The following is a 55,559-nucleotide window of genomic DNA, read 5'->3' as shown; positions in this document are numbered from 1 at the left end:
ATGGATGCGCTCCTTCCAGCGTCCGGCGGGCATGCCGACGCCACCTGACGACAGATCCGGGACCTTAACGATCCCAAAGGGCGTTGTGACGCCACGGTAACCTCGCGCCATGACCGGGGTGAATGGACCTGTGGAAGATCTCACTGGACGTCGACTGGTGGTGGTGACCGGGGCCAGCTCCGGTATCGGGCTGGCCGCCGCCGTGCAGCTGGCCTGCCGTGGCGACCAGGTGGTGCTGGTCGGGCGGGACCCGGCCCGCCTCCAGGCCGCAGCCGTTCGGGTACGAGAGAACTCCGGTGAACGTCCGGAGCTGTTCCGGGCCGACTTCGCGGTCCTCGACGACGTACGCCGGCTGGCCGAGCAGCTCCGGGCCGCGTACGACCGGATCGACGTGCTCGCCAACAACGCCGGCGCGATCGCGCTGCAACCACTGCGCACCGTCGACGGTTTCGAGATGTCGATCCAGGCCAACCACCTGGCCCCGTTCCTGCTGACCAACCTGCTCGCCGACCGGGTGGGCCGGGTCGTGGTGACCGCCTCCGGCGCGCACCGCTTCGGCGCACTCGACCCGGACGACCTGAACAAACCACTGCGGGACTACCGGCCGATGGGGGCGTACGGCACCAGCAAGCAGGCGAACATCCTGTTCACCGCCGAGGGCGCCCGGCGCTGGCCGGACACCTCCGCGTACAGCTTCCACCCCGGAGTGGTGCGTACCCGGTTCGCCAACGACAGTCGGCTGGTCGCGTTCGGCATGCGTTTCATGCCGTTCCGCAGCCCGGAGAAGGGTGCCGAGACCCTGGTGTGGCTGGCCAACCAGGAGCGCTCCCGGCTGATCAACGGCGGTTACTACGCCGACCGCCGGCCGCGTCGACCGCTCCGGAAGGCCGCCGATCCGCAGCTCGCCGCCCGGCTGTGGGCGGCGAGCGCCAAGGCGGTCGGTCTCGATGACTGACCGGGCCGGTGTGCTGACACTCGTCGCGATCGTCGAGTTCGCCGACGGCGCCGAGGCGGCCGGGCAGCGGTACGAGGACGCCGTGCTGACCCTGCTCGAACGGCACGGCGGCCGGTTGGAGCGGCGACTGCGCGGCACCGACGGGCAGGCCGAGGTGCACGTGATCCGGTTCGACGGGCGGGCCGGCTACGAGTCGTTCCTCGCCGACCCGGACCGGGCGGCCCTGCGTACCGTCCTCGGCGAGGCCGCCCCGACGACCCGGGTCATCGAGGTGTACGAGAGCTAGCCTGCTGAGCGGGTGAACTCGTGCCGGGCGGTCAGTCGGCCAGCGGGGTCGGGTCGGCCGGCATGGCTGTGGGTTCGCCGCGCCGGCCGCCGAGCACCACCACCGCCACCCCGACCAGCAGCATCGCCATCCCGAGCAGCGCGTACGGGCGGGGTAGCTGACCCAGCCAGGCCCAGCCGAGCACTGCCGCGCCGGGCGCCTCCAACAGGATCAGCACGCTCACCGTGGTCGCCGGGATCTTCCGCAGGGCGTAGTTGAACATCGAGTGCCCGAGCAGTTGGGCGCCGGCCACCAGGGCCAGGATGGCCAACCAGGTACGCCCGTCGAACCCGCTCAGTCGTACGCCGCCGACCAGGCACAGGGCCAGCAGGATCAAAGAACAGATGCCGTAGCAGATGGTGGTGTAGGTGGTGGTGCTGATGCTGGTCCGGGCCCGTTCCCCGAAGGCGGTGTAGACGGCGGCGAACAGGGCGCCGACCAACGCCAGCACGTCACCGAGGACGGCCCGCCCGGAGACTCCCACGTCCACCCCGGTGGCGACGGCCGCGCCGCCGACCGCTACCGCGATGCCGATCCACACCACCCGGGGCAGCGGACGCCCCTGGGCGCGGGCGATCAACCCCTGCCAGACCGGTTGGGTGGCGACCAGGGCGGTCGAAGTGGCGACGGAGGTGAGCTGGGCGCTCGGCACCCAGGTCGCGAAGTGCCCGGCCAGGGCGACCCCGGACAGGACGCAGAACAGCCCCTCCCGCCGGCCCGCACCCACTGTCAGCCTGCGGAATTCTTCGCGACGTCGGACCAGCGCGAAGGGGCTCAGCACGGCCACCGCGAGCAGGTTGCGCCAGAGCGCGATGGCCAGCGCGGGTGCGGCGGCGTACGCGATCAGTGGCGCCGACGACGACACGGCGACCACGGCCAGCCCGACCGCGCCGGTGGTCAGCGGATCGACTGTCGGCCGGGGTGAAGGTGGGGGCACGGGACGTAATCCTCACACGTGTGACGGTCAGCACGGACGGTCATCACTCCGTTACGATCACGCGGTTCCGCGCCGGCGACCCCGACCGCCCGGAGGCGTTCCCCCATGCCCAGCTACCAGGCGGTGCTGTTCGACTTCTTCGGCACCCTGACCCGATCGGTGCAACGCGGTGTCGCGCACCTCGGCACCGCCGAGCTGCTCGGCTGCCACACCGACACGTTGACCGAGGTGCTGGACCGGACCTACTACGAACGGGCCACCGGCCTCCTCGGCAACGCGGAGGCGACCCTGCGCTGGGTGTGCGCCCAGGCCGGCGTACACCCCAGCGACCAGGCGGTGCGGGCGGCGGTGGCGTCCCGGCACCGGGCGGTCCGCGCGGACACCTGGCTGCGGGCCGACGCGGTGCCGGTGCTGGCGGCCCTGCGCCAGCGTGGCCTTCGCACCGGGCTAATCAGCGACTGTACGCACGAACTGCCCGCCTTCCTGCCACAGCTCGCGATCGCCCCGCTGCTCGACGTACGGGTCTTCTCGGTGCAGGTCGGCCGGTGCAAACCGGATCCGACGCTCTACCTGACCGCCTGCCAGCGGCTCGGGCTGGCGCCGGGCGACTGCCTGTACGTCGGTGACGGCGGCAGCCAGGAGTTGACCGGCGCCGAGCAGGCCGGGATGACAGCCGTCCGGCTCGCCGCACCGGATCTGGCCACGCACCTGGTGTTCAACGCGGAGCGGGACTGGCGCGGCCCGACCCTCGGCACCCTGGCCGAGGTGCTCGCACTCGTCGACGCCGACGCCGACGTGGCGGGTGTCGGCGGCCGGGCCGGCTGATCGACTGATCAGCGGCGGCGGACCCGGTGCAGGCGGAACGGCTTGCGGGTGGCCCGCACCGCCGGAGTCGGCCGGGGCGGCTCGGCCTGCGCGTCGGCCGGCAACTCCGTACCGGCCAGCGGTGTACCGCCCGGGGCGAGTCGGTTCACCGCGCACCCGTCGGCGGCCCACCGGGCCACCAGGTCGACGGTCGGACCGGGCGCGTTGAGGCGCTTCGCCGCCACCAGCGGCGCCGTGGTGTCCCACTCCTCGGTGCCCGGCAGCAACCGGCTCACCCGGGCCGGCCAGGTGACGATCCGACCGCCGTGGTCGCCGCGCAGGGTGACCTGGGCCTCGGTCGCGTCGGCCAGACCCGGCGCCGCCTGCTCCCCCGGCCCGCTGACCACCAGGAGCGCGCCCTCCAGCGGAGCACACCAGAGCGCGAGCGCCGGCCCACCGGCAACACTGACCCAGGCCACGGCGGCCTTCTTCATCGCCTCGTCGACCAGGGGGGTGCCCCCCGGAGCGTCCTCGTCAGTCACACCCGCATCCTCCCGCATCGGCGCCTCCGCTCAGCCCACGAACGGCGGCACGGCGATCTCACCCCGGGCCACCGGCATCACCTGACCGGCGACAGTCGCGCCGACCGCCACACCGTCCGCCGCGGTGACAGTGCAGGCCAACGCGGACGGACGGTTCATCTCCACGCCCTGACGGACCGCGTACTCCGACCGCCCCTCGCCGGGCAGCAGACCACTCGCCACCAGCCACACACCGAGGCCGAGCGCCGCCGAACCGGTCGCCGGGTCCTCCGGGACACCGATCCCCGGCACGAAGACCCGGGCGTGCGCGGTTTGCGCGGCAGCGTCCCAGGAGAAGACGCTGACGTGCGACACCCCGTACCGCTGCGCCGCCGCCGGGTCCACCCGGGCGCGGGCCACCGACTCCGGCCGCACCGGCAGGTACGGGAACTCCAGCCCACAGCCGGCGACCCGTGGGGCGGGCCCGATGTGGTCGTCGGCGACCAGCCCGGCGATCTCCAACAACGGCTCCGGGTCCAGCTCCGGCCCGAGGGTCGGTGCGCCACCGGTCAGCGTCGCCCCGGACGCGGTCACCTCGATCGGCAGCACACCGGCCCGGCACTCCTGGGTGACCTGCCCCACACCGAACATCCCCCGCCGGCACGCGGTGACCGCCGCGCCGACGCTGGGGTGCCCGGCGAACGGCAACTCCTCCACCGGAGTGAAGATCCTGGCCCGGTAGGTGCTGCCCACCTGGGTGGGCGGCAGCACGAACACCGTCTCGGACAGGTTGAACTCCAGCGCGAGCGCCTGCATCTGCTCGGTGGCCAGCGCCTCCGCGCCGAACACCACGGCCAGTGGGTTGCCGGCGAAGGGGCGATCGGTGAAGACGTCCACGATCTCGTAGGCCAAGGTCGACATGTTGATAAACACTAGGCGCTTAGGCTGGTGCCCGTGAGTACGCCGACCCGGGTCTACATCGCCCGCCTCGCCGGAGTCGCCGTCTTCGACCCGAACGGCGATCAGGTGGGCCGGGTTCGTGACGCCGTGGCCCGGCTCCGAGCGACGAAGCGCCCACCCGAGGTCGTGGGACTCGTCGCCGAGATGCCGATGCGTCGCCGGATCTTCCTGTCCATCAACCGGATCACCTCCATCGACGCGGACGCCGTAGTACTCGGCTCCGGCACCCTCAACCTGCGCCGGTTCGAGAAGCGCCCGAACGAGCTGCTGGTGCTCCAGGAACTGCTCGACCGGCGGGTGCAACTCGACCCGGGTGGCCAGCCCGGTGCGGTCGTTGACGTCGCGATGGAGTGCACCCGGGGTGGCGAGTGGTCGCTGACCCGTGTCGCCGTACGTGAGCAGACCGGTCGGCTCAGCCGCCGCGGTCACCTGCACCAGGTCGAGTGGGACCGGGTGCGCGGGCTCAGCGGCATCGCCGACAACCGGGGTACGGCGAACCTGCTCGCCGTCCTGGAGGACATGCGCCCCGCCGACCTGGCCAACGCGCTGCAGGATCTGCCCGACGCGCGGCGCAACGAGGTGGCGGCCGCCCTTGACGACGAGCGGCTTGCCGACGTGCTCAGTGAACTGCCGGAGCACGACCAGGTGGAGATCCTCGCCGCCCTCGACCGGGAGCGGGCCGCCGACGTCCTGGAGGAGATGGACCCGGACGACGCCGCGGACCTGCTCAACGAGCTGCCCCCACCCGAGCAGGACGTGCTGCTGGACCTGATGGAGCCGGACGAGGCCGACCCGGTACGTCAGCTGCTGAAGTACACCCCCGGCACGGCGGGCAGTGTGATGACCTCGGAGCCCGTCATCCTGCCGCCGGACGCCACAGTCGCCGAGGCGCTGGCCCGGATCCGGGAGCCACAGCTCTCCCCCGCCGTCGCCGCGCAGGTCTTCGTGACCCGGGCACCGCAGAACACGCCGACCGGCCGCTACCTGGGCATGGTGCACTTCCAGGCGCTGCTGCGCGAACCCCCGGCCGACCTGCTGGGCAAGGTGGTGGTCAACGACATCGACCCGCTGCGCCCCACCACGCCGCTGCCGGAGATCACCCGCCGGATGGCCACGTACGACCTGGTCGCCATGCCGGTGATCGACCGGAACAACCGGCTGGTCGGCGCCGTGACGGTGGACGACGTGCTGGACCACTCGCTGCCCCGGGACTGGCGGGACCGCGACGCCCTGGCCGCCTCGGGCACCACCGACACCACGCTGGACGGCGCGGATGGCTGACCAGCGGCGGACGGAGCGTCTCGACCAGCCACGCGAGCCCCGGGGCGTGAAGCTGCCCCGGTTCGACGCGGAGGCGTTCGGTCGGTGGTCCGAGGGCATCGCCCGGGGCATGGGCACCGCGAACTTCATCGTCGTCATGACCGTGGTCATCACGATCTGGTTCGTCTGGAACACGTTGGCCCCGGCGGACCTGCGCTTCGACCCGTACACCTTCACGTTCCTGACCCTGGTGTTGTCGTTGCAGGCCAGCTACGCGGCCCCGCTGATCCTGCTGGCTCAGAACCGGCAGGCCGACCGGGACCGGGTGGCCCTGGAGGAGGACCGGCGGCGAGCCACCGCGCAGAAGGCGGACACCGAGTACCTGGCCCGGGAGATCGCGGCCCTGCGGATCGCGCTTGGTGAGGTCGCCACCCGCGACTTCCTCCGCTCCGAGCTGGCCCGGCTGGCCGAGGAACTGGACGAGGTGGGGCAACGCCGGCAACGGCTGGAACGCCGCCAGCAGGAGAAGGACAGCCGGCAGGAGCGTCGTGGCCAGCGGCCGACCGACGGTGTCGGCCTGGAAGAGCCCCGCGACGACCTGGACGGCGACTTCACCCGGGAGGCCCGGCCGGACGGCACCGGCCCACGCCGGTCGGAGGGCTGACCCGACGGGTCATCGATTGGCTCACACCGCCCCGGGCAGCGGCGGCAGCGGATGCCCCGCGACGTAGCATTGCGGGCATGTCAGCACCCGTGAGCACCGTCGAGGACGCGATCCAGGCCGCCCTGGCCACCGTCAACGACCCGGAGATCCGCCGGCCCATCACCGAGCTGGGCATGGTCCGTTCCGCCACGATCGGTGCCAGCGGTGTCGTCCGCGTCGAGCTGCTGCTCACCGTCGCCGGCTGCCCGCTGAAGGACAAGCTGCGGACGGACATCACCACAGCCCTCGCCGCGGTGCCCGGTGTCGCCGGCGTGGAGATCGACTTTGGGGTGATGACCCCCGAGCAGCGGCAGTCGTTGCAGTCGCAGCTGCGCGGCGGTGGCGGCGCCACCGAGGAGCCGGTCATCCCGTTCGCCCAGCCCGGCTCGCGCACCCGCGTGTACGCGGTGGCCAGCGGCAAGGGCGGCGTCGGCAAGTCCAGCGTCACTGTCAACCTGGCGGCGGCGCTCGCCGCCCGTGGGCTCTCCGTCGGGGTGGTCGACGCGGACATCTACGGCCACTCGGTGCCCCGGATGCTCGGCGCGGACGGCCGACCCACCCGGGTCGAAGACATGATCATGCCGCCGCAGTCGCACGGCGTGAAGGTGATCTCCATCGGCATGTTCACGTCCGGCAACGCAGCGGTCGTGTGGCGCGGCCCGATGCTGCACCGGGCCCTGCAGCAGTTCCTGGCCGACGTCTACTGGGGCGACCTGGACGTGCTCCTGCTCGACCTGCCGCCGGGCACTGGTGACGTGGCCATCTCGCTGGCCCAACTGCTGCCCAACTCGGAGATCCTGATCGTCACCACCCCGCAGACCGCCGCCGCCGAGGTGGCGGAACGGGCCGGCGCGATCGCCCTGCAGACCCACCAGCGGGTCGTCGGCGTGATCGAGAACATGTCCTGGCTGGAACTGCCGGACGGCTCCCGGATGGAGATCTTCGGCTCCGGGGGCGGCACTGCCGTCGCCGAGTCGCTGAGCCGGACCATCGGCGCGCAGGTGCCGTTGCTCGGCCAGATCCCCCTGGACACCCGGGTCCGCGAGGCCGGCGACGCCGGCAACCCGGTCGTGCTGGCCGAGCCGGAGTCCCCGGCCGCGCAGGCACTCGGCGCGATCGCCGACCGGCTCGCCCTGCGCCGCGAGTCACTGCTCGGCAAGCCCCTCGGCCTCAAGCCCGCCGGTCGCTGACCACCCCGAGCACCGTCAGCCCGTCGGCCGCTGTTCGGCCGGCGGGCTGAGTCGTGTCGGTGGGTGGTCCAGCCAGGCCGCCGGCCGGCGTAGCCGGCATGGTCAACTCGGGTTTCAGGAAGTCGGCCGCTCAAACGGCGTGGGATACCGCGACTTCCGGGAACCCGAGTTGATCAGAGCAGGCGCCGGGCCCCGGCGGGCACGAGCCGGTCGGGGTACCGCTCGGTCAGGTGGCGTCGTCGTAGCTGGCCCGAGGGGCCGGGGCCGAGGGAGTACTGGTGGCCGTGCCGGACCGGGCCTCGTTCGACCGCAGGTCGGCGGCGTTGGCCACGTCCTTCAGGTCGTTGTGCACGCCGCTGACGTCCGCGCGCAGGTTGTCGTAGACGCCCTGCAACGGCTTGCGGATCGCCGCCTCGTCCTCCTCGCTGAGGAGGTGCTTGCGGATGAACGCCTTCGGGTGCAGGTCTTCCAGCTGGATGTCGGTGCCCAACTCGCGGCTCAGGTCGCCGGTGGCGTTGCGGGCCATGTTGCGCAGGTTGCGCACCAACCGCAGGCCGTCGGTGATCACGGCGGGGAGCCGGTCGCCGAAGATCAGCAGCGCCAGGAGCAGCAGCGCACCGATCTCCCACCAGTTCAGGTTGTCGAGCATCCCGCGGGCCTCCTCTCGGCGTCAGCAGCAAGACTACGCACGCCGAGCGCCTTTCGGGCAAGGGGTGCGCCGCTGTTCACTTCGCGTCCGCCGCGAGAGTTACCGAGGTGTTCTGCCGGGCGGAGCCCCGCCGATACTCGACGGTCACGACCGAGCCCGGCGCGAACTTGCGGACCAACGCGGTCAGGTCCGTCGGCTCGGTCATCGGCCGTCCATTGATCTTGAGGATCACGTCGCCGACCTTCAACCCGGCACCGTCCGCCGGGCCGGACGGCTCCACCTCGGCCAGCCGCAGGCCACCGCCGGCAACCCCGGTCGGGCCGTCCGCCCGGGCGCCGATCACCGTACGTCGGGCCTTGCCGGTGCCGATGATGTCCTGGGTCACCCGCTTGGCCTGGTTGATCGGGATGGCGAAGGCGAGCCCGATGTTGCCCGCCTCCTGCCCCTCGGCGACAAGTGACTTGATTGTGGAGTTCACCCCGACCACGCGGCCGGCGCCGTCGACCAGTGGGCCGCCGGAGTTGCCGTGGTTGACCGCGGCGTCGGTCTGGATGGCGGCGTAGTAGCGCACCGGGCCACCCGGCTCGCCGGCCTGCATGGTTCGGTCCAGAGCGCTCACGATGCCGGCAGTGACCGTGTTGGCCAGCGACAACGGCGAGCCGATGGCGAGCACTGGGTCGCCGACCGCCAGCGCGTCGGAGTCGCCGAACTCCACCGGTCGCAGCCCCGGACGACTCACCTTGATCACCGCGATGTCGGACTCCGGATCCTGGCCGACGATGGTCGCGGGCGCGGTGCTGCCGTCGTTGAAGACCACCGAGGCCTTCCCGCTGCCGCCGGCGACCACGTGGTCGTTGGTGATCACATGGCCGTCGGCGGTGGCGATGAACCCGGAGCCCTCACTGGTCCCGCCGAGGCTGCTCACCCGTACGGTGACCACGCTGGGCAGGACCCGCTCGGCGACCCCGGCCAGCGACTCCGGTTTGCGCTGCGCCAGCGCCGGCACCTCGGCGGGCGCACCACCGAGGACCGTCGCACCAGCGCCGCCGCGTACCGCGAACGCGTAGCCCAGCGCACCGCCGAGGGTGCCGGCCAGCAGCGCGGTGATCACGGGGATGAGCAACAGGTGGCGCAGTGTGGGCCGGCCCGGCGCGTCGGGGTCGGTGACCGGCTCGGGCTCGGTGCCGGGGGCCACCACCCCGGGCACCATCACGGCGGTCGGTGCCGCCGGGTCGCGCCAGGGGTCGGAGAGTGCGTCCGACCACCAGGGCGACGCGTCGGCCGGGTTGGACCCGCCGGCCGCCGGTGTCGGCCAGCCCGCTGTCGGCCCGCCGGCAGACCCCGGCCAGCCCGCTGTCGGTCCGCCGGCAGACCCCGGCCAGCCCGGTGGCGGTCCGCTGCCTGGCGAGGCGAGGGGCGTGCGGTCAGCCCCCGGCATGGTCGGCGGCCCCACCGACGGGGCTCCTGCCCCGGGCGGTCGCGCCGGAGCCGGAGTCTCACCGCCCCGGCGCCAGTCCCAGCCGTCGGTCACGTCGGTGCCTCCCAGTCCCGTCCCCGGATCCCGCGCCGCATCGCCCGGCCACGGGCCGGTCTGGTCGCGGCTGACGGGATACCGCCTCCAGGATTGCACGGATGGACGCGGTGCAGTCAGCGGTTGCCCCGGCGATCGCTTCCGGCGGAGGCGCGGCTGCGCCCCACGACGGTCGCCTCTACGCTCACAGTGCCAACCCGCCCCCGCACCACGCACCGCCCCCGGAGGTGCCCCATCGCCACGGTCGCCGGTTCCGGCAGTTCGACGACGCAGGCCCAGCATTTCGCCGAGTCGTACGTCACCGAGGATCTCGTTCTTCGTACCGCCCGCAGCCTGGCCCGGGAAGTGGGCCTCGACGCGGTCACCCCCGGCGCGGGGGCGGCGCTGCGGCTGCTGGCCGCCGCCGGCAACGCCCGTGCGGTGGTGGAGATCGGCACCGGCACCGGGGTGAGCGGCGTCTGGTTGCTGCGCGGCATGCGCGCCGACGGCGTGCTCACCACCATCGACGTGGAAGTGGAGCACCAACGGATCGCCCGGCGGATCTTCGCCGAGGCGGGCTTCGCGGCCGGGCGGACCCGGATCATCACCGGTCGGGCGCTCGACGTGCTGCCCCGGCTCGCCGACGGTGCGTACGACCTGGTGTTCGTGGACGCGGAGGCGACCGGCTTCCACGCCTGTGTGGAGGCGGCGCTGCGGCTGCTGCGACCGGGGGGCGTGCTGGCGCTCAACGGCGTGCTGGCCAGCGACCGGATCGGCGACCCGTCCGCCCGGGACGCGGAGACGGTGACGGTTCGCGAGACGATCAAGGCGGTCCGGGAGTCGGAGCACTGGATCCCCGCGCTGCTTCCGGTCGGGCACGGGCTGCTCGCCGCGGTGAAGTGCTGACCCGGGCCCAGGACGGGACGCCCTAGGGCCTGTTTCATAAGAACTGGCCGGCCTGCGGCGGGCCCGGACGACGACCGGCGGCGTTGCGGTTTCGGCCGGATACAACACCGGTATCCGGCCGAAACCGCGCCTTGCCGGATCGCCGCCCGGACTCCGCCTCGGCTCGACCGCCCTTATGAAACAGGCCCTAGTTGACGTCGGCGAGCCAGCGCAGCAACGACCGGACGCCCCAGCCGGTGGCGCCGCGGCTGACCTCGGCCTGGTCGCCGTCGGCCCAGGACGGGGCGGACATGTCCAGGTGCAGCCAGCGGTCCCGTAGTTCGCCGGTGAACTCGCGCAGGTAGAGCGCGGCCAGCACCGAGCCGGCACCCTGCGTTGGTGCGCTGTAGAGGTCCGCGATCTCGCTGCCGAGGTATTCGACGTAGTCGGTGTGCAGCGGCATCCGCCACGCCGACTCGCCGGCCGCCTCGGCCGCGGCCAGGACACCGGCGGCCAGGTCGTCGTTCTCGCTGTACAGGGCGGCGGTGCGCTTGCCCAGCGCCACCGAGTTCGCGCCGGTGAGCGTGGCCAGGTCGATCAGCAGGTCCGGCTTGAGCTGCTGCACCGCGTACGCCAGCGCGTCGGCGAGGACCAGCCGACCCTCGGCGTCGGAGTTGGTCGTCTCGCTGGTCGTGCCGCCGTAGTGCCGGATGACGTCGCCGGGGCGGAACGCCGAGCCGCTGACCATGTTCTCGGCCAGCGGGGCCAACGTGGTGATCCGGACCGGCAGCCGCAGCGCGGCGGCGCCCACTGTGGCGGCGACGACAGCGGCTGCGCCGGCCATGTCCTTGCGCATCAGCTTCATCGACGCCACCGGCTTGATCGAGATGCCGCCGGTGTCGAAGGTGATGCCCTTGCCGATCAGCACCACGTGGGTGCTCGCGTCGGCGGGGTGCCAGTCCAGTTCGACGAGCCGGGGTCCGCTGGCGGAGCCACCACCCACGGCGAGGATGCCGCCGAAGCCCTCGCTGGTGAGCTCGGCCGGGCCACGGACCCGCAGCCGCAGGTCCGGAAGATCGGCTGCGGCGGAGGCCACCTGGTCGGCGAACCACTGCGGGGTCTTCACCGAGGACGGGGTGTTGGTCAGGTCCCGGGCGAGATGGGTCATCGCGGCAGTGGTCCGGGCCGTGGCGACGGTGTCCGCGTACCCGCTCGGATCGGCGAGCAGCAGGTCGACGCTGGTGAGCGCCGGTCGGTCGCCGGCCTCGGTGAGGCGGAAGCGGTAGGGGGCGAGCAGCAGCCCCTCGGTCAACCCGCGGACCGCGGCCGAGGTCACGTCGACCGGCAGAGCGATGGTGATATGAGTCTCAGCTGCGGCGGAGCGCGCCAGGGCCGCACCGGCCGTCCGCCAGGCCGCCTCGTCGCCGTCGCCGATGCCGAGCAGCAGCAGCCGGCCGGGGGTACGCGCGGGGCGCAGCTGGGTGTGGATCTCGCCGGCTCGGCCGGTCAGTCGGGCCGCTGATGCCAGCGCGGCCGCCTCGTCGGCAGTGCCGTCCGGGGCCGCCACGGCGGTCGACACAGGCTCGGCGGAGGCGTCACCTTCCGCTGTCGAATCGGCGGGGCGGACGGGCAGGACGAGGGCGTCGAGCCGGTCGGGCTCGGCGATCAGGCGGATGGCGAGCACGCGGAACCGTACCTCCAGGAAAGTGTCGCGGACCGGCAGCGAACCCACCTGCCCGCAGCGTTGAAGACCCTGAGCCACCGGCGATCCCGGTGGCTCAGGGTCCGAAGAACGTTCCGGGCGGCGTGAGCCGCCCGGAGCACTCCTTACTCAGCCGGCCGCTGCCTTCAGTGCGTCACCGAGCGCGTTGGCCTCGTCGGGAGTCATCTCGACGACGAGCCGGCCACCGCCCTCCAGCGGGACCCGCATGACGATGCCCCGCCCCTCCTTGGTGACTTCCAGCGGACCGTCGCCCGTCCGCGGCTTCATCGCCGCCATGTTGTCTCCCCTCAGACCTACACCAGGGTCGGTGGGTTGCCCCACAGCCACTTCGTCACGACCACCCGCAACGGTCACGGGGGTGTCGACCAACGATTTTCCCTGATGAACACCGCCGGACCCAAACCGGAGCAGCATTGATGTAACAGCATCTAGCTTATCTTGAGAAGGCCTGTCACAATGTGCGGTCATGCAGGCACGGTCGGCACTCTTCGACCTGTACGGCGACCACCTCCGTCCGAGGGGTGGCCGGGCACCGGTTGCTGCCCTGGTCAAGCTACTGGCGCCGCTGGGAATCGCACCGCCGGCAGTTCGCACCGCCGTCTCCCGGATGGTGCGTCAGGGCTGGCTCGAACCCCTCCGGTTGGCCTCCGGGCCGGGATATTCGATCACACCGAAAGCGGCCCGGCGACTCGACGAGGCAGCGGCCCGGATCTACCGGACCGGCCGGGTCACCTGGGACGGTCGGTTCGATCTGCTGGTGTTGGAGGCCCCGGGCTCCCGGCGGGACCGCCAGCGGCTCGCCGCCAACCTGAGCTTCCTCGGCTACGGGACGCTCGACGAGCAGACCTGGGTCGCCACCCGCCCCGCCGAGGACGTCGACCTGCTCCTCGCCGAGACCGGCATCCGGTTCGAGCGGTTCACCGCCTCACACTCCTCCGGCACCCCCGGCGCGATGGGCGTGGTCCGACGGGCCTGGAACCTGGCCGAAATCGGCCGCGCCTACGAGCGGTTCGTCGCGGACCAGCGCCCACTGCTCGCCGCGGTCACCGTTCGCAGCAGCGACGAAGAGGCGTACGCGACGCGGTTCCGCCTCGTGCACGCGTGGCGTACGTTCCTCTTCCAGGATCCGCAGCTGCCCCCGGCGCTGCTGCCCGAGCGGTGGCCCGGCACCGCCGCCGCCAGTTTCTTCGACCGGCACGCGGCCCGCCTGCGTCCGGCCGCCGACCGGTACGTCGAACAGTGCCTCGACGCCGGCAACCGCATCGTCCGACAGAAGGGTCGTTAGACACGTGACCGAGCCGCTGCTGGTCGACCGGACCGATGCCGTCGTCACCCTCACGCTGAACCGGCCGAACGCGATGAACGCGCTCGACGTGGCGCTCAAGGAGGCGCTGCGGGACGCCCTGGCGGAGCTGGAGACCGACAGGTCCTGCCGCGCCGTCGTCCTGGCCGGGGCCGGCGGGTCGTTCAGCGCCGGTCAGGACCTGCGCGAGCACGTGGCCACCCTGGAGAACTCCGCGAGTGACCCGTTGGGCACCGTGCGGGCGCACTACAACCCGATCGCCGCCCGGCTCGCCAACCTGCCCAAGCCGGTGATCGCCGCGGTCCGGGGAATGGCCGCCGGGGCTGGCGCGTCGCTGGCGTTCCTGGCCGACATCCGCATCGGCGGTCCGACCACCAGCTTCCTGATGGCGTTCGCCAAGGTCGGCCTCGCCGCCGACACCGGCGCCTCCTGGACGTTGCCCCGACTGGTCGGCCACGCCAAGGCGGTGGAGCTGCTGATGCTGGCCGAGCCGGTCCGCGCCGAGGAGGCCTGCCGGTTGGGCCTGCTCAACCGGTTGACGGACGACGACGAGCAGGTGCTGCCCGTCGCCCAGGAGCTGGCCGCCCGCCTCGCCGCCGGTCCGACAGTCGCGTACGGGGCCATCAAGCGGCAGCTCTCCATCGCCGACGCCGGCACCCTCGCCGACGCCCTCGCCGCCGAGGCGCAGGCCCAGTCGATCTGCGGTGCCACCACCGACCACCGGGCGGCCACCCTCGCCTTCGTCGGCAAGCAGAAACCGGTCTTCGAGGGACGCTGAACGCGATCCGGACGCCGCCCTTACCGTCCTCGAACACGGGCCGCCTAGCGTCGGCCGGTATGAGCGATCGTGAATCGGTGGCGCACCTGCTGCGCCGGGCCACCTTCGGGCCGACCGCCGACGAGGTGGACGCGGCCGAGCGGGCCGGGCCGGCGGCGACACTGGATCGGCTGCTCACCCCGCCCGCGACGGACCGGGGTGCGGCGGCCACGCCGATCCCGACGCTGCCCCCCGACCCGTACGCTGGGCTGACCAAGGACTCCACCCGCGAGCAACGGCAGCAGGCCAACGCGGAGCGTCGTAGGCAACTCCAGCAGGTCACCGAGTGGTGGCTGGACCGGATGGTGGCCGCCGAGGACGGGCTGACCGAGAAGTTGCTCTTCTTCTGGCACGGGCACTGGGCCACCAGCGCCCAGAAGGTCAAGTCGGCGCGGCTGATGGTGGGTCAGTTGGAGACGTTGCGCCGGCACGGTCGGGGGCCGCTGGGCCCGCTGGTCGCCGCGATGGTGCGCGACCCCGCCCTGATCGTCTGGCTGGACGGGCAGAAGAACACCCGCAAGGCGCCGAACGAGAATCTGGCCCGCGAGCTGATGGAGCTGTTCACCCTCGGCATCGGCGCGTACAGCGAGGCCGACGTGAAGGCCGGCGCGCGGGCACTGACCGGCTGGGTGGTCGACCGGCGTACCGGTGCGGCACGCTTCGAGGCCCGCCGGCACGACCCCGGCGAGAAGACCATCCTCGGGCGGAGCGGCCGGTTCGACGCCGAGGCGTACGCCGGTCTGCTGGCCGCCCAACCGGCGGCGGCGACGTTCGTGGCCGGGCGGCTCTGGTTCCGCTACGCCGGCACTGACGTCCCGGCACCCGACGGTCTGGCTGGCGCGGACACCATCGCGACAGTACGTGCGCTCTTCTCCGCACCGGCCTTCGCGCAGACCCGGGGCACGCTGGTGAAGCAGCCGGTGGAGTGGCTGGTCGGTGCACTACGGCAGCTCGGTATTCGACCGTCCACGCTGCCCGAGCAGCAACGCCGACAACTGCTGGCCGGTTTGAACGCACTGGACCAGGTGCCGCTGCGCCCGCCCAGCGTGGGCGGTTGGCCGGCCGGGGTGGCCTGGCTGACCACCTCGTCGTTGCAGGGCCGGCTGCGGACGGCCGGGGTGCTCGCCGCCGCCACGGCACCAGCGGTGCTGGCCCGGCTGACCGCCGCGCCCACCGCCGGCCGGCCGGACGCGCTGGCCCGGCTGCTGGTGGTCGACGGCTGGGGCGCGCGCACCCGCGCCGCCCTCGCCCCGCTGGCCGGTGAGCCCCGCAAACTGCTGGCCGCCGGCCTGGTCAGCCCCGAATACACAGTCAGCTGAGCGGAGGAGTCGACATGGACACAGTGACCCGACGCAGGTTCCTGCTGACCAGCGGGGTGGTCGGCGCTGGCGCGCTGGCCGCCGGTGCCGGCGCGTACAGCCTGCGGGACCTGCTGGACACCGCCGGGGACCGCGACCCGCAGTCCCACACGCTGGTGCTGGTGACCCTCTACGGCGGCAATGACGGGCTCAACACGGTCATTCCGTACGGCGACCCGGCCTACCGCGCGGCTCGCCCGGAGCTGGCGTACCCGGACGGGGAGGTGCGGCGGTTGGACGACGACTTCGGTCTCAACCCGGCGCTGGCCGGCCTGCACCAGCGCTGGTCCGGCGGTGGGCTGGCGATCGTGCGCGGAGTCGGCTACCCGAAGCCGGACCGCAGCCACTTCCGGTCGATGGACATCTGGCACACCGCGCAACCGGACCGGCCGGGCAACACCGGCTGGCTCGGACGGTGGCTGGACGGAACCGGTGGCGACCCCCGGCTGGCGGTCTCCTTCGAGCCGGCGCTGCCGCCGCTGCTGGCCGGGGAGCGGAGCGCCGGTGCGGCAGTGCCGGTGACCGACCGGAAGGCCGCCAAGGGGCTGCCCGCGGAGACGCTCACCGCGTTCGCCGCCGCCGAGGCGGGTGAGTCGGCGGCCCGGGGTCGCGCCGCAGCCTGCTTCGCCGACCTACGGTCGGTGGACGAGATGATCCGCCAGGTACGCGACTCCGCCGACCCGGACACGGCGGAGCCGGACGGCGAGCAGGCCTCCGCGACGGCCACCGGCGGGGCGCGCACCCCACTGGACGCGCAGCTCGACCTGGTCGCGCAGTGCGTCGAGGCGGGAGTGTCCACCCGGGTGTTCTCGGTGTCGCTGGGCGGCTTCGACACGCACGCCGACGAGAAGCAGTTGCAGGCCGTGCTGCTGGGTCAACTGGACCGGGCGCTGACCGGGTTCGCCGACCGGATGAGTCGCACCGAGGCGGGCCGGAAGGTGGTGGTGGCGGTCTACTCCGAGTTCGGCCGTCGGGTGCGGGCCAACGCCTCGGACGGCACCGACCACGGCACCGCCTCGGACGTGCTGCTGCTCGGCGCGGGCGTCCGCGGTGGCTGGCACGGCGCGCCGCCGAGCCTCACCGACCTCGACGACGGCGACCTGAAATACACGACCGACTTCCGGGACGTCTACGCCACTCTGTTGGAGCGGGTGCTGGGCACCGACCCGGGCCCGGTCCTCGCCGACTGGCGGGGCCGGGTGGACACACTCTTCTAGTCGTCCTCTTCCGGGTCCTGGTTGGCCTGCTCGCCCAGCACGAATGCCTGCATGGCCAACTCGTCACCGGCCGGCGAGACGAAGGCGGGCAGCTCACGCGGGCCCAACTCCTGCACGTAGGACCAGAACAGCCGAACCGCCTCGGCCGGCGTGCCGGCTTCGATCGGCAGGTCGAGGCTGACCAGCCAGGTGCGCCGCGCCGGGGGTGGGCCGAGCTGGTCGGCCAGCGCCCGGAAGGCAGCCGGCTCCAGTGCGGTGACCGGCCCGTCGAGCGCCAGCAGATCGGCCGGCACCGGCTCGTCGAAGGCCCGTCGGGTGTACGCGACGACCAGCGTCCCCGGCTCGGTCGGGGACTGCGGGTCGTCCGGGTCTTCCCGGTGGCGTCGACCCGGTGTGCTGACCCGGCCGAGCGCCACCAGCCGTGGCGGCGCGTCGACAAGCACTGCGACCTGGTCTCCCAGCCCCGGCCGGGCGACGTCGGTCAGCCCGGTCAGCTCCAGCGTGTCGTGGTGCACGAGCCGCTCGGCCTCGTACCGCTCGGCGGGCAGCAGCACCGCCCAGGCACCCACCCCGTCGGCGTTGCCGGCCGCACCGGCCCGGTGCGCGGTCTCGGTCGTCATGTCTGCCATCTCATCACGCCGCCGGTGGGACTGTGACATGACAGCCGACGATGTGATCGTCGACCATTCCGGTCGCCTGCATCAACGCGTACGCGGTGGTCGGGCCGACGAACCGGAAGCCGCGCTTCTTGAGTGCCTTGGCCATCGCCGTCGACTCGGGGGTGATCGGCGCCAGCTCGGCGAACGAAGCGGGGCGAGCGGGCCGGGGCTCCGGAGCGAAGGACCAGAGCAGCGCGGACAGGCCCTCGGGCAGCTCCAGTGCGGCACGGGCGTTGGCGATCGCCGCCTCGATCTTGGCCCGGTTGCGGACGATGCCGGCGTCGGCGAGCAGGCGGGTCACGTCGGCGTCGTCGTAGCGGGCGACGGTCGGGAGGTGGAACTCGTCGAAGGCCAGCCGGAACGCCGGACGCTTGCGCAGGATGGTCAGCCAGGACAACCCGGACTGGAACGCCTCCAACGTCATCCGCTCGTAGAGCGCGTCGTCGCCGCGCAGCGGCCGCCCCCACTCGGTGTCGTGGTAGATGGCGTAGTCGGGGGTGCTCGACCCCCAAGCGCAGCGAGCCAGTCCATCAGCGCCGATCACCAGGTCAGTCACCTCGTACACGCTAGGGCATCGGTCCGACGCCCCATTGCCACCGGCCGCCCGGCTGCCTATGGTGCTTGTTACCGACCGGTAGGTCGGGGTCACCCGACGGTGCGCCCCGACCGGTGACGGCGAGCGGAGGCCGCACGGTGAAGGAGTTCCCGGACGTCATCGCCTGGTCGATCCCGGCCTTCGTGCTGCTCATCGTGCTGGAGCGGGTCTCCTACCTGCTGCACCGCGACGACGACGAGGTCGGCTACGGCGGCGCCGACACCGCGACCAGCCTGGCGATGGGGCTGGGCAGCATCTTCGCCGACCTCCTCTGGAAGGTGCCGATCGCCGCCGCGTACGCGCTGCTCTACGCGCTCACCCCGCTGCGGGTCGCCGAGCTCTGGTGGACCTGGCCACTGATCCTGCTCGCGCAGGACTTCTGCTACTACTGGTCGCACCGCAGCCACCACGTGATCCGCATCCTCTGGGCCTCGCACGTGGTGCACCACTCGTCGCAGCGGTTCAACCTCTCCACAGCACTGCGCCAACCGTGGACCGGCCTGACCAGTTGGGTGTTCTACCTCCCGCTGATCCTGGCCGGCGTACACCCGGCAGTGGTCGCGTTCTGCGGCTCGGTCAACCTGCTCTACCAGTTCTGGATCCACACCGAGCGGATCGACAGGATGCCGCGCTGGTACGAGGCGGTGTTCAACACCCCGTCGCACCACCGCGTGCACCACGCGTCGCAGGGCAGCTACCTGGACCGCAACTTCGGCGGCATCCTGATCGTCTGGGACCGGCTCTTCAGGTCGTTCGCGCCGGAACGGGAACGCTGCGTGTACGGCCTGACCAAGAACGTGGGCAGCTACAACCCGGTGCGGGTGGCCTTCCACGAGTACGCCTCGATCGCCCGGGACCTGCGCGCCGCGGTGACCTGGCGGCACCGCGCCGGGCACCTCTTCCGCGCGCCGGGCTGGCAGCCGGCACCGGGTCAACCGGTCAGGGCAGCCGGCCCTGCTCGACCAGACGGGCGAACCTCTTCAGCGCCTGGGTGAGGCCGAGCTTGGAGCCGGGCCAGAGCACCGGCCACGCCAGTCGACCGGCCCGGCCGCCCGGCAGGTGGAACCACTCGTGCCAGACGACCTGGGTGCGGTCCCGGCCCAGCTGGGTGCAGCGCAGCACACCCGGGCCGCGCAGCAACTGACCGTGGTGCACCACGCCGATCTCGTACGGCTCGTCGACCCGGACCACCCGCATCTCGTCGCGCAGCGTCGCCCGGCCGAGCGCGGTCACCGCCTCGATCCGGCTGCCCTCACGCCCGTCACCCTCGACCACCCTGACGCGGGTGAACGGGATCCAGTCGGACTGACGTTCCCAGGCGAGCAACGCGGCGAAGACCCGCTCCGCCGGGGCGTCGACGATCACCGTGGCGGTCACCTCACCGGCACCGGGTCGGGCCGCCTCCCGAAGATCGTCAGCGCCCTCCGGTTCGGTCACGCCGGCTCCGACCGAACCACCGCGTCGCGCTGCTCGGTGCCGTCGGCGGGCGCGCCGGCGGTCTGCTCACGATCGGCCGACTCGTCGTCGGCGGGCCCGGCGGCCGGCGCCACACCGTCGGAATCCGCCGGAGACGAGGTGGCCGAGGGCAACGGGCCGGAAGTCGTCGAGCCGACCGGGGCCGAGCCCGCCTCGCCGGTCAGCGGCACGTCCCTGCCCGGCTCGACCGCCGTGCCCGGCTCTGCCGCCTCATCCGGGTCGGCCGCGTCCGCTGTCGTCACCTTGCTGGTCGACTGCTCGCGGGCCTGGCGCAGCACGTCCGCGTCGTCGGTGCGTCCCTCACGCAACGCGATGACCTCCGACTCCAGTACGCCGATCAGCTCGGACTTGTAACCGATGTCGTAGGCGGCACGGCGCAACGCCTGATCGACCTGGTCCATCCGGTACCCGCGCAACCCGGTGTCGAAACGGACCGCCGTCACGTCGGATTCGCGTAACGGGCGGGTGCCCGGCAACGCCACGGCCTGCGAATCCGGCTCGGCCGGCGCCAGGCCGGGATCACGGCCGCTGACCAGCACCGTCACGCCGAATACCACCGCCGCGACGGTCAACGCCACGACCAGGAGGAGCAGAAGCTGACCCATGCACTGATCGTGGCATGGCAGCCGTCCCGGAGCGACCCCGCCACCCGCCCCGATCACGATCGGCGCCGACGCCCGCCCGGAATTGCGGACGGGCGACCGACTAGCGTCGGGACCGGCCGACGCGGCGGCGCGGCGCGAACTTCCAGGAGGCGGGCATGGCCGGGGCGCTTCGGCTGGGTGGGCACACGTTCGCCCCGGGCGAGCTGGTGGTGATGGCGATCATCAACCGCACGCCGGACTCGTTCTTCGACCGCGGGGCCACCTACGCCGCCGACAGCGCTCTGCGCGCCGTGGAGCGGGCGGTGGACGAGGGCGCGGCAATCATCGACATCGGCGGCGTCAAGGCCGGCCCCGGTGCGGACGTGGACGTCACCGAGGAGATCCGGCGCACGGTGGACACCATCGCCGCCGTCCGGGCCGCGTTCCCGGAGGTGGTGATCTCCATCGACACCTGGCGTGCCGAGGTGGCGACGGAGGCCGTGGCGGCCGGTGCCGACCTGCTCAACGACACCTGGTCGGGCGCCGACCCGGCGTTGATCCAGGTGGCCGCGCAGACCGGCGCCGGCCTGGTCTGTTCGCACGCCGGCGGCCTGACGCCGCGGACCAGGCCACACCGGGCCGCCTTCACCGACGTGGTCGCCGACGTGGTGGCGACGGTGACCGGGCTCGCCGAGCGCGCGGTGGCGGCCGGGGTACGCCCCGACGGCATCCTCATCGACCCGGCTCACGACTTCGGCAAGAACACCCGGCACTCGCTGGAGATCACCCGCCGGTTGGACGAGCTGACCGCGACCGGCTGGCCGGTGCTGGTGGCGCTCTCCAACAAGGACTTCATCGGTGAGACGTTGGGCCTGCCGGTGGCCGAGCGGCTGGAGGGGACGCTCGCCGCGACGGCGGTCTCGGCCTGGTTGGGCGCCCGGGTCTTCCGGGCCCACCAGGTCGGCCCGACCCGACGGGTGCTGGACCTGGTGGCCTCGATCCGCGGCGACCGCCCGCCCACGGCGACCCGAAGGGGACTGGCCTGACCGGTCGTCGCCGTAACCGGCCGCGAACGGCGGGCCGGCCGACACGATCGCCGGAGGCCGTGGCGCTCAGGTCCAGCGGAGGATGTTCCTACGCCAGGCGTAGAGGATGCCGAGCGTGAGCACGGCCACGAACACCGCCATCTCCACCACCGTCACCAGACCGAAGCCCGGCCGGTCGAAGACCACCGCCCAGGGGAAGAGGAACACCGCCTCGACCGCGAACAGGACGTAGAGGTAGGCGTACACGTAGTAGCGGATCTGCATCTGCGCCCAGTCGGCACCGACCGGGTCGAGCCCGCACTCGTAGCTGGCCCGCTTGCCCGGCGGGTCGGCCGGACGCGCCGGGCGTAACACCCGGTTGGCTGAGAACGCCGTAACGAAGAAGACAACGCTGGCGAGCAGCAGGAGCCCGAGCGTCGCGTACGAGCCCAGGTATCCGGTCACAGTCGGCAGCCTACCGCTCGCCCAGACCGGCCGTCCCCAACACGTTACGGATTTGTTTCCGGATGGGACTAGTGCACTGGGGCAACTGTTACCGAATATTGGACACCCACCCATGTCACCGGAGGACAGATGGCCCGCGTGAAGGCACCGCCCGGTAGCCGGGCGGAGGGGCGGCGTTCCGCGCCCCTGCTGGCGGCCGCGCTCGCGCTCGGCCTGCTCACGGCGCTCGCCGTCGGGCCGGCCTGGGCCAGCGCGGCTGTGCCGGACGCGGACCCGGTCGTAACCTCCGGCGAACCGGTCAACGAGCCGGGCGGAGAAGAGCCCCCGACCACACCGGCGGAGGAGCCCACGCCGACCGAGGACCCGGGCGGTGAACCGGGCCCGACCGAGCCGGCGCCGGAGACCGGCGCGCCACCGCCGGAGACGACCCCACCCGCGCCGGTGACCACCGCCCCGGAGGTCCCACCGGCGCCGACCACCGTCGCGCCCGCGCCGGGCGGCACCACCCGACCGCCCAGCCCGGCTCCCCCGGTGCCATCGACCGCACCTCCGCTCCTGCCGACACCCCCGACTCCGCCGGTCCGCCCGCCCGCGCCGGGTTCGCCGGCGGCGCCGCAGAGCCCGCTGGGCGTGCAGGTCACCACCGGCGACGTCACCCTCACCGAGGCGTACTGGAACACCGCGAGCACCACCGCCACCCTCCAGGTCACTGTGCACAACACCGGTACCACAGCGGAACAGATCCGACTCTCGTACACGCTGCCCGCCGGGCTGACCGACGCCGGCACGAAGGGCTGCGCCGCCGCCGGTGGTGGGGCGTACCGCTGTGGGGCGTGGACCGCCGGGGCGGGCGCCCGGTTCAGCACGGTGCTGCGCCTGCGGGTGGCCGGCACGGCGTGGAAGCAGATGCCGCTCAGCGGGTCCGTCCAGGTCGTCGCGAACGCGTCGGGAGTGTCCGGAGAAGTGACCGACGACCAGGGCTTCGCTGTGCTCTTCCCGCCCGGCCCGCCGGTGCCCGGGATCGCGCTCGCCGCCGACGAGGTGGCCTTCGACATCAGCGGTGGCCCCAGCACCCTCACGCTCCGGCTGGGCAACGCCGGTGCGGTGGACGCCGCCGGCCGGGTCGAGGTCGTCCTGCCGGCCGGGGTGACAGTGCCGACCGCGCCGCTCGGCTGCGTGGCGGTCGACCCGACGCGTACCCGCTGCGACGCCGGCCTGGTGGTGGCCGGAACGACAGCCGAGGTGCAGCTGCCGGTGGAGGCGACGCCACAGGCCCAGCGGGAGGCGCCGTTGTCCGGTGCCGTGATCGGCCAACTCGATCCCCGCAGCGGCCCGACCCGTCGGGTGCAGATGAGCTTCCGGATCACCGCGGCCGCCGCCCTGGCCACGCCGGTGGTCTCCCCGCCCGCGCCGACCGGCTCACAGGGCGTACTCCCGGCCGGCGCCACGACCCGGGACGGCGGGTTGACCTCGGTGCAGCGCACCGCGGTCATCCTGATCGCGGTGTCCGCGCTCCTGGTGGTGCTGGCTCTCACGCTGGCCATGACCTCGCTGCGCCGCCGGTTCGGCGGCCCGCCGCCCGAGCCCGCGCCCCAGCCCGCCGACTGATCGACCGACGACCCCGGCGACAGGTGGCCGGGGTCGTCGGCGCGGTCGGGTGGTGATCTGAATTACGGCGGGCGGTACGTAACCCCGCAAAGGTGGGCATTTCGCGACCCGATCCGGTCCCAGTCGGCGGACCTCCGGGGATGGTTAGGGCTCCCTTAGACGTAGGCTCTGAGGTGAGGAACGACAGCGGCCGGACCAGCCTGGGGCGGTGCGGTGAAGCGTTGCGTCAAGGAGGTTCCGTGGCCGGGCAAGCCCCGCAGTCGCGAACGAAGGTGGCACAGTGACCAAGCAGATCCGTCAACTCGACCGGGTGGTCATCCGGTTCGCCGGTGACTCTGGCGACGGCATGCAGCTGACCGGCGACCGGTTCACCTCGGAGACGGCGCAGCTCGGCAACGACATCTCCACGCTGCCAAACTTCCCCGCCGAGATCCGCGCTCCCGCCGGCACCCTGCCCGGCGTGTCGAGCTTCCAGGTGCACTTCGCCGACTACGACATCCTCACGCCGGGCGACGCGCCCAACGTGCTGGTGGCGATGAACCCGGCGGCCCTCAAGGCCAACCTGGCCGATCTGCCGCGCGGCGCGGACATCATCGTCAACACCGACGAGTTCACCAAGCGCAATCTCGCGAAGGTCGGCTACCAGAGCAGCCCACTCGACGACGACTCGCTGGCCGGCTACGTCGTGCACCCGGTGGCGCTGACCTCGATGACCGTCGGCGCGCTCGCCGCCCACCAGGTGTCCAAGAAGGATGCCGAGCGCTCGAAGAACATGTTCGCGCTCGGCCTGCTCTCCTGGATGTACTCCCGGCCCTACGAGTCGACGCTGCGCTTCCTGGAGCGCAAGTTCGCCGCCCGCCCGGAGCTGGTCGCCGCGAACGTCGCCGCCTTCAAGGCCGGCTGGAACTTCGGCGAGACCACCGAGGACTTCGCGGTCCGCTACGAGGTCAAGCCGGCCAAGATGAAGCCGGGCACGTACCGCAACATCACCGGCAACGCGGCGCTCTCGCTGGGGCTTGTCGCCGCCGGGGTGCGCTCCGGGCTGCCGGTCTTCCTCGGGGCGTACCCGATCACGCCCGCGTCGGACATCCTGCACGAGCTGAGCAAGCACAAGCGCTTCGGTGTTCTCACTGTGCAGGCCGAGGACGAGATCGCCGCCGTCGGCGCCGCGCTGGGCGCCTCCTACGGCGGGTCGCTCGGTGTGACCACCACCAGCGGCCCCGGCGTGGCGCTCAAGAGCGAGACGATCTCGCTCGCGGTGGCGCTGGAGCTGCCGCTGGTCATCGTTGACGTGCAGCGCGCCGGCCCGTCGACCGGCATGCCGACCAAGACCGAGCAGGCCGACCTCAACATGGCGCTCTACGGTCGGCACGGCGAGGCGCCGGTCGCGGTGATCGCGCCCCGGTCACCGTCGGACTGCTTCTTCGCGGCACTGGAGGCGGCCCGGATCGCGCTGACCTACCGCACCCCGGTGATCCTGCTGTCCGACAACTACGTCGCCAACGGTTCCGAGCCGTGGCTGCTGCCCGACGTGGAGTCGCTGCCCGACCTGCGGGTCGAGTTCGCCACCAAGCCCAACGGCGAGGACGGCACCACCTTCCTGCCGTACCTGCGTGACCCGGAGACCCTGGCCCGGCCGTGGGCGATCCCCGGCACGGCGGGTCTGGAGCACCGGATCGGCGGTCTGGAGAAGGCCGACAAGACCGGCGACATCTCCTACGACCCGGCCAACCACGACTTCATGGTGCGCACCCGGGCCGCCCGGATCGAGACCATCCCGGTGCCGGACATCGAGGTGGAGGACCCGGACGGCGACGCCCGGGTGCTGGTCCTCGGCTGGGGCTCGACGTACGGGCCGATCGGCGCGGCGTGCCGCGGGGTACGCCAGCGCGGCCTCTCCATCGCCCAGGCGCACCTGCGGCACCTGGCACCGATGCCGGCCAACCTCGGTGAGGTGCTGCGCTCGTACGACAAGGTGGTCATCCCGGAGATGAACCTGGGCCAGCTCGCCCACGTCATCCGGGCCCGCTACCTGGTCGACGCGATCAGCTACAACCAGGTCCGCGGCCTTCCGTTCACGGCCGCCGAGCTGGAGACGACGCTGGAAGAGGTGCTGAAGAATGTCTGAGCCCGTCGCCGTCAAGCTCACCGCGAAGGACTTCAAGTCCGACCAGGAGGTGCGCTGGTGCCCCGGCTGCGGTGACTACGCGATCCTGGCGGCCATCCAGCAGTTCATGCCGGAGCTGAACATCCCCCGGGAGCGCACCGTCTTCGTCTCCGGGATCGGCTGCTCGTCCCGCTTCCCGTACTACATGAACACGTACGGGATGCACTCGATCCACGGTCGGGCCCCGGCGATCGCGACGGGCCTGTCGGTGTCCCGGCCGGACCTGTCGGTCTGGGTGGTCACCGGCGACGGCGACGCGCTCTCCATCGGTGGCAACCACCTGATCCACGCCCTACGGCGCAACGTCAACCTCAAGATCCTGCTGTTCAACAACCGGATCTACGGTCTGACCAAGGGTCAGTATTCTCCGACGTCCGAGGTCGGCAAGATCACCAAGTCGACCCCGGCCGGTTCGGCGGACGCCCCGTTCAATCCGCTGTCGCTCGCCCTCGGCGCGGAGGCCAGCTTCGTCGGCCGGACCATCGACTCCGACCGCAAGCACCTCCAGTCGGTGCTGCGGGCCGCCGCGGAACACGAGGGCTCGGCCTTCGTGGAGATCTACCAGAACTGCAACATCTTCAACGACGGGGCGTTCGAGCAGCTCAAGGACCCGTCCACCCGCGACGATTACCTGATCCGCCTGGAGCACGGGCAGCCGATCACCTTCGGCGCCGACGGGCGGTTCTGCGTGGTGCACCCGCCGGGCGGCTTCGGCCTGGAGGTACGGGACACCAACTCGGTCCGCCCGGAGGAGATCGTCGTGCACGACGCGACGGTCACCGACCCGGCGTACGCCTTCGCGCTGTCCCGGCTGCCCGGCCTGGACCTGCGCAACACCCCGATCGGGGTGTTCCGCTCGGTGGACCGCCCGTCCTACGACAGCGTGGTGCAGGCTCAGCTCGCGGCCGCCAAGGCGACTGTCACCGAGACCCCCGAGCAGCAGCTCGCCGGGCTGCTGGGCAGCGGCGACACCTGGACCATCCTCTGACCCGTCCGCACTGACGAGAGCGGCCGTCCCCGATCGGGGCGGCCGCTCTCGTCGTGTCGTCGCTGCCTCAGCGCTGGGCGCTGACCGGCGTCCAGAGGTTGTCGATCTCCTTTTCGGCCGCCGCGAGGCTCGCCTCGTGCAGCGGGATCAGCTCGGCCATCGCCGGCACCGATGGGGCCAGGGTCAGCTCGGCGCTGATGAACCGGGGCTGCATGCCGGTCATCGACAGACCGTGCGGGAGCCACGGCTCGGCGTGGTCCCAGCCGTAGCGAGGGGTGCCCTCGCCGTAGCCGCCACCCCGGGTGGCCAGCACCACGAACTCGCGTCCGCCGAGCAGACCCTCCTGCGTCGTCGGGTCGTACGCCAGCCCGGGAACGATCAGGTGGTCGACCCAGGACTTGACGCTGCTGGGCGCACCGAAGTTGTAGAGCGGCAGGCCGAGCAGCACCACGTCGGCCTGCTTCACCTCGTCGACCAGCCGCTCGCTGAGCTCCCAGGAGTCGCGCTGGGCGGGGGTGTGCTGGTCCGGGGGCGTCATCCGCGCCAGCCCACCGTCCGCGTCCAGGTGCGGCAGCGGTTCGGCACCCAGGTCCCGGTAGGCCACGGTGCCGTCCGGGTGGGCCGCACGCCATGCGTCCACCGCGCGGGCGGTGAGCCGCCGGCTGACCGACCAGTCACCGCGGATGCTCGAGTCAATATGCAGAAGATGCATCATTCCTCCTTCAGGGATCGTTCGTGAGGCACCAACTATTTATAGCAGGCCGATGTTCCGCTGAGTCGGTAGACTGGGTCACATGTCCGCGCAACCGCTCGACTCCTCAGAGCACCGCTCGGGCGCACTCCTGGACCATCTGGCCCGGCGGATGCGACTGCGGTCGGAGTCGGTGCTGGCGCCGCTGGGGCTACGCCCCCGGCATCTGGTCGCGCTCACAGTGCTTCGCGCCGGCGGCGGCACCGGTCAACAGGCGCTCGCCACCATCCTGGAAATGGACAGCACCAACATCGTGGGGCTGCTCAACGACCTTGAGGCGAAGCAGCTGATCGAGCGTCGGCGCTCCCCCGAGGATCGCCGCCGACACGTGGTCGAACTCACCGAAGATGGGGCGAAACGCCTCAGCGAGGCCGAATGCGCCCTGGCCGGCGCCGAGGACGAGGTGCTGGGCGCACTGGATCCCGCCGAGCGGGAGACGCTCTACAAGCTGCTCAGCCGGGCCTCCACCGGCACGGCGGTCAACTGCACCGAGGCGATCTGCGTCGCCGACGACACCTGCTGACGGCAGCGGCGGGACGACTCAGGCGGTCGTGGCCGACTGGGGGCGGTCGTCGCGTACGTGCACCAGCATGTCGCCGGTCTCGATCACCGCGCCGGCCCGGTCGGCCAGGGTGACCACCTTGCCCCGCCGCACCAGGGCGATCACCAACGACTCCAGCTCGCGCGGCGAGCGTCCCACCTCGTCCCGCTCCGCGGAACGCATCGCCAGCGCCATGCCCTGGCCGGGAGTGAGCAGATCCTCCACCACGTCGATCAGCGGTGGCGCCGAGGTGGACAGGCCGAGCAGCCGGCCCGCAGTGGCCGAGGAGACGATCACGTGGTGCGCGCCACTCTGCTTGAGCAGCGGGGCGTTCTCCGCCTCCCGCGCCGCCGCGATGATGCGGACCTGCCCGGCGGTGAGCTGCCGGACCGTCAGCGCGACCAGCACCGACGCGTCGTCACTGTCGGTCGCGATGATCACGGACTTCGCGCTCTTGACGTGCGCCTCGTTCAGCACCGACGAGCGGGTCGCCGAGCCCTCGATCGCCACCAGCCCGGCGGAGGTGGCCTGCCGCAGGGCGGCGGCGCTGCGCTCCACCACCACGATCCGCGAACGGTCCAGACCGTTCTCCATCAGGGCGGAGACGGCGCTACGCCCCTTGGTGCCGTAGCCGCAGATGATGACGTGGTCCTTCACGGCTCTCCTCCACCGCGACAGGCGACGGCCGGTCCGGTACTGCTCGGTCAGAACTTCCAGGGTGGTACCGACCAGGATGATAAGGAAGATCACTCGGGCCGGGGTGATGAAGAGGACGTTGACCAGCCGGGCCGACGGCGCGGCCGGGGTGATGTCCCCGTAGCCGGTGGTCGAGAGCGACACGACCGCGTAGTAGAAGCAGTCGAGGAGGGTGAGACCGTCCTCATTGACATCGCGGTAGCCGTCCCGGCCGAGGTAGACGGCGGCGACCACGGCGAAGACCAGGCCCAGGGCGGCGGCGAGCCGAAGGCTCAGCGCGCTCAGCGGGCCCCGGCGCTGCGCGGGAAAATGGATCACCGTCGAACCTGCTCCCCCGCCGTCGCCTGCACGCCCACAACATAGCGGGTGCACCGCCGTCCGCACGTCCGGGTCGCGGCGGACAACCGGCGGCGCCCCCGTACCCGACTACCGGACGACAACGACGAACCGGTGCAGGCCGGCAGACGGAGGGGGCGCGACCCTCGTGACGACGAGCGGCAGACGACGAGCCGAGGCCGACGACGAATACACCGAGTACGTCCGTTCTCGGATGGTGCAGTGGCGGCGCACCGCCTACCTGATGTGCGGGGACTGGGACCGGGGCGACGACATCCTGCAACGGGTGCTCACCGAGCTGTACCGCTCGTGGGCCCGGGCCCGGCAGGCCGATCACCTGGACGCGCTCGTCCGCACCATGTTGGTCCGGCGACTGATCGACGAACGGCGATTGCGGTGGGCCCGGGTACGCCTCGGCTCCGCGCTGCCCGACGTGTCCCGGGCCTTTCCCGACCCGACCGACCGGATCACTCTGGTGAGCGCGCTGCGGCAGGTGCCGCCGCGGCAACGTGCGGTGCTGGTGCTGCGGTACTTCCAGGACCTCAGCGTCGAGGAGACCGCCCGGGCCATGGGCTGTTCGACGGGGACTGTGAAGAGCCAGACCGCCAAGGGCCTGGCCACCCTCCGCACCCTGCTCATCCCCACCCTGACCGGCAACTGAGAGGAGCGACATGCTTGACGAACGCCAGATTGGCGACCTGATGCTGACCGAGATCGAATCGGCCGAGCGACCCTCCGCCGTGCTGGACGTGGAGCGTGCGATGAGCACCGCACGGCGGCAACGCCGACTCGCCCAGGGAGCTGGCGCCGCGCTGCTGGCGGTGGCGCTGACCGTCGGCGGGCTCACCGTCCCCGACCTGCTGACCCCGGACCGGCCGCCGGCCCCCACTCCGCTCGGCGCGGCGCCCGTCGATGGCCAGACCGGCCTGCCGGTCGCGCTCACCACCGTCGACCCACAGCGGGTGTACGTCCGGTTCGGCTGGCTTCCGGACGGGATGCGGGATCTCCAGTACCAGGCCGGGCTGCTCCTCTCCGGCCAGGGTGTGCACCTCGGCGCGTCCAACGGCCGCACCGACGACCAGCGGCAGTTCGTGACTGTCTCGCTCCTCCCCAAGGGCGTGGAGCCGTCGGCACCGCAGCGGAACAGCGGTGAGCCCGCCGTGGCCGGCGACTCCGAGCGAGGTCCCCGACTGAACGGCGGGGACAGCGTCTTCGCCAGCTACTCGGGCGCCGAGAAGCCGGAGGCGATTCTGTGCTGGCAGTACGCCCCGGACGGCTGGGCGCAGGTGCGGGTGTTCGGGACCGGATCGGACGTGCGGAAGACGGCGACGCAGGTAGCGCGGTCTCTGCGTTTCGGCACCGACACCATTCCGATGCCGGCGACAGTGGCGGGCGTACCGGCCGGGCTGCGGTTGATCACCGTCAACGTGCACGAGTCACTCGACGAGCCCAACTACTGGGACGCCGGGTGGACCTGGACTCAGGAGCCGGCCACCGCCGACCCCGGCCGGCAGCGGGCCCGGACGCTGGCCGTCGTCGTCGCCCGCTACCGCAACGTCACCGACCCGACCGACAGGGCGTTCGTCGACCCGAACACCACACTGGACGGGCACCCGGCGCGGTTCACCGAGGGAGACGGCAACGAGTCGTTGACCGTCTACGACGTGAACGGGGCGAACGTGTCGATCGACGACAGCGCCCTGCTCCCCACCGGTGGCACTCGGGCCCTGTTCCCGATGGTCACGCTGGTGGCCGAGCCGGCCGCCTGGCACACCCACCTGCACCGGTGAGAGCCCCGGGCCCGCGCCGTCGGAGCGGCGCGGGCCCGGACGGGTCGGCCCGAACGGCTGCGGACGGGCATGATGAGGGTGTTCCCGACGACGACCGCGAAAGTGAGGCCGGCATGTCGTTGCTGCGACGAGTCATCGGCGGAGTGCTTCGCCGCCACCGCCAGCGTCAGGGCCGCACGCTGCGCGAGGTGGCCGCGTCGGCAGACGTCTCCGTGCCCTACCTCTCGGAGGTCGAGCGGGGCCGCAAGGAGGCCTCGTCGGAGGTGCTGGCGGCGATCTGCCGGGCCCTCGGCATCAGCCTCGCCGACCTGCTCGGCGAGGCCCGCGACGACATGCGCAGGGTCGAGCCCCGCCTCCCGGCCGCGCCGCGCGCCGCGCTCACCCACCTGGAGCGGGTCGATGCGACTCGGCGGGAGATCGGCAACGCCACACTGCTGGTGGGTCCACGTGTCAGCGGGTTCTTCCTGCATCGCGGGCCGGTGGCGAGCGAGCCGACCCTCAGCGTCGACGGAAAAGCCTCCGCTGGTGGCTCGTGCCCCGGTCCGCGTACCGCCGCCCTGGCTGACAGCGCACAGACCCGGCTCGGCCTGCGGCGGCTGACCGCCGCGTAGGCCGCGCGGGTTCTGCCGTCGGCGGATCTGCCGGCGGCAGAATCACTGGGCCAGCCACCGCCGTCGCCCGCACGCTGAAGGGGCCGGTCCACCGGGCGGTCCCCGCCGCCCGCCGGCACGGTGGAAGGCGGCGGCACATGATGAGGTACGGCGCACTGATGCTGGAGAGCGCGCAGCCAACCTTCGGCGACCATGTGTTCGAGCGGCTGCTGCGGGAGCGGATCGTCTTCCTCGGCACCGAGGTGACGGAGGAGTCGGCCAACCAGATCTGCGCGCAGATCCTGCTGCTCGCCGCCGAGGACGCCGACCGGGACATCTACCTCTACATCAACTCGCCGGGCGGTTCGGTGAGCGCGGGGATGGCGGTCTACGACACGATGCGCTACGTCCGCAACGACGTGGCGACGCTGGCGCTCGGCTTCGCCGGCTCGATGGGGCAGTTCCTGCTCTGCGCGGGCGCGGCCGGCAAGCGGTACGCGTTGCCGCACTCGCGGGTCATGATGCACCAGCCGTCTGGCGGAATGGGCGGAACGGCCTCGGACATCACCATCCAGGCGGAGAACATGCTGCACGTGAAGCGGACGATGCAGGAGCTGATCGCCCAGCACAGTGGACGGACGCTCGACGAGATCCAGCGGGACTGGGACCGGGACCGTTGGTTCACCGCCGAGCAGGCCCGAGAATATGGCCTCATCGACCAGGTGATCACCCGAGCCGAACAGCTGCCAACGCTCTGATCAACGTCTGGTGGCAGCGGTATCGCCGGACGTCCCCACCCATTAGCCTCCGTAGATATCTTGGCGGGCGTAGAAGGAGTGGGAATGACGGACGGTTACGAGCGCAGCTGCTGCGGCGACGACACGCCCACCTCCGCGGTGGGTCGCCGCACCATGTTGCGCGCGGTGGTGCTGGGCGCGGGCGCCATCAGCACCGGCGGCCTGCTGGTCCCCCAGGCCGCACAGGCCGCCCCGGCGATCTACAACCCGTTCAGCGCCTACCCGATCACCGACACCTGGGAGGGTCACCTCCGTCGCGGGTCACTCGGTGGCATCGACTTCGGGATGGGGGTGGGCACGGCGCTGCCGGCGTGCGGCGCCGGCACCATCCAGAACATCCCGAACAACGGCTCGGGCGGGCACACCGTCACGATCCAGCACGCGGACGGGTACCGCAGCCAGTACCTGCACCTGTCGCAGTTCCTGCTGGCCAACGGCACCAGCGTGGGTGCGGGCACGATCGTGGGCCGCTCCGGCGGCGCGGCCGGCGCACCCGGCTCGGGCAGCTCGACGGGCCCGCACCTGCACTGGCACATGATCGACCCGGCCGGTACCCGGATCAGCCCGCTGGTCTTCATCCAGCAGAACCCGGCCGACCAGCCCCGTCAGGTGTTCGAGGCGGCCAGCAACGCCGGCTGGCGCGCCCTGCCGGTCTCCGGCAGCGCGGGTGCGGTGACCGGCACGGCGACGGCCGCGATCACAGTGGGATCCACGAAGATCCTCTACACCCTCAACGGCGGCCGGATCCACGAGGCCGCCAGCAACGCCGGCTGGACCAACCTGTGGACCGGCATCCACGGCGCACAGGGCACCGCCCTGGCCGCGATCACCCTCGACGGCGTGAAGCTGGTCTACAACGTCGTCGACGGGTACGTGCACGAGGCCGCCAGCAACAACAGTTGGCGCAACCTCAACACCGGTATCGGCGGGGCAAGCTCGTCCTCGATCTCGGTGATCGCGCTGAACGGCGTCAAGTACATCTACAGCATCGTCGGCGGTTACGTACACGAGGCGCACAGCGCCAATGCCTGGCGGAACCTGAACACGGGCATCCCGGCGTCGGCGGTAGCGGCGATCACAGTGGGCAGCACGAAGATCCTCTACACAGTGAACGGCGGCCGGATCTACGAGGCCGCCAGCAACGCCGGCTGGGCCAACCTGTGGACCGGCGTCTACGGCGCGCAGGGCACCTCGCTGGCCGCGCTCACCGTCAACGGGGTGAAGCACATCTACAACGTCGTCGACGGCTGGGTGCACGAGGCCGCCAGCAACAACGGCTGGCGCAACCTCAACAGCGGGGTCCGCGGGACCCGGGCAACTGCTCTGGGGCTGGACGGGGTCAAACTCCTCTACGCTGCGTGAGTCGCCCTCCGCCCCTCGATCCCTTCGGGGTCGATGAGGGCTTGCCGGCAGAGCACCACTTTCTTGCAGAGCCCGCGCAGCGAGCCGATCACGTTTGGTGATCGCGCTGGCGTGCCGAGAGGGAGCTCGCAGCCGCACAGCCATGGGCATTGTCAAACCGTGGTCTGACGCGGCGGACAGGGCTCCGTCGTCAGGCTGAGGGCATGATCGAGGCGACTGAGCTGACCAAGCACTACGGTGCCAAAACTGCCGTCGACGGGCTCACCTTCACGGTGACGCCAGGGCGGGTCACCGGCTTTCTCGGGCCCAACGGGGCCGGGAAGTCCACCACCATGCGGCTCATGCTGCAACTGGACCGGCCCACGTCGGGGCACGTCAGAATCAACGGCAAGGAGTACGGCGAACTGACCGAGCCCCTACGGCAGGTCGGTGCGCTTCTGGAGAGCCGCGCGGCGCACCCTGGGAGATCCGCGTACCACCATCTGCTCAGCCTGGCGACCAGCAACCGCATCTCGCGGCAGCGAGTGCGTCAGGTGATCGAGATGGTCGGGCTGGAGAGCGTCGCCAGCAAGCGGGTTCGGGGGTTCTCGCTGGGCATGACACAGCGGCTCGGGCTGGCCGCCGCGCTGCTCGGCGATCCCCCAGTGCTGTTGCTGGACGAGCCGATCAACGGGCTCGACCCGGAGGGGGTCCGGTGGATCCGGCAGCTGTTGACGGGGCTGGCAGCCGAGGGGCGCACGGTGCTGCTGTCCAGCCATCTGATGACCGAGATGGCGGCCACCGCCGATCACCTGATCATCATCGGCCGGGGGCGGATGCTCGCCGACATCCCGACAAGTGACTTCGTGGCCCAGCATGCGGGTTCGTACATCCGGCTGCGCTCACCCGAGGCTGCGCGCCTACGCAGCGCCCTGACCGCCCGGGGGATCCAGGTAACCGAGGCGGGGGACGGCACACTGCACGCGCTGGGCGCCGAGCTGGAGCAGATCGGCGCGGTCGGCCGGGACGAAGGCGTGATAATCACCGAGCTCACGCCCTGTACTGCCTCGCTGGAGGACGCGTTCATCAAGTTGACAGCCGATGCCGTCGAGTATCGCGGCGGGATCACGGAGGCAAGCCGGTGAGCAGCAACACGGTACCCGCAGTCCTGCACTCGGAATGGATCAAGGCACGGTCAACGGTGGGCAGTCTGGTGACGCTGCCACTGGCGCTGGTCATCAGTCTCGGTCTGGCACTGGCAGGCGGCTTGTCCACCCGAAACGCCATCGACAGCGGTAGCAACATGCTGGCGTCGGACTTCAACCCCATCAACTCGGGGTTCAACGCCCTTTTTTACGGCAATCTGGCCTTCGTCGTGTTCGCGGTGCTCGTGTTCAGTTCCGAGTACACGAGCGGGATGATCCGCGCCTCGCTGGCGGCGGTGCCCACCCGGGGCCTGTTCTACCTGGCCAAGCTGTTGGTCGTGGCGGCAGTCGCGCTGATCGTCGGCGGGACAGCCGTGATCGCGTCGTTTCTGATCACCGAGAGTGCGTTGGGACCACATGGGGCGAGCCTGTCCGACCCCGGGGCCACGCGGGCCGTACTCGGCGGAGTCGCGTACGTCGTACTGATCAACGTCTTCTCCGCCGCAGTCGCGGCATTGCTACGCAGCACCGCACTGACACTGGGCATCCTCATGCCGCTGTTCTTCGTGGTGGGGCCGGCGCTCGGCACGATCTCCGGCACCAAGCCGGTAGCGCAATTCCTACCGGACCAGGCCGGCATGCGCGCGATGCAGGTGACGGCCGACTCGGGCGAACTGACCGCCGGGCAGGGGATCCTCGTGCTTCTACTCTGGACGCTCACGGCCGCAGCAATGGGGTACTGGTTGATCCGTCGCCGTGATGCATGACAGATGCCCCCTCCGCACTGACGCATGACGGCTGACCCGACCTCGCTCAGAGAAGCCCTCCGCGATGCCGGCTGACCTCGGCCTGCGCCCCGGCACTGACCAGCCCGTTCTCGTAGGCGGCGATCACCAGTTGGGCGCGGTCGCGGAGACTGAGCTTGGCCAGGATCCGGTTGAGGTGAGTCTTCACGGTGGCCATGCTGATGTGCTCGCGGTCGCAGATCTGGGTATTCGAGAGGCCGTTGGCGACAAGCGTCAGGATCTCGCGCTCCCGGTTCGTCAGGACATCCAGGCGAGCCGTGTCGGAAATGGCCTCGGGCGCACTGAATCGAGCGATCATCCGTCGGGTGACGCTGGGCGCGAAGAGCGCGTGCCCGCCAGCCACCACGTGGACGGCTGCCAGCAGATCTGCGGGGGCGATGTCCTTGAGCAGGAAGCCGCTCGCAACGGCGCGCAGGGCCGAATAGACGTACGGGTCCAGGTCGAACATGGTCAGAATCAAGATCCGGACGTCCGTGGTGGCCTGGTCGCCGGTGATCAGGCGAGTGGCCTCAAGGCCGTCGGTGTGCGGCATGCGCACGTCCATGAGCATGACGTCCGGCCGCCTGCTCTTCGCCAGCCGGACCGCGGCCGCGCCGTCCTCCGCCTCCCCGACGACCGTGCACTCCGGATCGGAGTTCACCAGCAGGCGGAAGCTCTCGCGCAACACGGGCTCGTCATCGGCGATCGCGACCCGGATCACCGCTGACCATCCATTGGTGCGTGCGGAATCTTCACCTGGACCTGGAAGCCGCCGGCCGCCAGCGGCCCGGCCGTCATATCACCGTTGTGCATCTCCACCCGCTCCCGCATACCGGCCAGGCCGAACCCCTCCGCTGCGGAACGGCGGATCGGCCGGCCGTCCACCGGTCCGTCGTCCGCGACCTCGACGAGGAGCTCACTCCCGGTGCTCCGGATCGTCAGGCTGCAGCGGGTCGGCCCGACGTGCTTGATGACGTTGGTCAGTGCCTCCTGGACGATCCGGTAAGCGGTCAGCGACACGCCCGACGGGACATCGTCCTGCTCCGGCAGTTCGCTCCGGACGGTCAGGCCGGCCTTCTCGGCACGGCGCACCAGCGCGGGGACGTCGGGCAAACCAGGAGCCGGTCCGCGGGGTTCGTCGCTGTCCCGGAGAAGCCGGAGTGCCTGCCGCATCTCGGCGAGAGCCTCGCGGCTGACCTGCTCGATGACTGCGAGCGAGGCCAGCGTCTCCGCCGGCCGGTCCCGAGCCAGGTGCCGTGTCACCGCTGCCTTGACCGCGATCACCCCCAGGTTGTGCGTCACGATGTCATGCACCTCGCGGGCAATTCGTAGTCGTTCGTCGGAGACCGCTCGCTCAACCCGGTCCTCAGCGCGCCAGACCGCGTACGCTCGCCGCTGCGCAACAGCGATTCCAGCGGCCCAGGAGGCTCCGACCAGGGCGAGGCCTGGCAGCAGTGTTCCGAATCGACTCGGCCACGGTTGGGGCGACCCGGTGGCGACGGCCAGAAACGTCAGAACCGCGCTGGACGACACGATCACCAGCCAGCTGCGACGGCTCCGATGACCACCGATGGCCGCAGCCGTGTAAGCGGTGAGGGCGACCGCGAGGAGCGGGTCCGGCAGAATCCCCAATGACACGCTGACGATCGATGCGAGGGCGACGCTCGCGAAGACTGGCATTGGCCAGACCCTGCGGACTGCGACGGGGAGTGCGATCAGGGAGACCAGAACGGCGTGCAGCCAGTCGGGAAGCGTGCTCGACCGGGGCAGGGCGGTCAGGTAGACAGTGGCGAGCAGCCCGGCGACGACGACGTCGACGGCGACCAACTCGCTGTGGGTCAGCGGCCGAACCGGCAGCCGGGCACCTTCTACCGCTCCCTTCGGGTGCACGAACGCCCCTTCTAAGCAAGGTCCCCGGAGAGACCCATCAATCTACGTGCCACCAGCGCCGCGCGGAGCCGATCCTGCACGCCGAGCTTCAAGAATATTCGGCTGAGGTGATTTCGGGCCATGCGCTCCGAAATGTTCAATCTCCGCGCAATACCGCGATTGTTCTGGCCATCCGCCAATAACGCAACCACCTCACGCTCCCGGTTGGTCAGCGAGTCCAATAGGCCCTCCGCAGACGGTGGCGCGGAGTTCCTCTCCTGCCCCGCCAGTGCGGCCAGGCGTGGTGCCGCCGAACCGGTTCTTCCAGTGCCGCCTCCTAGCATCGAAGCCGGGGAATGCGCGAACCGTTACGTCGAGGGCTCCGCGACCCGCCGGGCACGTTAACGGCATCAATAGTGGGAGTACCAGCAAAACTGAACGTTGACTCACCTCCCTGGCTTTTGATACTCAGGGGCCGTCGGCGCACAGTCGCCATTGCCGGGAACGACTCCGTGACCAGGCTGCCGAATTCCCGGTTTCCCATCGGATTCGCGCGAAATGATGCAGAGGACCGACAAGCAACCACCACGGCTGCCAGCCTTCGAGGTGCCCCCGGCAGGATTCGAACCTGCGACACACGGTTTAGGAAACCGATGCTCTATCCCCTGAGCTACGGGGGCGCGAGGGCCAAGTCTAGCGACCTTGGGGTTCGCCTGGGGTGGCAGGGAGTGGCCCACGATCACCCACGTCACCCGAACCCCTGTTCTCCCAGCCCAGGGAGTCTCTACGCGAGTTCGCATGGCGCCGACCCTGCTGATCTTGGCGGTCTGGGCTGGTAGGGGTCCTGTCGCGGATGCAGGCCCAGAGGACGTTGAGGCGTTGTCTGGACAAGGGACCGGCGAGGAACAAGGCACCCTCGCGGCAGCGATGCACGCCGACGCCGGACCCCGTCGAGCGCTGTTCATCCACGAGACCACATTCCAACCCGGTGACGTCGATCTTGACGCACTCGGCGCGCTCGCCGAGGTGCACCGGCGACTGGCCCTCGACGAGAACCGCAACATCCAGATCGTCGATGATGTATCCGCGCCGCCTCGGCAAGGACGTCGCCGAGGTCCACGACTACCGCGCCCCGGCCTCACCCATCCTCGCCGCCTCACTCTCACGCCGCATGCCCGGATACAGGGCACTCGGCTTCACCCGGACCTGAACGCACCGCACGGGGCGTCTGTCGTAATTCAGGGAAGAGCCAGCGCGCCGCCTCAGCGGTCCCGCAGATCGAATACCGATGACCCGCATTCCGAACACGGCGTGAGCCGCAAATTGAACGCGGCAACCCTCGCAGATCGAAACCACCCCGGTATCCTTACGCCATGCCCCCACCGCATCTGATCCCCCGCCGCGCCGCTGCGCAGGTCGACGCCGCCCTGGCTGACACCCGTGTCGTTCTGATCAGCGGAGCACGGCAGTCGGGCAAGAGCACCCTGGTGCGCATCGTCGCCGGCGATCGTCTGGCCGAGCGCCGCGATCTTGATCGGGCTCAGGACCGGGCGGCGGCGATCGCCGATCCGGTCGGGTTCGTGGACTCCTCCGAACTCCTGGTCATCGACGAGATCCAGCGCGCTCCGGAACTCCTGTTGGCCATCAAGGCAGCCGTCGACGAGGACCCCCGTCCCGGTCGGTACCTGCTCACCGGCTCGTCTCGCCTGTTCGGCATGGTGGCCGCCCCGGACGCCCTGCCCGGCCGAATGGAAACCGTCGAGCTCTGGCCGTTCTCCCAAGGCGAACTCGAGGGAGCACCGGACGGATTCGTCGACGCCGTCTTCACGCTCGGCGCGGACCTGCGACACGAGTCGGACGTGACCCGCGCCGACTACGCGGCCCGAATCGTGCGCGGCGGCCTACCCGAGGCCACCACCCGAACCGACCCGCGCCGCCGCCAACGATTCCTCGACGCCTACGTCCAGGCGCTCATCGACCGCGACGTCCGGCAGTTGTCCGACATCCAGCACAAGGGCGAACTCCGAAAGCTGGTACGCCTCCTCGCGGCCAGGTCCGCGACCATCATCACCGCCAACTCCCTCGAATCCGCCCTCGGACTGAGCCGGCCCACGATCGCCCGCTACCTCCAAGCCCTGGAAGAGATCTTCCTGATCAAGCGGATCCCCGGTTGGTCCCGCAACCTCGGCACCCGCGCCACCGCCGCGCCAAAACTGATCTTCGTCGACTCGGGCATCGCCGCCAACGAGACCGCGACCGACGCCCGGGCTCTGCTCCGGCCGGGCACACCGTTTGGGCCACTGCTCGAATCATTTGTCCTGTCCGAGTTGTCCCGCCAGCTCACCTGGTCCAGGCAGTTCGTCGACCTGTCCCACTACCGCGACCAGAGCAGGTACGAAGTCGACGCGGTGCTGGAGAACAGAACCGGCCAGGTGATCGGGATCGAAGTCAAAGCAGCCACCACCGTCGGGCCCGACGACTTCCGCGGGCTACGCCGACTCGCCGACCGCCTGGGAGACGACTTCGTCGCCGGCATCGTCCTCTATACCGGAACCTCCACGCTGCCGTTCGGCGACAGACTCCGCGCCATGCCGGTCAGTGCCCTGTGGCAGGTTTCCGCCCCGACAGCAGACTGACCTCGCTCGCAGGTCGCTCCTCAGCCGGTCACCGGTTCACCCACGTTGGCATCCGCTTGAGGAGTACAGCGCCCAGCCGCCGTAGACCGGTGAGAGCCACGCGGCGGGCGTGCTGTCCCAGTAGCTGATGATGGCCGGGCTCCGAACGGCACATCGTCGATTTGCCGGAGCCGCAGGCCGCCAGCGCCATACGCTCAGTCGCAGAGCCAGCCAACCTTGAAGCGTCCCTGGACCGGTTCCTTGGGTCGACTCGATACCGGGGTGGAGGAAGCGATGGTGGAGTCACCGGTGCGGGGTGATCCACCCAGGCGACGAGGCGGCGGGCTCGGGACCTCCGAGGTCGTCACGGTGAGCCGGTGACCCGGGACGGCCAGGCGTCGCGCCGGCCCGCTTTCGCCGTACCGCTGCTTCTGGTTGTGCTACTCGCGGCTTGCCTCGCCGCACCCGCCCGGGCGGCCGACGGACCCGGCGGCAACGGCCTGCCGCGCGCCGGCGACCTGACCGGAACCCCCACCGCCCTGCAGAACGTGCCGCCGGAGATATCGGCGGTGGCCGACGGCGAACTGATCGGATACCGGATGCCGGGGATCCGCGGCGGGCAGGTTGACGCGACGGCGATGCTGTTCGTGCCGACCGGAGCGCCGCCGCCGGGCGGGTGGCCGCTGCTGGTGTGGGGGCACGGCACGGTCGGTTGGGCGCCGGAGTGCGCGCCCAGCGTCCAGTTGCAGCAGCGAGGCGTCTGGGCAGACGGTCCGAACGCCGCCCTGTTCGCCGCCGTCCTCGGGATGAGGATCGCCATCGTGGCGCCCGACTACGAAGGGCTCGGCTACCTCGACCGGGGCGTTGTTGAGGGACACGGTTACTACCACCTGTCCAGCGAGGGCCAATCGATGATCTACGCGGCGGTGGCGGCGCAGCGGTACCTCGGCGCCCGCCTGTCCGGCCAGTGGGTGCCGGCGGGGTGGTCGGAGGGCGGGTTCGCGGCACTGGCCGCGGCCTCTTACGCCGAGGAGGCCAGCCAGGTCGACCCGGCCCTGGACTACCGGGGCACGATCACCCTCGCCCCGGTGCCGGACGTGCCAGCCATGAACCAGGTCCTGTGGCGCGAAATCCGGGCCGCCGCCGGGTCTGGCCGGGAGCCAACCGCGCACCAGATCGACCAGTTGGTGTTCGCCAACGCGGAGACGATCTACTTCACCCGGACGCAGCAGCTCGCCGGCTACGGCATCGACCCCGGGCAGGTGTACGGGCCGAACATGCTGCGGATCTACCGGGACAACTCGCGGGCCTGCCTGACCGACCTGAACCGGCTGGTCCGGCAGGACATCCTGAACTACCTGCGCGACGACCCGGCGCACCGCCTGGACACCTACCCAGGTGTACGCGGCGACGCGCCCAACGCGCTGCCTGAGAACCAGCGGTTCTACGCCGAGAACCAGGGACGGCTGGAAAACTCCACGCTGCCCGGATCGATCCTGTGGCTGTACGGCACCGACGACATCACCAGCCCGGCCGCGGTCACCTACGCCACCGTCAACAAGATGCTGATCAACGGGAACGACATCAACCTCGGCGTGCTCGAAGGGGCCGGCCACTACGACGTGCCGGTCGACGGACTCCCGCTCATCGAGGCCCGGCTTCGGCAACTCTTCGTCTGACCGGTGGAACCACGCCTGAAGTACACCTCTCCACGACGAGCACCACGTCGTCTACCCGAGGAGACCGGGCCGGGCGGCGCGGCGACGCTCGGTGAGCCGTCGCGCCTTCACCACGTTGCCGCAGTCGGCCATGCGACACCAGCGGCGGGATCCGTTGCGGCTCTGATCGAGGAAGAGCCAGCCACAGCCACCTTGGAGCACCGGGCAGCGGCGCACCCGGGTCAGGTCGGCCGTCAGCATGACGTCGAGGGCGGCCTCGGCGATCCGGTCGGGCACCAACATGGCCGGCACCGTGCCGTAGGCCAGCCGCACCCGGGACGAGTCGAGCGTGAGTCTTGCTCGGGCGGCTGCGCCGGACCAGCGCTGATGTAGTGCGACCAGTGCGGCACCGGCCGCGATGGGGTCGCCCACCGTGCCACCGTCCGCGTCGGTGATCGTCGCTAGCAGCACAAGGTGGAGGCCTTCACGGATGTCGCGCACGGTGGCCAGTCCCGCGTGCGCCGCCGCAGGCTCGTCGCGCCATGCCCGGCCCACCTGCTCGGCCTCCGCGTCGCTGACCACGGCCACCCGGACCGACCAGCGCAGCAGAGCGGAACTGTCGGTCAGGAAGTCGTGCGGCGACTCACCCCCTCGTTCGAGGGTGTTGGCCAGATCGAGTGCCGGGTGCCCGCCGACCAACGGCAGCTGGCACACGTCGAGAGGCATGCGGCAAGGCTACCAGCTAAGCCTTCCAAGGCGGTTACTCCTGACGCCCACACCTCGTGCCTGAATTCGGCGTACGCCTGTGGCTTCGCAGCGCGAAAGAACGAGGGATGGACGTCTGCCTATGCTACCGTCGAACCCCAGTTAACCGGAATCATGACGCCCGCGTGTGTGACTGCTGCTCGTTCCACTCGTCCAAGACCTGGGAGGTAGCCGATGACGCACCAACGACGTGCGGTCTATGCCCTCGCCGCGTTGTCCGCCGCCACTTTCTGTTACGTCACCACCGAGGTGCTTCCGATCGGGTTGCTCACGCTGATCGCGCCGGACCTGGGACGCTCCAGGTCCGAGGCCGGTCTGCTGGTGACCGGGTACGCCGTGGTGGTCATGATCGTGGCCCTGCCGCTGACCCGGGTCACTCGGCGAGTGCCGCGGCGCCCACTGCTCGCCGGCGCCCTCGGTGTGTTCGCCGCGGCGACGGCGGTGTCGGCCTTCGCCACCTCCTACGAGGTGTTGCTCGCCGCGCGGTTGGTGTCCGCCACCACCAACGGTGTCTTCTGGGCGGTGGTGTTTCCGGTGGCGATCTCGATGTTCCCCACGAACATCCGAGGCCGCATCGTGGCTCGACTGTCGATCGGCAACGCTCTCGGCCCCGTCCTCGGCGTGCCACTGGGCACCTGGTTGGGCGGGCAGGCCGGGTGGCGGGCCGCCTTCGTCGCGATGGCCATCTTCGGCTTCGTCACCTGCGTCGCGGTCGCCCTGCTCCTGCCGAGCGTCACACCGCAGCAGAGTGCGGGTGACGTCGGGCCGATGCCGGACCGGCGCCGCTTCGTCGTGCTCCTGATCGCCACCATCCTCGCCGTCACCGGCGCCATGGGCGCGTTCACCTACATGACCGTCTTCCTCCTCGACGTCAGCGGATTCGCCGCAGCATCTCTCGGCCTGCTGCTCTTCGTGCAAGGCTCGTTCGGCGTGGCCGGCACCTGGGCGGTCGGTCGGTTCCTGGACCGCTTTCCACTCGGTGTCGTGCTGGTCCTACTCGGGCTCCTCACCGCCGCGATGCTCGGCCTCTATGGAGTCGGCGCAAGCAAGGTGTTGACGATCCCGTTGCTCGCCGTGGCGGGGATGTCGTTCAGCTCGCTGATCGCGGGAATCCAGCACCGCGTCATGCAGGTGGCCCCGTCGACCACCGACATGGCGTCGGCCAGCCTCAGCGTCGCGTTCAACTTCGGCCTCGCTGCCGGCTCGTTCATCGGCGCGGGCCTGCTGGCGACGGCCGGAGTGCGCGTCATCCCGTTGTTCGGTGGCCTGCTGACGGCGGCGGCGATCGCGTTGCTCGCCGGCCACGAGATGTCCCGCAGGAGGAGACAGCACAGAACCGACCGCGGCGATTGGCCGGTTCGGCCGGCCCACGGACGCGATGCCGAGGAGTCAGAGGCCACCAGCGTGCGGACATAACTGGCGCGGCCCGGCTCGCACACCAGGACGGGGGCGGGCCCGGCGCGGAGAGTGGTCCTCCACGCCGGGCCCGCCGCAGCGGCTGGGGTCAGCTGGTCACGCAGTCGGCCAACACGCCCGGGCCGGTGCCAGTGCCCTGGAAGCCGAAGTTGGTCGACTGCCGGCCGAGGACTCGTCCGTTGTAGCTCACGTTGGTGAACCCTACGGTTCCGCTGGTGCCGCTGACCTGGGCGTTCCAGGCACTGGTGACCGAGCCGCCGGGCAGCGCGACGGTCACGGTCCAGCCGTTGATGTCCGACTTGCCGGCGGTGACCGTCACGCTCGCTGTGAAACCGCCAGCCCACTGGTTGACCGCGATCGACGCGTAGCAGCCGTCACCGGCTGGCGGGGTGGTGTTCGGAGGGGTGGTCGGCGGCGTGGTCGTCGGCGGGGTCGTGGTTGGGGGAGTGGTCGTCGGCGGCGGCGTCGTCGGCGGGGTGGTCGTGGGCGGGTTGGGCGCGCCATTGGCCAGGCTGAAGGCCAGGTCGGGCTGGAACGAACCGGCCGTGAACCGGCAGCCGTCCGCCTCCCCCGGCGGCTTCACCCACAGGTACGCGTCGATGTTGGCATCGCCGGTGTTGGTCGTCGGGTACTGCCCGATGCGCCGGTCGGTGTTGTCGTCGCCGCACCAGTCCCCGCTGGCGCCCCCGTTACGGCTGGTGTCGATGACCTGGCGTTTGCCCGAGATCCCCATGCCGTTGAGGGAGGAGATGACCGCCCGACCGAAGTTCGCCTCGCTGGAGGTGGAGTTGTAGTTCGACACGTTGGTGAAGAAGCCGTCGGCGTACTGCACGCCGGCCGCCCGGAGCCGGTTGGCCGTCTCACCAGCGCTGTTCCAGGTGGAGTGGCCGCCGTCGAGGTACACCTTGGCGTTGGCGTTGCCCGACTTGATGGTCCGGGTGGCCGTCGAGATCGCCTGGTTACGCGCGTTGATCTCCGCACTGCTGAGGCACGTCAGCAGTGCGAGCGAGTCGGTTTCCAGGATGATGATGACGGTCTGGTTGCCCAGTCCCCTGGCGAAGTTGGACACCCACGTCTGGTACTGGTTGAGGTCCGGCGCGCCACCGGCGCTGGCTCCGCCGCAGTCCCGGTTGGTGATCTCGTACACGGCCAGCACCGGGATCTGCTGCGCCGCGTTGGCCGCCCCGATGAACCCGGAGACCTCGGACTGCACTGTCGAGGGATTGAAGTTGGCGAACCAGCGCGCCTGCGGCTGACTCGCGATCTTGTCGCGGATGACGGCCGTACGCGAGTCGCCGGGGTTGGCGGCGACCCAGCGGACGACTGCCGAACTCGGGTCGCGGTAGAGCGACCCGGACAGCGTGCCGGCGGAGGCGCTGCTGACGGCGAGGCAGACGCCGACGGCGGTGGCGCCCGCGACGGCCGCCACGCTGATGGCCGCCGATCTGCGGCGGAGCGAGGAGAGGATAGCCACGACGTGTTGCCTCCAGATCACATAGATGTATCTAAGTTCATGGGAGCGTTCCCATGGACGGTAGCGGAGGCGCGGACCCCTGCCAAGGTGTGAACACTCGTCGATGGGGCAGACGCCTCCGCGACCGGGTGTCGGGGCACGCTCCTCAGGAGCCCGACGCTCCCCTATCTCTGAGTCACCGGGCCGGATGTCAGACGAAATGAGACGTGGTGTCGGGAGCTGCCGGGGTAGGAGGTCCCGCAGACGGACGATGAGAGGCGTTGTCATGAACCTGGGCTTTCTCCGACCGCGCCACTGCCGCGGACGGAGACGTGAACCGTTGGACGCGGGTGCCCTTGCCCGACTGCTTGACCAAGGGCACCCGCCGGATCACCCTGGCAACGGCCCCGAGCGGCGATCCACGTGCTGCATATCCGCAGCCAGGGCCGTATCGCCATGCGAGCGGGCCGCGCGCTACGCCTGCCGCGAAGGTGATGCGTATCGTGGATAGAACGGCTGCGGAGTCCTGGGCAGGGAAGGCCTCGACATGACAGACGGCACCGTCTACTCGGGCCCGCACTGGCACCGCTACGCCACCAGCGACACCGATGAGGCGCACGACTTCGTCCGGCGGGCATTCCTCGACATCAAGGTGCGGTCCTCCGGTGGGGGCCGCGACGGAGCCGGCCTACGCGCCGTCACCACCACGCTCGCCGACGTCGGCGTGACGCGGCTGCACTACTCGGCGCGCACGCAGGTCCAGACGGCCCCGGACGGCGACCTGAACATCACCCACCTGATGGGCGGTCGCTTCACCGTCGCCAGGGCCAAGGACGAGTACCGCCTGCGGTCCGGGGACGTGATGCTGATCCTGCCGGACCACGCCGAGGACCTCGCCTACGACGACGTCGACACGTTCGTCGCCCGCCTTCCCCGCGCCCTGCTGGAGAAGGTCGCCCATGCGGAGACCGGCATCAGCGGTGCGGACCTGTGCTTCGACAGCTCGAGGCCGATCTCGACGGCGCTGGGTCGCCACTGGACCCAGACCGTCTCCCACCTGACCCGCAGCGTCCTCTCCGACCCTGCCCTGATGGCCAACCCACTGATCGCCGGGAACGCCCGCCACCTGCTCGCGGCGACGGTGCTGGCCGTGTTTCCCAACACCGCCCACGCCGCGGTCCTGCGGGCCGTCGGCGACGTCACTCCCCGGGCGATACGCCGAGCCGTCGCCTACGTCGACGACAACGCCGACCAGCCGCTCACTGTCGACCAGATCGCCACAGTGGCCGGCGTTCGCCCCCGCGCTCTGCAACTCGCGTTCCGCCGCCACCACGACACCACCCCGATGCAGTACGTCCGCCGGGTCCGCCTCGAACGCGCGCACCGCGACCTGCAGGCCGCCGACCCGGCCACCGGTGTCACCGTCACCATGATCGCCAGGCGCTGGGGCTTCACCCACCTCGGACGCTTCAGCACCGACTACCGCGCGGCCTACGGCAGCAGCCCCAGCCACACCCTGCGCACCTGACGCCACTACCGGTCTGCGTCGACGTCGCGCGGTCAGACCCGGGCCAGACCCAGCGCGCGCACGTCGACCGCGACGTCGGGGCCGTAGGAGTCGGCGATGCGGCGCTCGAAAGCGTCGGCGTCGATTGTGTACTCCTGTGGGCCCTCGACCTCCAGCACGTGCGCCGCCAGGACGCAGCCCACCTGTGCCGCACGCTCGATGGGCAGGTCGGCGGCGAGCGCGGCGAAGAAGCCGGCCCGGAAGCCGTCGCCGACACCGGTCGGGTCGACGATGCCGCCCACCCGCGCCGCCGGCACCAGGAAGTCGCCGTCCTGCCCGGTGATCCGTACCCCGTTGGCGCCCAGGGTCACCACCCGTACGCCCACGCGGCGCAGGATGTCGTCCTCGCTCAGCCCGGTCTTGGATTCCAGCAGCGCCGCCTCGTACTCGTTCGTCAACAGGTAACGAGCGCCGTTGATCATCGCCTCGATGTCGGCCGCCGGCATCCGGGCCAGTTGCTGTGACGGGTCGGCGGCGAAGGGCAGGCCCAGTCGGCGGCAGGCGGCAGCCCGGGCGAGCATCGTGTCCGGGTTCTCCGCGGCGAGGATGACGAGCCCGAGGTCACCGGCGCGCGCCGCGACACCGTCGAGGCTGATCCGGTCGGGTTCGCCCATCGCGCCGGGGTAGAACGACGCGATCTGGCAGAGGTCGGTGTCGGTGGTGCAGATGAACCGGGCGGTGTGCGCGATGGCGCTGACCTGCACCTCCGAGCAGTCGACCCCGTGCCGCTCCAACCAGCTGCGGTAGTCGCCGAAGTCGCCACCGACCGCGCCGAGCAGCACCGGCCGGTGCCCGAGTTGGGCGAGCCCGAAGGCGATGTTGGCCGCGACCCCGCCGCGACGGACGACGAGGTCGTCGACGAGGAACGAGAGCGAGACGGTGTCGAGGCTGCCGGCGATGAGTTGCTCGGCGAACCGCCCCGGGAAGCGCATCAGATGGTCGGTCGCGATCGAGCCAGATACGGCGATCATGCGGGGCGGGCCCTCTCAGTAGCGGTAGTGGTCGGGCTTGTAGGGCCCTTCGACCGGGACGCCGAGGTAGTTGGCTTGTTCCTTGGTCAGTTCGGTCAGGCGGACACCCAGCGCGGAGAGGTGGAGTCGGGCGACCTTCTCGTCCAGGTGCTTGGGGAGGGTGTGGACACCGATCGGGTACTGGTCGGTGCTGGTGAACAGCTCGATCTGCGCGATGGTCTGGTTGGCGAAGCTGTTCGACATCACGAAACTCGGGTGCCCGGTGGCGTTGCCCAGGTTCAGCAGCCGACCCTCCGACAGCACGATGATCGAGTGGCCGTCGGCGAACCGCCACTCGTCCACCTGCGGCTTCACGGTGATCCGCTCGACGTCTCCGCGTTTCGCGAGACCGGCCATGTCGATCTCGTTGTCGAAGTGGCCGATGTTCCCCACGATCGCCTGGTGCTTCATCCGCGCCATGTGCTCGTTGGTGATCACGCTGAAGCAGCCCGTGGCGGTCACGAAGATGTCGGCGGTCTCGACCACGTCGTCGATGGTCGCGACCTGGTAGCCGTCCATCGCCGCCTGGAGGGCACAGATCGGGTCCACCTCGGTCACGATGACCCGCGCCCCCTGACCACGCAGACTCTCGGCGCAGCCCTTGCCGACGTCGCCGTAGCCGAACACGACGGCGACCTTCCCGCCGATCAGCACGTCGGTGGCCCGGTTGATCCCGTCGATCAACGAGTGTCGGCAGCCGTACTTGTTGTCGAACTTGCTCTTGGTCACCGAGTCGTTCACGTTGATCGCCGGGAACAGCAGGTTCCCCGCCTGCTGCATCTCGTACAGCCGGTGCACACCGGTCGTGGTCTCCTCGGTCACCCCCTTGATCCCGGCGGCGACCCGCGTCCAGCGGCGGTTGTCCTCCCGCAGCGACCGCGTCAACACACCGAGGATGACCTCGTACTCCTCCGAGTCGGCGCTCTCCGGCGACGGGACCGCCCCGATGGCCTCGAACTCGGCACCCTTGTGCACCAGCAGCGTGGCGTCACCACCATCGTCGAGGATCATGTTCGGGCCCTGCCCGTCCGGCCAGAGCAGCACCTGCTGGGTGCACCACCAGTACTCGTCGAGGGACTCGCCCTTCCAGGCGTAGACCGGGACACCCGCAGGGGCGTCCGGGGTGCCGGTCGAGCCGACCGCGATTGCCGCCGCCGCGTGGTCCTGCGTGGAGAAGATGTTGCAGGACGCCCACCGGACCTGCGCGCCGAGCGCCACCAGCGTCTCGATCAGCACCGCCGTCTGGATGGTCATGTGCAGCGAGCCGGTGATCCGCGCACCCTTCAACGGCTGCCGCGAGGCGAACTCCCTCCGGATCGACATCAGACCCGGCATTTCATGCTCGGCCAGCTCGATCTCCTTACGCCCGAAGGCCGCCAACGACAGATCCGCCACCTTGAAATCGCTGAAGTCGCCAGTCATGCCCGCACCCTCCCCCAGCCGCGTCGAGGACCGTTGGAGTCCCGTTCAACCGGGCTCGTGCTCCGCACACCGGGCCGCCCGGGCCCGGGTGCGGAGCAAGCGCCGTCAGGAGTTGCGGCTGGCCGGGTCGACCCGCGCGTACGTGAGCAGGTCGGCCATCGTGAACTGGCCCGAGAAGCGGGCCGGCAGGGTCGGACGCCAGCTGGGCTGCACCTTCAGGTAGCTGGCCGGGTCGAGCTGGGCGATGCCGATGAGCACCTCCGCCACGATTCGCCCACCGACCGCCCCCAGTGAACCGCCACCGGCCTGGAGCTGTGCCTCCTTGAGGATGTAGTAGAAGAGCGGGGTGTTGGAGTCCAGGCCGAGGCCGTACCCACTGAGCTCCGGGAAGTTGAAGCTGCCGAGTGCCGGCGCCCCGATGTGTGCGGCGATCCGCTGGCCCGACGGGATGCCGAAGGTGAGCTGACGGAGCAGGTCACGTCCGAGCAGGTTGGCCGACGGGGAGCCGGAGGGCGGCGGTGGCAGCGGGAAGCCGAACAGTGGCGTCGAGTTGCGGACGTCGATCCACTTGCTCCACCGCACCTGGCCGTCGAAGAACTGGAACCAGAACTGGTAGTCGAGGTAGCGGCGGGCGGCCCGCTTCCCACCGCGCAGGTCGGCCGGGTCGGCGCCGCTCAGCGCCGGGTCGAAGAGCATGGCGTAGAACTCGTCGCCGCCGTTGCCGGTCCGGTTGACCAGGTAGGCGGGTCGCGGCTGGCTGTGGCCGAAGCGGAACGCCGCCGCTGTGAACTCGACCGGGATGAACGTCGCGTTCGGCTCCGGCTTGTAGAAGCGGCGGCCTCCGTTGAGCACTGTGGAGACCGTGCCCGGGCCGGCGATCAGCGGCAGGAACTCGTTGAGCACGATCCACTGGTAGTGCCAGGTGACGAGTTGCCGTGCGGCGCCGAAGACCTGGGCCGCCGGGGTGCCCTGTGCCCGCACCAGGTCGACCACCCGGTTGTGGAAGAGGATGAACGCGGCCGTGATCTGCGCGATCGGCAGGTTCTCGTCGTTGCGGACGTCGAAGACGATCGCCCTGCCACTGGAGTTGCGCGGCAGGTCTTCGAAGCGCCCGCCCGACTCGATCTTGAGCTTGGCCGGATCGGCCGAGTTGTAGAGCTCCGGGTTTCCGGTCGGCCCGCCGCCATACAGCGAGTCGAGGTCGAGGGCTGGAGTCCGCGGGTTGGGCACAGTGGTCGGGTCGACCGGCGTGCCCAGCGGCGCCGTCGTCTCGAAGGCCAGGTCGTGGTCGACGAACTGCCCGAAGTACGTCATGCCCTGCGGGATCGAGAAGTTGTCGGGGTCGTTGATGCTGTGCTGCTGCAGGTCGGCGAGCGCCTCCGCGCCGACGCTGAGTGGGTCGCGGGCGTCCATCGGGCCGCCGACGCGCGACAGGTCGATCAGCGCGTTCCGCATCTGGGTCGTCGCCGACCCGAACGCCGGCAGCGACGGGAACATCCGACCGAACCGGTTGGAGAACGCCGCCGCTGCGGGCGCCGCGTCGAGCAGGACTCCCCCGGTGCCGGCCACTAGCGCCCCCGCGCCGACTCCGGCCAATAATCGCCGTCGGCTGACACCTCGAGAAGCGTTGTCAATTGCCATGTCGGCCACCTTCCGTCCGCAGGCGCCCGCGTGGACGCACGGGCCGCAAACCCGCGAACCGGCAGCAGTGTGAACCCTTCGGTTAGTGGCGCCCTGGAGCCTCGGTGGTGTCCGGCTGGAGGCCGGTGAGCATGGTGTCGACCAGCGAGGTGTCGTGTTTCGCGGCGCGGAACAGTGGGTGGTCGAGCGTCGATCGGAGGAACTCCCGGGTGGTGGCCACACCTGGCCCTTCGATGGCGCACTCGTCGAGGGCGCGGGCCATCCGGGCCAGGGCCTGGGTGCGGTCGGGCGCCCAGACGACCACCTTCGCGAGGAGGGAGTCGTAGTCGGCCGGCACCCGGTAACCGGCGTACCCGTGCGTGTCGACCCGGACGAACGGGCCGGCGGGCAGGTCGAAGCGGGTCAGCTCACCCGGCGTCGGTACGAAGCCGCGCGTCGGGTCCTCGACGTTGACGCGGCACTCGATCGCCGTGCCGCGCTGCGTCACGTCGGCCTGCGTCAGCGCGAGCCGTTCACCGGCCGCGACGAGGATCTGTTGCCGCACCAGGTCGACGCCGGTCACCAGCTCGGAGACCGGGTGCTCGACCTGGAGCCGGCAGTTGACCTCCATGAGATGGAAGTCGTCCCCGCCGCCGACCAGGAACTCGAAGGTACCCGCGCCCACGTAGCCGACGCCGAGCGCGCCGGTGACCGCGGCGGCGGTCATCCGGTCGACCATGTGTTGCGGCAACCCGGGCGCGGGTGACTCCTCGATCAGCTTCTGGTGGCGCCGCTGCACCGAGCAGTCGCGCTCGCCGAGGTGGATGCCGTTGCCGTAGCGGTCGGTGAGCACCTGGACCTCGACGTGGCGGGCCGACTCGAGGTAGCGCTCGATGTAGACCCGGTTGTCGCCGAAGAGCAGCTGCGCCTCGGCCCGCGCGGAGGCGAACTCGCCCAGGAACGAGGCCGGGTCACGGACCACCCGTACCCCCCGACCACCGCCACCGGCGACCGCCTTGATGATCAGCGGGAAGCCGATCTCCTCCGCCACCACGCGGGCGTGAGCCGCCGACTCGACGGCGTCGGTCGTGCCGGGCAGCACCGGCAGGCCGAGGCCCGCCATGATGCCCCGCGTCCGGGCCTTGTCGCCCAGCGCGGCCATCACGGCGGGCGGCGGCCCGATGAACGTGATCCCGTCGGCCTCACAGATCTCGGCGAAGTCCGGGTCCTCGGAGAGGAATCCGTAGCCCGGATGGATCGCGTCGGCCCCCGTGCGACGGGCCGCCTCGATGATGGCCGGGGCGCTCAGGTAGCTGCGTCGGCTCGGACCCGGCCCGATCTGGACGGCTTCGTCGGCCAGCCGCACCACCGCCGAGTCGCGGTCGACTGTCGAGTAGACCGCCACCGTACGCAGCCCCATCTCCCGGCAGGTCCGGGCGATCCGGACCGCGATCTCGCCCCGGTTGGCGATCAGCACCGACTCGAACACTGTCAGCCCTCCGAAACAGCTAAGGCGATCAACCGTTCGCCGTACTCGACCGGAGTCGCGTTGGGTACCAGCACCTTCACGACCTCGCCCGCGCGGTCGGCTTCGACCGGGATCATCATCTTCATCGCTTCGAGGATCGCGACCTGCTGGCCGGGCACGACATGGTCGCCCTCACTCACGAACGGGTCGGCACCGGGCGACGGCGCGAGGTAGAGCGTCGCGACCATCGGCGCGCACACGTAGTGCAGGCCGGCGTCGGCCTCCACCAGCGGGACCGCCGGGACCGTCGCGGCCACCCCAGGCGTGCCTTCCGGCCACTCCACCTCGACCACCAGGTCGCCGTGCTGGAGCCGGGCACGACGGACCGGACCTGGCGTCGATCCGATCAGCCGCGCGAGACTGCGGACCGCGGCGTCCAGCGGGTCGGCGTCACCCTCCGACATTCGTCACACCTCCGATCTGTCGGAAGCGGGCCCGGCGATGGGCCCGCACCTCCTCGCGGTTGAGACCGGCCAACTCCGCCAAGGCGTCGACAACCGCCCGGTGTACGGCCGACGCGGTCGCCCCGGGATCGGCCGGCGCCCCACCGGGCGGTTCGGGAACCACTCCGTCGACGATGCCGAGCGCCAGCAGGTCGCCGGCTTGGAGCTTGAGCTGCGCGGCTGCCTCGTCGGCCCGACCGGAGTCGTTCCAGAGGATCGCGGCGCAGCCCTCCGGGCTGATCACCGAGTACGTGGCGTTGGCGAGCATCAGCACCCGGTTGCCGACGCCGAGGGCAAGCGCGCCCCCACTACCGCCCTCGCCGGTCACGACCGCCACGACCGGAACCGTCAGCCCGGCCATCAGCCGGATGCTGTCGGCGATGGCGAGGGCCTGTCCGTTCTCCTCCGCCGAGATGCCGTGGTAGGCGCCGGGTGTGTCGATCAGCGTCACGATCGGCGTCCCGAGCTTCTCGGCCAGGCGCATCAGTCGGGCCGCCTTGCGGTAGCCGGCCGGTGTGGCCATGCCGAAGTTGCGACTGGCCACCTCGGCGACGGTGTGGCCCTTCTGGTGGCCGATCACCACGGCGGGTCGCCCGTCGATCAGGCCGACGCCGCCGACGATCGCCGGACAGTCACTCGCGAGCCTGTCGCCGTGCAGCTCCACGAAACCGTCCACGAAGTGGCCGATGTAGTCCAAGGTGGAGGGACGACCGAGGTCGCGGGACAACGCCACTACCGCCCACGGGTCCGCCGACTCGGGGGGCGCGGTCGCCCGTACCCGGTAAGGATCCGGCGCGGACCGCTCCGCCCCCGCGAAGGCCAGCAACCGGCCGATGGTCTGCCGCAGGTACGAGCGGGGCACCAGGTCGTCGAGCATGCCGCGCACGAAGAGGTACTCGGCGGTCTGGAAGCCGGCCGGCAGCGGCTGACGCAGCGTCTGCTGGATGACCCGCGGCCCGGCGAAGCCGAGGCGCGCGCCCGGCTCGGCGAGGATGACGTCGCAGAGCGTCGCGAACGATGCCGCGACGCCACCGTAGGTCGGGTCGCTGACCAGCGAGATCGTCAACACCCCGGCCTCGTCGAGGGCGCCGAGCGCCGCGCTCGTCTTGGCCATCTGCATGAGCGACAGCACGCCCTCCTGCATCCGGGCACCGCCGGAGGCGCTGACGATCAGCAGCGGCGTACGGGTCTCCAGCGCCAACTCGGCCGCCCGGGTGATCCGCTCACCGACGCCCGAGCCGAGGCTGCCGCCGAGGAACCGGAAGTCCATGACAGCCGCGATCAACGGCTGCCCCTCGACAGTGCCCCGGACGCAGACCACCGCCTCGTCGAGGCCGGTGCGCCGGCGGGCGGCCTCGATCCGCTGCGGATAGGGCTTGGTGTCGACGAACCCGAGCGGGTCGCCGAAGGCGCCGACCGGTGGCAGCTCCTCGACCGAGTCGAGATCGAAGAGCTGCTCGATCCGCTGGTGCGCGGTGACCTGGTCGTGGTGGTCGCACTCCGGGCAGACGCCCAGGTTGCGCTCGACCCGGCGCTGGTAGAGCAACGCCCGGCAGCCCGGGCAGATCAGCCAGCTCTTGCCGACGGGCGTGTTGACGGTGGCGGTCATGACTGCCCGCGTTCGGCCGCGGCCTTCTCCACGATCTCCCGGATGCGTGCCTGCTGCTCACGTGTGGTCCGGTTGAGGTGGGCGGCCATGCCCTCGTCGTCGGCGTGCCCACCCGGCCGCATCTCGAAGTCCTGCACCCACCGCATCCGCACCCCGCCGTCCGGGATCTCGGTGTACTCCCAGAACAGGTTCATGTACTTGAAGGCGCCGGTCTCCAGCCGCCGTGCCCGCACCACCCGGTCGGTGCGGTCGGGCACCCGCTCGGAGACCCAGCTCCAGACCCGACCGGCCGGGTCGGGGTGCATGGTCAGGCGGAAGACGACGGCACCGTCGGCGGACGTCGAGAGCACCTCGGTGCTGGCGTACTCGCTGAACAGGGAGGGCCAGTTGGGGATGTCGTTGGTCAGGTCCCAGACGAGGTCTAACGGTGCGTTGATGACGACCGCGTTGTCAGTGTGTCCGGCCATGGGGTCACCGATCCGCGAGTCGTTGGTTGACGTAGTCGACGGCGAGCCGCGGCGTCTTCATGATCGACACCGCGTCGTCGGGGATGCGCACCTCGTACTCCTGCTGCACCCGCGCCGCCAGCTCCAACAGCGCGAGCGAGTCGTAGCCGAGGTCGTCGAACGGCGCGTCGAGCGTCGCCGGATCGGCCCAGTCGGTCTGCTCGACCACACCGGAACTGGTCTCCAGGATCCGACGCAGGTCGTCGAGGGTCAGCTGGCTCATGAGTTTCCTCCCGTCGGTCGTTGCCACCCGTCGCGTACGCCGCCGACCTGCGGCACCGGCGACTCGGGGTGCGGGACCTCCTCGGTGTCGACGTGGCCCAGTTCGGGGCGCGGCGCGAGCGGGCTGATCTGGAACACGATCAGCGCGGTCTCCCCACCGGCGTTGACGATGCGGTGCCGCTGGCCGCGACGGACCATGAGCGCTTCGTCGGCCGCGAGCTTGACTTCCGCGCCGTCGACCCGGATCACGACCTCGCCGCGCACCAGATAACAGAACTTGTCCGAGTACGGGTTGTACTGCTCCGCCAGGAACTCGCCCGGCTCCAGCCGGACCGTGCCCATGAAGCCCTCCGTCGCGTCGACGGTCTTCGGGCTGAGCAGGATCCGCACCTCGCCGCCG

57 protein-coding genes and 1 tRNA gene (2 of these 58 running past the window's edge) are annotated in these 55,559 nt (G+C 70.9%); 28 read left to right on the top strand and 30 right to left on the bottom strand.

Translation table 11 applies throughout. The features are described from left to right. Positions 1-2, bottom strand: a 2-nt sliver of a protein-coding gene (locus IW249_RS12840; protein ID WP_196920935.1) for an HpcH/HpaI aldolase/citrate lyase family protein. The gene continues 955 nt to the left of window position 1, outside the view; a 2-nt sliver of its 957-nt coding sequence is all that appears in the window; its start codon straddles the left edge of the window (only 2 of its three bases are visible, at positions 1-2); the stop codon falls past the left edge of the window. A gap of 128 nt (positions 3-130) precedes the next feature. Here IW249_RS12840 and IW249_RS12835 point away from each other — a divergent pair, with 128 nt between their 5' ends. Continuing rightward, complete coding sequence (locus IW249_RS12835; RefSeq protein WP_196924765.1) at positions 131-955, top strand: SDR family NAD(P)-dependent oxidoreductase; 825 nt, start codon at positions 131-133, stop codon at positions 953-955. Further along, positions 948-1,241 (top strand): hypothetical protein, encoded by a 294-nt coding sequence (locus IW249_RS12830; protein ID WP_196920934.1) that lies wholly within the window; start codon positions 948-950, stop codon positions 1,239-1,241. Before IW249_RS12835 ends, IW249_RS12830 begins: the two co-directional genes overlap by 8 nt. 31 nt (positions 1,242-1,272) lie before the next feature. Here the strand turns inward: IW249_RS12830 and IW249_RS12825 are convergent, their stop codons facing one another. After that, entirely contained in the window at positions 1,273-2,217 is a 945-nt protein-coding gene (locus tag IW249_RS12825; RefSeq protein ID WP_196920933.1) for a DMT family transporter, read from the bottom strand. 105 nt (positions 2,218-2,322) lie between these two features. Here IW249_RS12825 and IW249_RS12820 point away from each other — a divergent pair, with 105 nt between their 5' ends. Beyond that, a complete protein-coding gene (locus IW249_RS12820; protein WP_196920932.1) occupies positions 2,323-3,042 on the top strand; it encodes an HAD family hydrolase in 720 nt (239 codons plus the stop codon). An 8-nt stretch (positions 3,043-3,050) separates the two neighbouring features. Here the strand turns inward: IW249_RS12820 and IW249_RS12815 are convergent, their stop codons facing one another. Continuing rightward, entirely contained in the window at positions 3,051-3,581 is a 531-nt protein-coding gene (locus IW249_RS12815; RefSeq protein ID WP_196920931.1) for a hypothetical protein, read from the bottom strand. 12 nt (positions 3,582-3,593) lie between these two features. Continuing rightward, a complete protein-coding gene (locus IW249_RS12810; RefSeq protein WP_196920930.1) occupies positions 3,594-4,463 on the bottom strand; it encodes a PhzF family phenazine biosynthesis protein in 870 nt (289 codons plus the stop codon). Between the two features lie 33 nt (positions 4,464-4,496). Here IW249_RS12810 and IW249_RS12805 point away from each other — a divergent pair, with 33 nt between their 5' ends. From IW249_RS12805 to IW249_RS12795, 3 genes are all read left to right on the top strand, one after another. Continuing rightward, positions 4,497-5,783 (top strand): magnesium transporter MgtE N-terminal domain-containing protein, encoded by a 1,287-nt coding sequence (locus tag IW249_RS12805; RefSeq protein ID WP_196920929.1) that lies wholly within the window; start codon positions 4,497-4,499, stop codon positions 5,781-5,783. Further along, complete coding sequence (locus IW249_RS12800; RefSeq protein ID WP_196920928.1) at positions 5,776-6,426, top strand: DUF1003 domain-containing protein; 651 nt, start codon at positions 5,776-5,778, stop codon at positions 6,424-6,426. Before IW249_RS12805 ends, IW249_RS12800 begins: the two co-directional genes overlap by 8 nt. A 77-nt stretch (positions 6,427-6,503) precedes the next feature. Then, on the top strand, positions 6,504-7,655 hold the full coding sequence (locus IW249_RS12795) for an Mrp/NBP35 family ATP-binding protein (RefSeq protein ID WP_196920927.1): 1,152 nt from the start codon (positions 6,504-6,506) through the stop codon (positions 7,653-7,655). A gap of 226 nt (positions 7,656-7,881) precedes the next feature. Here the strand turns inward: IW249_RS12795 and IW249_RS12790 are convergent, their stop codons facing one another. After that, positions 7,882-8,304, bottom strand: coding sequence for a twin-arginine translocase TatA/TatE family subunit (locus tag IW249_RS12790; protein WP_196920926.1), 423 nt, complete (start codon positions 8,302-8,304; stop codon positions 7,882-7,884). A gap of 76 nt (positions 8,305-8,380) precedes the next feature. Next, a complete protein-coding gene (locus IW249_RS12785; protein ID WP_372433037.1) occupies positions 8,381-9,850 on the bottom strand; it encodes a S1C family serine protease in 1,470 nt (489 codons plus the stop codon). A gap of 318 nt (positions 9,851-10,168) precedes the next feature. Here IW249_RS12785 and IW249_RS12780 point away from each other — a divergent pair, with 318 nt between their 5' ends. Next, positions 10,169-10,720: an O-methyltransferase gene (locus IW249_RS12780; RefSeq protein WP_231393425.1), complete on the top strand. Its 552-nt coding sequence runs from the start codon at positions 10,169-10,171 to the stop codon at positions 10,718-10,720. A gap of 187 nt (positions 10,721-10,907) precedes the next feature. Here IW249_RS12780 and IW249_RS12775 read toward each other — a convergent pair whose 3' ends face one another. Both IW249_RS12775 and IW249_RS12770 read right to left on the bottom strand, forming a co-directional pair. After that, a complete protein-coding gene (locus IW249_RS12775) occupies positions 10,908-12,383 on the bottom strand; it encodes a leucyl aminopeptidase family protein (protein ID WP_196924763.1) in 1,476 nt (491 codons plus the stop codon). A gap of 147 nt (positions 12,384-12,530) precedes the next feature. Continuing rightward, complete coding sequence (locus tag IW249_RS12770) at positions 12,531-12,698, bottom strand: DUF3117 domain-containing protein (protein WP_007455245.1); 168 nt, start codon at positions 12,696-12,698, stop codon at positions 12,531-12,533. Positions 12,699-12,888: 190 nt separating this feature from the next. Between IW249_RS12770 and IW249_RS12765 the strand changes: the two genes are divergently transcribed. Genes IW249_RS12765 through IW249_RS12750 form a run of 4 tightly spaced genes read left to right on the top strand, consistent with a single transcriptional unit; the run spans position 12,889 to position 17,117 of the window. Further along, positions 12,889-13,707: a PaaX family transcriptional regulator gene (locus tag IW249_RS12765; protein WP_196920924.1), complete on the top strand. Its 819-nt coding sequence runs from the start codon at positions 12,889-12,891 to the stop codon at positions 13,705-13,707. 4 nt (positions 13,708-13,711) lie between these two features. Beyond that, positions 13,712-14,503 carry an enoyl-CoA hydratase-related protein gene (locus IW249_RS12760; protein WP_196920923.1) on the top strand — a complete coding sequence of 264 codons (792 nt, stop codon included), beginning with the start codon at positions 13,712-13,714 and terminating at the stop codon, positions 14,501-14,503. Between the two features lie 59 nt (positions 14,504-14,562). Further along, on the top strand, positions 14,563-15,861 hold the full coding sequence (locus IW249_RS12755) for a DUF1800 domain-containing protein (protein ID WP_196920922.1): 1,299 nt from the start codon (positions 14,563-14,565) through the stop codon (positions 15,859-15,861). Between the two features lie 14 nt (positions 15,862-15,875). Beyond that, complete coding sequence (locus IW249_RS12750) at positions 15,876-17,117, top strand: DUF1501 domain-containing protein (protein ID WP_196920921.1); 1,242 nt, start codon at positions 15,876-15,878, stop codon at positions 17,115-17,117. Here IW249_RS12750 and IW249_RS12745 read toward each other — a convergent pair. Together IW249_RS12745 and IW249_RS12740 are read right to left on the bottom strand one after the other, a co-directional pair. Next, the gene (locus tag IW249_RS12745) at positions 17,114-17,737 is read right to left on the bottom strand and encodes a hypothetical protein (protein ID WP_196920920.1); all 624 of its coding nucleotides are present in this window, start codon (positions 17,735-17,737) and stop codon (positions 17,114-17,116) included. The genes IW249_RS12750 and IW249_RS12745 overlap by 4 nt on opposite strands. Before the next feature lie 13 nt (positions 17,738-17,750). Then, the gene (locus IW249_RS12740) at positions 17,751-18,332 is read right to left on the bottom strand and encodes a DNA-3-methyladenine glycosylase I (RefSeq protein ID WP_196920919.1); all 582 of its coding nucleotides are present in this window, start codon (positions 18,330-18,332) and stop codon (positions 17,751-17,753) included. 113 nt (positions 18,333-18,445) lie between these two features. On the opposite strand from IW249_RS12740, the gene IW249_RS12735 reads away from it, so the two are divergent. Continuing rightward, entirely contained in the window at positions 18,446-19,366 is a 921-nt protein-coding gene (locus tag IW249_RS12735) for a sterol desaturase family protein (RefSeq protein WP_307788580.1), read from the top strand. Here IW249_RS12735 and IW249_RS12730 read toward each other — a convergent pair. Next, positions 19,311-19,808, bottom strand: a complete 498-nt coding sequence (locus IW249_RS12730) for an SRPBCC family protein (protein WP_196920918.1) — start codon at positions 19,806-19,808, stop codon at positions 19,311-19,313. The two genes, IW249_RS12735 and IW249_RS12730, sit on opposite strands and share 56 nt — an antisense overlap. After that, positions 19,805-20,452, bottom strand: a complete 648-nt coding sequence (locus IW249_RS12725; RefSeq protein WP_196920917.1) for a DivIVA domain-containing protein — start codon at positions 20,450-20,452, stop codon at positions 19,805-19,807. The genes IW249_RS12730 and IW249_RS12725 overlap by 4 nt, the downstream gene beginning before the upstream one ends. Before the next feature lie 155 nt (positions 20,453-20,607). Here IW249_RS12725 and folP point away from each other — a divergent pair, with 155 nt between their 5' ends. Beyond that, entirely contained in the window at positions 20,608-21,477 is an 870-nt protein-coding gene (gene folP / locus IW249_RS12720) for a dihydropteroate synthase (RefSeq protein WP_196920916.1), read from the top strand. A gap of 66 nt (positions 21,478-21,543) precedes the next feature. Here folP and IW249_RS12715 read toward each other — a convergent pair whose 3' ends face one another. Further along, the gene (locus tag IW249_RS12715; protein ID WP_196920915.1) at positions 21,544-21,921 is read right to left on the bottom strand and encodes an NADH-quinone oxidoreductase subunit A; all 378 of its coding nucleotides are present in this window, start codon (positions 21,919-21,921) and stop codon (positions 21,544-21,546) included. Between the two features lie 129 nt (positions 21,922-22,050). On the opposite strand from IW249_RS12715, the gene IW249_RS12710 reads away from it, so the two are divergent. The 3 genes from IW249_RS12710 (at position 22,051) to IW249_RS12700 (ending at position 26,684) form a co-directional block, all read left to right on the top strand. After that, the gene (locus IW249_RS12710; RefSeq protein WP_196920914.1) at positions 22,051-23,529 is read left to right on the top strand and encodes a hypothetical protein; all 1,479 of its coding nucleotides are present in this window, start codon (positions 22,051-22,053) and stop codon (positions 23,527-23,529) included. Between the two features lie 280 nt (positions 23,530-23,809). Continuing rightward, positions 23,810-25,657: a 2-oxoacid:acceptor oxidoreductase subunit alpha gene (locus IW249_RS12705; RefSeq protein WP_196920913.1), complete on the top strand. Its 1,848-nt coding sequence runs from the start codon at positions 23,810-23,812 to the stop codon at positions 25,655-25,657. Further along, positions 25,650-26,684: a 2-oxoacid:ferredoxin oxidoreductase subunit beta gene (locus IW249_RS12700; protein ID WP_196920912.1), complete on the top strand. Its 1,035-nt coding sequence runs from the start codon at positions 25,650-25,652 to the stop codon at positions 26,682-26,684. Before IW249_RS12705 ends, IW249_RS12700 begins: the two co-directional genes overlap by 8 nt. 67 nt (positions 26,685-26,751) lie before the next feature. On the opposite strand, the gene IW249_RS12695 is transcribed toward IW249_RS12700, so the two are convergent. After that, positions 26,752-27,396, bottom strand: a complete 645-nt coding sequence (locus tag IW249_RS12695; RefSeq protein ID WP_231392500.1) for an FMN-dependent NADH-azoreductase — start codon at positions 27,394-27,396, stop codon at positions 26,752-26,754. An 82-nt stretch (positions 27,397-27,478) separates the two neighbouring features. Here IW249_RS12695 and IW249_RS12690 point away from each other — a divergent pair, with 82 nt between their 5' ends. Next, a complete protein-coding gene (locus IW249_RS12690) occupies positions 27,479-27,958 on the top strand; it encodes a MarR family winged helix-turn-helix transcriptional regulator (protein WP_196920910.1) in 480 nt (159 codons plus the stop codon). A gap of 18 nt (positions 27,959-27,976) precedes the next feature. On the opposite strand, the gene IW249_RS12685 is transcribed toward IW249_RS12690, so the two are convergent. Beyond that, complete coding sequence (locus IW249_RS12685; protein ID WP_196920909.1) at positions 27,977-28,990, bottom strand: potassium channel family protein; 1,014 nt, start codon at positions 28,988-28,990, stop codon at positions 27,977-27,979. Between the two features lie 166 nt (positions 28,991-29,156). Between IW249_RS12685 and IW249_RS12680 the strand changes: the two genes are divergently transcribed. The 7 genes from IW249_RS12680 to IW249_RS12650 all read left to right on the top strand — a co-directional run bounded on the left by IW249_RS12680 (position 29,157) and on the right by IW249_RS12650 (position 35,438). Then, a complete protein-coding gene (locus IW249_RS12680) occupies positions 29,157-29,669 on the top strand; it encodes a SigE family RNA polymerase sigma factor (protein WP_307788579.1) in 513 nt (170 codons plus the stop codon). Positions 29,670-29,679: 10 nt separating this feature from the next. After that, entirely contained in the window at positions 29,680-30,798 is a 1,119-nt protein-coding gene (locus IW249_RS12675; protein ID WP_196920908.1) for a hypothetical protein, read from the top strand. Positions 30,799-30,911: 113 nt separating this feature from the next. Further along, on the top strand, positions 30,912-31,409 hold the full coding sequence (locus IW249_RS34995) for a helix-turn-helix domain-containing protein (protein WP_196920907.1): 498 nt from the start codon (positions 30,912-30,914) through the stop codon (positions 31,407-31,409). A gap of 137 nt (positions 31,410-31,546) precedes the next feature. Then, the gene (locus IW249_RS12665) at positions 31,547-32,146 is read left to right on the top strand and encodes a ClpP family protease (protein WP_196920906.1); all 600 of its coding nucleotides are present in this window, start codon (positions 31,547-31,549) and stop codon (positions 32,144-32,146) included. Positions 32,147-32,230: 84 nt separating this feature from the next. Next, entirely contained in the window at positions 32,231-33,547 is a 1,317-nt protein-coding gene (locus IW249_RS12660) for a M23 family metallopeptidase (RefSeq protein ID WP_196920905.1), read from the top strand. A gap of 203 nt (positions 33,548-33,750) precedes the next feature. Beyond that, positions 33,751-34,671: an ATP-binding cassette domain-containing protein gene (locus IW249_RS12655; protein ID WP_196920904.1), complete on the top strand. Its 921-nt coding sequence runs from the start codon at positions 33,751-33,753 to the stop codon at positions 34,669-34,671. Continuing rightward, entirely contained in the window at positions 34,668-35,438 is a 771-nt protein-coding gene (locus IW249_RS12650) for an ABC transporter permease (protein ID WP_196920903.1), read from the top strand. The genes IW249_RS12655 and IW249_RS12650 overlap by 4 nt, the downstream gene beginning before the upstream one ends. 46 nt (positions 35,439-35,484) lie before the next feature. Here the strand turns inward: IW249_RS12650 and IW249_RS12645 are convergent, their stop codons facing one another. From IW249_RS12645 to IW249_RS12630, 4 genes are all read right to left on the bottom strand, one after another. After that, positions 35,485-36,177 carry a response regulator gene (locus IW249_RS12645; RefSeq protein ID WP_196920902.1) on the bottom strand — a complete coding sequence of 231 codons (693 nt, stop codon included), beginning with the start codon at positions 36,175-36,177 and terminating at the stop codon, positions 35,485-35,487. Then, positions 36,174-37,346, bottom strand: a complete 1,173-nt coding sequence (locus tag IW249_RS12640) for a sensor histidine kinase (RefSeq protein WP_196920901.1) — start codon at positions 37,344-37,346, stop codon at positions 36,174-36,176. Before IW249_RS12640 ends, IW249_RS12645 begins: the two co-directional genes overlap by 4 nt. 11 nt (positions 37,347-37,357) lie before the next feature. Next, positions 37,358-37,669, bottom strand: a complete 312-nt coding sequence (locus tag IW249_RS12635) for a LuxR C-terminal-related transcriptional regulator (RefSeq protein WP_196920900.1) — start codon at positions 37,667-37,669, stop codon at positions 37,358-37,360. Between the two features lie 263 nt (positions 37,670-37,932). Beyond that, a tRNA-Arg gene (locus IW249_RS12630) sits at positions 37,933-38,005 on the bottom strand. A 693-nt stretch (positions 38,006-38,698) separates the two neighbouring features. On the opposite strand from IW249_RS12630, the gene IW249_RS12625 reads away from it, so the two are divergent. Both IW249_RS12625 and IW249_RS12620 read left to right on the top strand, forming a co-directional pair. After that, positions 38,699-39,961 carry an ATP-binding protein gene (locus IW249_RS12625; protein ID WP_196920899.1) on the top strand — a complete coding sequence of 421 codons (1,263 nt, stop codon included), beginning with the start codon at positions 38,699-38,701 and terminating at the stop codon, positions 39,959-39,961. A gap of 356 nt (positions 39,962-40,317) precedes the next feature. Beyond that, a complete protein-coding gene (locus tag IW249_RS12620; protein ID WP_196920898.1) occupies positions 40,318-41,619 on the top strand; it encodes a hypothetical protein in 1,302 nt (433 codons plus the stop codon). Positions 41,620-41,670: 51 nt separating this feature from the next. Here IW249_RS12620 and IW249_RS12615 read toward each other — a convergent pair whose 3' ends face one another. Then, complete coding sequence (locus IW249_RS12615; RefSeq protein ID WP_196920897.1) at positions 41,671-42,324, bottom strand: CGNR zinc finger domain-containing protein; 654 nt, start codon at positions 42,322-42,324, stop codon at positions 41,671-41,673. Between the two features lie 213 nt (positions 42,325-42,537). On the opposite strand from IW249_RS12615, the gene IW249_RS12610 reads away from it, so the two are divergent. Then, positions 42,538-43,779 (top strand): MFS transporter, encoded by a 1,242-nt coding sequence (locus IW249_RS12610; RefSeq protein WP_196920896.1) that lies wholly within the window; start codon positions 42,538-42,540, stop codon positions 43,777-43,779. Between the two features lie 88 nt (positions 43,780-43,867). Here the strand turns inward: IW249_RS12610 and IW249_RS12605 are convergent, their stop codons facing one another. Continuing rightward, entirely contained in the window at positions 43,868-45,253 is a 1,386-nt protein-coding gene (locus IW249_RS12605; protein WP_196920895.1) for a glycoside hydrolase family 6 protein, read from the bottom strand. 526 nt (positions 45,254-45,779) lie between these two features. Between IW249_RS12605 and IW249_RS12600 the strand changes: the two genes are divergently transcribed. After that, a complete protein-coding gene (locus IW249_RS12600; protein WP_196920894.1) occupies positions 45,780-46,760 on the top strand; it encodes an AraC family transcriptional regulator in 981 nt (326 codons plus the stop codon). Between the two features lie 32 nt (positions 46,761-46,792). On the opposite strand, the gene IW249_RS12595 is transcribed toward IW249_RS12600, so the two are convergent. The 9 genes from IW249_RS12595 to IW249_RS12555 form a co-directional block, all read right to left on the bottom strand. After that, positions 46,793-47,770: a carbohydrate kinase family protein gene (locus IW249_RS12595; RefSeq protein ID WP_196920893.1), complete on the bottom strand. Its 978-nt coding sequence runs from the start codon at positions 47,768-47,770 to the stop codon at positions 46,793-46,795. Between the two features lie 15 nt (positions 47,771-47,785). Continuing rightward, on the bottom strand, positions 47,786-49,231 hold the full coding sequence (gene ahcY / locus IW249_RS12590) for an adenosylhomocysteinase (protein ID WP_196920892.1): 1,446 nt from the start codon (positions 49,229-49,231) through the stop codon (positions 47,786-47,788). Between the two features lie 105 nt (positions 49,232-49,336). Next, a complete protein-coding gene (locus IW249_RS12585) occupies positions 49,337-50,800 on the bottom strand; it encodes a peroxidase family protein (protein ID WP_196920891.1) in 1,464 nt (487 codons plus the stop codon). Between the two features lie 154 nt (positions 50,801-50,954). Continuing rightward, entirely contained in the window at positions 50,955-52,340 is a 1,386-nt protein-coding gene (locus tag IW249_RS12580) for an acetyl-CoA carboxylase biotin carboxylase subunit (RefSeq protein ID WP_196920890.1), read from the bottom strand. Between the two features lie 2 nt (positions 52,341-52,342). Continuing rightward, positions 52,343-52,672 (bottom strand): acetyl-CoA carboxylase biotin carboxyl carrier protein, encoded by a 330-nt coding sequence (locus IW249_RS12575; protein ID WP_196920889.1) that lies wholly within the window; start codon positions 52,670-52,672, stop codon positions 52,343-52,345. Positions 52,673-52,769: 97 nt separating this feature from the next. Further along, positions 52,770-54,431 (bottom strand): acetyl-CoA carboxylase carboxyltransferase subunit alpha, encoded by a 1,662-nt coding sequence (locus tag IW249_RS12570; RefSeq protein WP_196920888.1) that lies wholly within the window; start codon positions 54,429-54,431, stop codon positions 52,770-52,772. After that, positions 54,428-54,898 (bottom strand): SRPBCC family protein, encoded by a 471-nt coding sequence (locus IW249_RS12565; RefSeq protein WP_196920887.1) that lies wholly within the window; start codon positions 54,896-54,898, stop codon positions 54,428-54,430. The genes IW249_RS12570 and IW249_RS12565 overlap by 4 nt, the downstream gene beginning before the upstream one ends. Positions 54,899-54,902: 4 nt before the next feature. Further along, positions 54,903-55,160, bottom strand: a complete 258-nt coding sequence (locus IW249_RS12560; protein WP_091394916.1) for an acyl carrier protein — start codon at positions 55,158-55,160, stop codon at positions 54,903-54,905. Beyond that, positions 55,157-55,559: the 3' portion of a cupin domain-containing protein gene (locus IW249_RS12555; RefSeq protein ID WP_091394919.1), read on the bottom strand. The gene runs 59 nt beyond the window's last position; 403 of the gene's 462 nt are visible here — the last part of the coding sequence; its start codon lies beyond the right edge, outside the window; it ends in the stop codon at positions 55,157-55,159. Before IW249_RS12555 ends, IW249_RS12560 begins: the two co-directional genes overlap by 4 nt.

The organism is Micromonospora vinacea (genome assembly GCF_015751785.1).
Taxonomy (GTDB): Bacteria; Actinomycetota; Actinomycetes; order Mycobacteriales; family Micromonosporaceae; genus Micromonospora; species Micromonospora vinacea.
Note: the sequence above shows the minus strand (reverse complement) of the source record. Positions and strands in the feature narration are given on the sequence as shown.

What these genes read in the sequence shown, in the direction of transcription:
- IW249_RS12795 (WP_196920927.1), top strand. Translation starts at nt 6,504, where the DNA reads ATGTCAGCACCCGTGAGCACCGTCGAGGACGCGATCCAGGCCGCCCTG.
- IW249_RS12695 (WP_231392500.1), bottom strand. Translation starts at nt 27,396, where the DNA reads ATGCATCTTCTGCATATTGACTCGAGCATCCGCGGTGACTGGTCGGTC.
- IW249_RS12690 (WP_196920910.1), top strand. Translation starts at nt 27,479, where the DNA reads ATGTCCGCGCAACCGCTCGACTCCTCAGAGCACCGCTCGGGCGCACTC.
- IW249_RS12560 (WP_091394916.1), bottom strand. Translation starts at nt 55,160, where the DNA reads ATGAGCCAGCTGACCCTCGACGACCTGCGTCGGATCCTGGAGACCAGT.
- IW249_RS34995 (WP_196920907.1), top strand. Translation starts at nt 30,912, where the DNA reads ATGTCGTTGCTGCGACGAGTCATCGGCGGAGTGCTTCGCCGCCACCGC.
- IW249_RS12765 (WP_196920924.1), top strand. Translation starts at nt 12,889, where the DNA reads ATGCAGGCACGGTCGGCACTCTTCGACCTGTACGGCGACCACCTCCGT.
- IW249_RS12810 (WP_196920930.1), bottom strand. Translation starts at nt 4,463, where the DNA reads ATGTCGACCTTGGCCTACGAGATCGTGGACGTCTTCACCGATCGCCCC.
- folP (WP_196920916.1), top strand. Translation starts at nt 20,608, where the DNA reads ATGGCCGGGGCGCTTCGGCTGGGTGGGCACACGTTCGCCCCGGGCGAG.
- ahcY (WP_196920892.1), bottom strand. Translation starts at nt 49,231, where the DNA reads ATGACTGGCGACTTCAGCGATTTCAAGGTGGCGGATCTGTCGTTGGCG.
- IW249_RS12800 (WP_196920928.1), top strand. Translation starts at nt 5,776, where the DNA reads ATGGCTGACCAGCGGCGGACGGAGCGTCTCGACCAGCCACGCGAGCCC.
- IW249_RS12790 (WP_196920926.1), bottom strand. Translation starts at nt 8,304, where the DNA reads ATGCTCGACAACCTGAACTGGTGGGAGATCGGTGCGCTGCTGCTCCTG.
- IW249_RS12815 (WP_196920931.1), bottom strand. Translation starts at nt 3,581, where the DNA reads ATGCGGGAGGATGCGGGTGTGACTGACGAGGACGCTCCGGGGGGCACC.
- IW249_RS12675 (WP_196920908.1), top strand. Translation starts at nt 29,680, where the DNA reads ATGCTTGACGAACGCCAGATTGGCGACCTGATGCTGACCGAGATCGAA.
- IW249_RS12820 (WP_196920932.1), top strand. Translation starts at nt 2,323, where the DNA reads ATGCCCAGCTACCAGGCGGTGCTGTTCGACTTCTTCGGCACCCTGACC.
- IW249_RS12570 (WP_196920888.1), bottom strand. Translation starts at nt 54,431, where the DNA reads ATGACCGCCACCGTCAACACGCCCGTCGGCAAGAGCTGGCTGATCTGC.
- IW249_RS12660 (WP_196920905.1), top strand. Translation starts at nt 32,231, where the DNA reads ATGACGGACGGTTACGAGCGCAGCTGCTGCGGCGACGACACGCCCACC.
- IW249_RS12700 (WP_196920912.1), top strand. Translation starts at nt 25,650, where the DNA reads ATGTCTGAGCCCGTCGCCGTCAAGCTCACCGCGAAGGACTTCAAGTCC.
- IW249_RS12750 (WP_196920921.1), top strand. Translation starts at nt 15,876, where the DNA reads ATGGACACAGTGACCCGACGCAGGTTCCTGCTGACCAGCGGGGTGGTC.
- IW249_RS12745 (WP_196920920.1), bottom strand. Translation starts at nt 17,737, where the DNA reads ATGACGACCGAGACCGCGCACCGGGCCGGTGCGGCCGGCAACGCCGAC.
- IW249_RS12625 (WP_196920899.1), top strand. Translation starts at nt 38,699, where the DNA reads ATGCCCCCACCGCATCTGATCCCCCGCCGCGCCGCTGCGCAGGTCGAC.
- IW249_RS12565 (WP_196920887.1), bottom strand. Translation starts at nt 54,898, where the DNA reads ATGGCCGGACACACTGACAACGCGGTCGTCATCAACGCACCGTTAGAC.
- IW249_RS12635 (WP_196920900.1), bottom strand. Translation starts at nt 37,669, where the DNA reads ATGCTAGGAGGCGGCACTGGAAGAACCGGTTCGGCGGCACCACGCCTG.
- IW249_RS12710 (WP_196920914.1), top strand. Translation starts at nt 22,051, where the DNA reads ATGGCCCGCGTGAAGGCACCGCCCGGTAGCCGGGCGGAGGGGCGGCGT.
- IW249_RS12830 (WP_196920934.1), top strand. Translation starts at nt 948, where the DNA reads ATGACTGACCGGGCCGGTGTGCTGACACTCGTCGCGATCGTCGAGTTC.
- IW249_RS12600 (WP_196920894.1), top strand. Translation starts at nt 45,780, where the DNA reads ATGACAGACGGCACCGTCTACTCGGGCCCGCACTGGCACCGCTACGCC.
- IW249_RS12610 (WP_196920896.1), top strand. Translation starts at nt 42,538, where the DNA reads ATGACGCACCAACGACGTGCGGTCTATGCCCTCGCCGCGTTGTCCGCC.
- IW249_RS12725 (WP_196920917.1), bottom strand. Translation starts at nt 20,452, where the DNA reads ATGGGTCAGCTTCTGCTCCTCCTGGTCGTGGCGTTGACCGTCGCGGCG.
- IW249_RS12615 (WP_196920897.1), bottom strand. Translation starts at nt 42,324, where the DNA reads ATGCCTCTCGACGTGTGCCAGCTGCCGTTGGTCGGCGGGCACCCGGCA.
- IW249_RS12755 (WP_196920922.1), top strand. Translation starts at nt 14,563, where the DNA reads ATGAGCGATCGTGAATCGGTGGCGCACCTGCTGCGCCGGGCCACCTTC.
- IW249_RS12595 (WP_196920893.1), bottom strand. Translation starts at nt 47,770, where the DNA reads ATGATCGCCGTATCTGGCTCGATCGCGACCGACCATCTGATGCGCTTC.
- IW249_RS12655 (WP_196920904.1), top strand. Translation starts at nt 33,751, where the DNA reads ATGATCGAGGCGACTGAGCTGACCAAGCACTACGGTGCCAAAACTGCC.
- IW249_RS12665 (WP_196920906.1), top strand. Translation starts at nt 31,547, where the DNA reads ATGATGAGGTACGGCGCACTGATGCTGGAGAGCGCGCAGCCAACCTTC.
- IW249_RS12770 (WP_007455245.1), bottom strand. Translation starts at nt 12,698, where the DNA reads ATGGCGGCGATGAAGCCGCGGACGGGCGACGGTCCGCTGGAAGTCACC.